Below are 57,671 nucleotides of genomic sequence, written 5' to 3' on the forward strand. Positions count from 1 at the left end.
ATGTTGTGCTAATTCAAGTACGCCTAGCTTGTTTTTGATAATTTTTTGTTGTGTTGTCATAATACTTAATCTGTTTTAAAGTTATTTAATTTGATTATAACTGTCAGATTAAGTATTGACTAATTCAATGTACGTGTACTCCACTTTGTGTATTCCAACTTCAATTATATTTGTTCATCAACCTCCTCTCCTATATTTTTAAGATAGGCATTCAGATTTATTGCAGGAATGGTGCCTATTGCTTGCTGTAAATAGCGTGTAAGTTGCATAAAGAAAGTGACAAATGAATGGTTTGCATCGCTAAATTTAATTTTATTAAATTTTCTATTTTCATAAAACTCTAAATATGCATCTTGTCCAACTATTGTAATTTCTGCATTTGGGTTATAATCTACATAAAAGCTGCCATAATCAGCGATGCAACCTAAATCAATACTCTGTAGATTGTCTAATGCCTTGATGTGTTTTTCGATGGTATCATTATTCTTATGGGTAAAACCATTAGTGCTACAAAGAATCCCCCCTACAATTTTTGTTAAAGGACGAGGAGTGAATTTTGTGCCGCCATTGATGAAGCTTACGGCTTCTCTTTTAAGCACTCTTACACTTTCTATTTTCTCTCCTGCATATTCTATATAGGATTGTTCTCCCACATTACCTTGTATATCAGGCTTAACTTCAAAAACAGCATAAACTCCTTCCGCCGGTATATAATGAAATCCGTTCTGAGTAAAAATAAACGGAGTAAACCAATTATCGTAAATAACAATATCCATCTGTTGGCTCGTATTGCCTTCGTGGTCTATTATTATTGCTTTGTCAACACAATATCTGTTGGGTAAGTATTTTCGCAACCAATCTATCCAAGCATTTTCTAAGGAATCGCCTTTAGAACCTGGATGCTCAATAAACTCCCTGTTCGTATTTAGTTGGGCAGACATTTGGTGCTGTAACCCATTGAATAATTGTTTTAAATCTATTTTACTCATATTTATATAATTTATTTTCAAACCAACCGTAAAATCCAAAGTCTGCAGTTGTCTTGCAGTATCCTATTATCAATAAAACTGGATTTGGGATGGTATTTTTGCTGTTTATAATTGTATTTATTGCGGAAATATCTGTTGCACTTGGGGTTGGACTATTATCTGGATGAGTGTGCCATTCCCCAATGTAAATCTTTCTCGGATTCTCTGTGTAAAATTCTGTAAGTTCATTTTCTATTCCTTTTATACTTCGTTCAAAAGAATATTCTGATACTTTATACTTCTTAGGAAGTATGGTATCTGTAATATACAAATTCATATTGTCTTCGGAGTAATACCCAATCAAAAATCCGCCAAATTCTCTAGGATATTGAGTTTTACCTATTTCCAGAAGTTTATTTAGCAGTTCGTCCTTAACCTCAAGACTTAATCCTATTTGTTTTATTTTTAAAATCAAAATTCTTTTATATTAATATTGAAACCATTTGTTTCATCTGTTTCAACAACAAAATTTCTTAGTGTTTTTTGTTGCTGTAGCTTCAAGTTTATCTGCTTTATAGCTGTCTGTACAAGAACGTTTATATCGTTATAAGAAGCTTTAAATGTCGGACTCCAACAGCCTGTAGGATTATGTAAATCGTCAACATTAAATTTGAGAATATTCCCACCAAATTGGGATGTAATAAAGTCATACCTATTCTGTTCCACAGCGCACACCAAATGTTTGGCGTGGTTTGATATTGAAAGATTTATAAGAGTTGAATTTATATTTAACTGGCTTAATACGTAAAGTAAATCATTGTCGGCAGAGCAGTCAATAATAATATCATAGTCTTCAAGATGTTTTTTCATTTCGTCTTTCAGACGTGTATCTGAAAGGTGCGATTTAATTAAAAAATCAAACGCCTCTGAATAATCATATCCACCATCAACAGGTTCGAAGAAAGGAGAAACCAAACACAACTCGTTTATTAAATCATTGGTCTTATTAGTAATTCCTGTAAAGAAAGAATATTCCGACCTGCAAACATTTTCTGGTTCCTTTATATCATATTCTATAAAACCTAATTTTCGACAGCCACATCTTATCAATGTTTTAGCTACTATGCTCCCTATAGCTCCGATACCAATAATTAATATTTTACTTTCTGTAATTCGGTCATTTAGTTTTCCTCTGCCAAAAAAGTATTTGTAAGAGCAATTTCTTGTCATCGCCCAATCGACGGACTTATCTTTTTTTATCTTTGTAAACCATTGTTTGTTTATCTTTTCACCGTAGATAGGAAAATTACCAATTTCCAATATAATTGCTTGCCAATGAATTTCTGTTTCAGAAATATTATACCCTACAAATAAAGGAAGCGTTTTCCCTTCCTCTTTTCCCAGTCTTTCTTCAACATTGTGAAGAAATTTCAAAAAATCTTGTGGCAATGTAGGTTCAAAATCTTTCCAATCATCAAAAACCCAACGTTGATTTTTACTTGGTTCATCTTTTAAGAAGATAAATAATCCTGTGTTTTGAGGCAGGTTTTTAAGTTGAAAATTCCAATCGACATCTACTATTTTTTTTCTATCCTTATTTAAGAAAGACTGAAAAATACTGCTCTGAATATTCTCTTTATAAAAAACTCCATTGCTCATTATTGAATAGTCAACAAAGCCAAATTGATTTTTATTAAAAGTATAATCTACTTCATTGAAGAAATAAGCAAAATGGTTTTCATTAAATGCTTTTTGTGGTAAAATCAAATGTTCATAATGAGTATTCGAATCTTTATTGATGTAATATTTCTTAATCCAAGCCTTTACAGATTCAATATCATAAATTAGTTTTTGGGACAAAACAGGAGTATGTGCTGTATGAATACAGATGGCTCCATTTTGCATAATATGTTTATGTTCTATCAAATCATCATTAGAAAATTTAATAGTTTCTGTATCGTGGCTTTTAAACGGATATTGAGGATGGATAGTAACATTGAATTCTAATGGTTGCTCTAATCCTTCAACAAAAACAGTAATACATCCCTCGATGTCAATTTTGCTCTGGTCAAATGGCTTTACAATTTCCACATCAGGAATGTTTTCTACTACTGTATTGATTTCATTTACTCTCTGGCTCATTATAATTATCCAAAATTAAGTTTTGGTGGAGGAATCGGCATACCACTGTTCTTTCCATATTGATTATTGTTGGTATCTTCTTTTTTAAACTTAGAATTTTCAGGAAAATATGTTTTCAGATTCTCATCATTATCCTCAATTCTTTCAAGCATATTTTTAATATCATCCGACAATTGTTGTTTTTCGGTCGAAGTCAAAGTATCACCTAAATCATTAGAACTATTACCTGGGTCTTTTAATGTGAAGCTGTCTTTAGTTACATTATCCCTAATATATTCTAAAACAGTTTCAAGTTTGTCCCAAATACTTCCGGTAATACTTTTAGAATCAAATGCTTTAATAGTAATAAGTTCCAAAAAAAAAGATTTAGTAGGATAATTATATTTGGTATTTTTCCAAACTTTCAAAAGGCGTATTATTTTTCTTATCGAATCTTTTTCAGCGGTAGCCCTATCTTTAATATTGTTGATTTGAGCCTTGACGTTAGTTTTAATTCGCTCACTTCCGGCATCAATATTTCCGTATTTATAATACACGTATAAGTTCAAATTTTCATCTTCCTTATATTGATCTTGAGAAAGCTCACGACCAGGAACAACGTCAATCTTAATTACGTGTCCATCACTATCTGCATAAAACTCTAAACCAATTGAAACTTTTTGCTTTTTAACCTCTGCTACATTTTTGTATTTCTCGTAAAGAAAATCGTGGACATCTTCATACATTTCTTTTAGTGTTCCATTCGAACCGAAAGCATTACGCTTAAAAGGTGATACCAAATCAAAATCAAATTTTGTGTTGATAGCGGTATTCTTTGCATAAGAACCAGAATTAAACGGAGAATAAATATTGCTTCCATAGTTTTCTTCCAAGGCTTCCTTAACCTCGTTTTTCTTTTTGACATATTTATCAAAAAGAACTTCTTCTTTAGTTATTTTATGCGTCGAAATAACTGAATCTAAATGTTTATTTTTATCCATAAGCCAATCTTTATAATTATAAACTTAAAATTATTTTTACAAATATATAAAAAAATCTAAATATATCAAGCAAGTTATTTTTATATATTTAGATTCTATTTAGAATAATTCTAAGTTTATCAAGCAATATATTCACTACATTTGCATAAAATTAGATAAATGAGTACATTAGGTTCTACCCTGAAAGAGTCCAGAAAAAATATTGGATTGACTTTAAGACAAGTAGAAGAAGCAACCGGTATTTCAAATGCTTATCTTAGTCAATTAGAAAATGACAAAATAAAAAACCCATCCGTAAATATTTTGTCAAAGCTTTCTTCTATTTATAAAGTTGCTTTAAAGACCTTGTTATCAAACGCAAATATGATTGATAAAAAAGAAGTTCAAAAAGAAGAAGCAAATTTAAGCTTCGCTCAAAATATTGCATTTAGAGCAGAAGGTTTAACAGAAGACGAGAGAAATGATGTTTTAAGGTATTTAGAATTTGTCAAATCTCGAAAAAATGGCCTATGATAGACGATTACACTCGTAATGAAATTGATAAAATATCATATAATATATTAAAAGATAGTAAGTCTCTTGATGTTTTTCCAACACCCGTCGATAAAATTCTTGACTACTCAAATTTTGCTCTTGACAATAAAATTGATTTAGAAAATATAGATTATTCTTTCTTTGATACTTTTAAAGAAAAGCTATTTGACCCGTCTAAAAAAGCTCTTCTTCATGCACTATCAAAAGTCCAAGGCTTTTTCTATCGAGAAGAAAAGATTATATATATTGATACCAACCTTGATAAGAATGTTGGGAAGAAAAATTTTGTTAAACTCCACGAGATCGGTCATGGAGTTCTATCTTGGCAAGATGAAATAATTCTTGCACTGGATAACAATGAAACTCTTAGTGAGGAATATGAAGAGCAATTTGAAGCAGAAGCAAATTATTTCGCATCTGTAACATTATTTCAACACGATCGTTTTATTGAAGATTGCGATAATTATGGTCTTGGTTTAGGTGCTGTAATGGCTCTTCGAAAAAAATATGGATCATCAGTTCATTCTGCATTTAGAAATTATGTACTCCAGTCTAAAAATAGATGTTGTCTACTGGTATTAAATCATCCTGTAAATGCGAATGGTTTTACAAATATATTAACTACAAGAAATTTATTTTACTCACCATCTTTTCTTACTGACATTGGCAATCTGAAACTACCAAGTGAGTTTGGATTTAAATGGAAATTTGTTGAGGATTTTAAATTTAAACGAAATTTTCACGAAAAGGGTAACATTTCTCTATTAACAGAACACGGAGAAGAGATTAAAGCTGGATATCACTATTTCAACAGTACATATAACAGTTTCGTATTCTTTTTTCCAAAAGGAGAAAAGAATACTTCAAAAACTAAGATCATACTTAGTTAATTTTTCTAGATTCAATTCCGATGATCAAGGATCAAGGATTTTGTAGTTTTTTTTATCAGTTAATTGTATTTGTAAATAACTAATGAATCATGCAAAAAGCCATTCCACATACCTTTAGAAAAGAAGCAAATCTACATCGATGATAAAGACAGAACTGATGAGATAGACTCTTATTCTTTTGAGGGTAATAAGTGTGTTGTGGTGTATAAAAGCAGTGGTAAAGCCATTTTTATATTCAAAGTAGATTAAAATTCAATAAGATTAAATGTATCCAATTATTAATTTTATAACTTAGGTTTAAAATACAATTTCTGACAAATTACTTTATGATTAACGCCAAAGAAATTCAAAACCAATTTGAAAATTCTTATTTTACATTAGACGAAGAGTTAATACATCTTTTAAATAAAGATGACCAGACGGGACAGCTCAATAATGTCATTATTGGACTAAATAAAGAATGCTTCGGCCTTCGTCTTTTTGAAGATAAAGAAGAACCTATATTAATTGAGATTTATTACGTAAACAATAATACAAAACTTAAGGGAAATTTAATACGAATAGAGTTAAATAACCCTCATTACCAATTTTTATTGTTACGATTTTGTGCATTATTAGCATTATATTATTCTGAAATAAATGAGATCCACGCATTTAACACTTTTCAAAAACAGCTTCGAACTATTTTGGAAAAAGATGGCTATTTTACCATTACGAACATAGATATTTAAGAGCTTAGAAAATTTGGTCCAAATGGAGCAATAATCAACTTATATCATAAAGCTATTAAACAGATTGATGTAATACCTATTGTTGATTTTTATAGAGAAATTTTCAATGATAGCTATAAAAAAGTTTCTGAAAGTCATAATAATTACGTGTATCTTATGATTAATACGGCAACTTCATTAATAAAGATCGGATACAGCAAAAATCCAATATTTAGAGAAAAAACATTACAATCCCAGGAACCTCAAGTTTATTTAATTGCTTGCTGGAATGCAAATAAAAGTGTTGAAACCGAACTCCACAGAAAATTTAAAAAAAATAGAATTCGTGGTGAATATTTTAAACTAAATTTCAATGAGTTAAAAGATTTAAAAAATTTTATGTCGGAATATTGTTTGTAAATGATAATTCAATATTTTCACTTCATGTCCTTATATTTGTAACAATTAAGAACCATGCAAAATTCCACATCCCATACCTTTAGAAAAGAAGCAATCTACATTGATGGTAAAGACAGAACTGATGAGATAGAATCTTATTCTTTTGAAGGCAATAAGTGTGTCGTGGTGTATAAAAGCAGTGGGAAAGCCTATTCTTATCCTCAACATAGAATTAAGATGGTGAGATCTGCCCTTCAAAGTGAGAGAGCCGGAAATATTTTTTCTTATCTGAAGGCGATTTCACAAAGTGTTGGTTTGAAGACAGAGGAAGGCAATAATATTTTGGCCAATAGCTATGGGAGTATCCGCTTTATTCCCGAAACTTCTATTCTTTATAATTATCTTAACGGAAAAGAACCAAGTAAGAATTACCAAGCCTCTCCTATTGACATCTTTCCTTTTGGATTTAATCTAAGTCAGAGAACAGGAGTTGACAATGCATTTTCAAATCCTTTAAGTGTTATAGAAGGACCTCCCGGAACAGGAAAAACACAGACTATTCTTAATATTATTGCCAATGCAGTGATGAATAATCAGAGTGTGGCTGTCGTTTCAAGCAATAATTCGGCGACAAAAAATGTATTTGAGAAACTGGAGAGCAATGGAGTTTCTTTTATAGCGGCATTGTTGGGAAGCAGCCAGAACAAAAAAGAATTTATCGATGCTCAAACTGAAATCCCGGATCTATCAGATTTTAGATTAGAGGAAGAACAAGAACAAGTGCTTATGCAGTCTACTTCCCTTCTTTTTACTGAGCTTTCTGAAAAGCTTGAACTAAAGAATGAACTGGCTTTACTTGCGCTGGAAATTGATAAAATCAAAACGGAGCATCAACATTTTACAGATGATGTCGCATTGGCAACCGAAGTCCGTTTTAAAAAGAATGTCAATTCAGATCAGCTGCTTTCTTTATGGGTGACGTTGGAAGACTATGAGAAAACTGATAAGAGATTTTACTGGTGGTGCAAACTGATATTCCCTTTTTTGTATGGGGTAAGAGATAAAATTTTTTATACCTTATCCTATGAAGAGATGATCAGGATTGTTCAGTCAAAATACTATGGGGTAAAAATTTCAGAGCTTAGTCTCAGACAACAGGAGCTACAAAATACGCTACAGCATTTTTCCTTCCATGATAAAATGAAAGAATATACAGAAGGATCGATGCAGCTGTTTAAAAACAAACTCTACCAAAAATATAAAGAACAGAAACGTTCAGAATATACCGAATGGGATCTTCGTTTTAAATCAGAAGAATTTATTAAAGATTATCCTGTCATTATGAGTACAACCTACTCGTTAAGGAGAAGCCTTGCTGAAAATGTAGTCTACGATTATGTGATTGTGGATGAATCTTCACAGGTGGATCTTGCAACGGGTGTCCTCGCATTATCCTGCGCAAAGCAGGCCGTCATTGTAGGAGATTTAAAACAGCTTCCCAATGTAGTAGATTCTGAAACAGCAGTAAATACAAATCAGATCTTTAAGAACTATGATATTCCGGAACCTTATCGCTATTCTAATCATAGCTTACTTTCTTCCGTGACAGAAGTATTTCCGAAGGTTCCTAAAACACTCTTAAAAGAACATTATCGCTGCCATCCTAAAATCATTGATTTTTGTAATCGTAAATTTTATAACGATCAGTTGATCATCCTTTCGGAAGGACAGACGGAAAGAGAACCTTTATTAGTCTATAAAACAACTGAAGGTAACCATGCCCGGCAAAGAGAGAATCAGCGACAGATTGATGTGATTATTCAGGAAATCATTCCACAACAAAAGCTTGAAGGTCTCAATCTGGGAATTGTAACCCCTTACCGTAATCAGACCTTAGCTTTACAAAGAACTTTTCAAGGAACAGTTATCAAAGCCGATACGGTGGATAAATTTCAGGGAAGAGAAAATGATGTGATCATTCTCTCAACAGTAGACAATGAAATCTCTGAGTTCACCGACAACCCCAACCGACTAAATGTAGCCATTTCAAGAGCCAAAGATCAGCTGATATTATTGGTGAACGGCAATGAAAGTGACAACGACACGAATATCTCAGATCTCATCCGCTATATTGATTACAATAATTTCAAGGTTATCAACAGTGAAGTACATTCTATTTTTGATTACTTGTACAAAGGGTATGAAGAAAAAAGAAGAGCGCTTTTGTCACATCAAAAAAAGAAATCTGTTTTCGACAGTGAGAATCTAATGTATACGTTAATCAGGGAAGTTTTGTCTGATGATCAATTTTCAAAATATGGCGTTATTCTACACCATCCATTAAGAAATTTACTGTTAGATTTTTCAAGATTAAGTATTGAAGAAGAGCGTTACGCTAGACATCACGCCACGCATCTTGATTTTCTTATTTACAATAAGCTGGGAAAAAATCCTGTTTTAGCTATCGAAGTAGATGGATATGAATACCATAAAATGGAAAGTCAACAATCAGAAAGAGATGTCCTAAAAAATGAGATCTTGGAAAAGTATAAAATTCCTTTGTTAAGGTTTTCGACGACGGGAAGTGGGGAAAGAGAAAGATTAATAAGTACATTAAGTCTTTTAAAATAAATAACTTAGGAAAGCTATCAAAGTCAGTTTGTAATTATTCCAATTTTGAAAAAAGATATTGAATCGTAAGAATTGAAAATTTTTTATGGCTATAAGAGCAAGCAGTCAATCTCTAAGATATAAATATTACCAGTTTAAAACGAGCCGTAATCCTCTCAATATAACTAATTAAAAACTATATTGAATTTATGGAAGTACAACACTACTAGTTCACTTTGCCCAATCCTTGTTAATACATATTACGTTTAAGTAGATATTTTAGTCATTTTAAATATGTAATAGTTTCTCTCTTTTTTTAAATTTGATAACTTTAGAAAGATATAAAACGGTTTAATAAATTACTCAATTTTTAGTGTGATGTATCCATTAGATGTCCAAAAATATAGATTATATCTTACACTGATAGATACTTATTCCTGGATTTTGAATTTCTTTATACCGGTATCAATACATACAAAATCAAAGGCCTCCTGAGGAAGCCTTCGAAACACCAAATCACAAAATATTAATATGAAAAAATTAATTTATAAAGCAGTAGCGGTATAAGTTACGGTTTGCGTATAAGTTCCCGCTGGTTTACCTAAAATATCAGAAGATGATGATTTTGCTGCTGGAATAGTGTAGTCCAGATTCAATGTTAATGCACTTCCAAGAGGAGCATTGGTAACTAAATTCTGATCCGTTGCAGATAAAACTACAGCATTTTTTGTTCCGCCCATTGTTCCGGCAGCGGTAGCGGCTTTAATTGTCAAAACATTGACAGGGATTAAGTTTGTTCCATTCATGAAATTAGCACCTCCTGCTTTTACTTTAACATTAAAGTTCTTCGTGGAAGTAACTTTCAAAGAGTTAGCTTTGGTAATGGTCTGATCAGAGTTATAGTCTGCTGCAGTAGCATAGTTAAAATCAACCGTATTACCAATGGCAGTACTTCCTGCATCGATGGAAATTACATCGTTCAGAGTAATGTTTACCGTTGTGGTTGCAGTAGTATTTTGAGCTTGAACATTGTTAGTTCCAAATATGATCGCTCCAAAAGTTAAGGCTGTGATTACGATTTGTTTTTTCATGATGGTAATATTTTATTGTTATTTTTTATGTAATTGTTATCTTCTGTATACTGCAAATTTATAGTGGTGCTAAAAGTTTCTTTGTAGTGGAAAAAGGAAGTTCACGTAGTAAAATCACTACAGGATTACTCATTGGGTTTAAATAGAAAAGCCCTCAGTACTTTCCAGGTACTGAGGGCGTGTATAAATTGCTGTTATTTCTATTATAAAGCTGTCGTAATATAAATTACCATTTACGTATAATTTAGGTTTTCACAAAAATTTATGCGTTGGTAAATTTATTATCATCGTTTTTTGACACTATTTTTTTAATTATTAATGTTACTGATAATATCTAACTCCGAAATTATATTGTTGGTATTTGTGAATATAATTCTTCATAATCAATTTGACTCTTGTACCTAACCGTTTTTTTATGGTTCTAAATTTTGCATGTGTATAACTTTCTTTATCAAGTATATTCATTCTCGGTGAACAACTATATTTCTAAGTGTACCACTTAATTATTTTACAAATAAAAGAAGTAATCATTCTTCGAGCAAGTTAAAGCCAAACACTATCAATACATAAAAGGTTGATGATGATCTGCATTTTACCTTAAAGAAAAAATAATAGAACTTAATAAAGATACACACTTAATGATTGTAAATAGTGCCATAATAAGCGATATAAGACACATTATTGCTCATTCAAGGGATAATGGTATCGGCACTATTGATCAATTTCAGAATTTTGTGACTTTAAGACTTATTAGCATTGCTTTTTAAAAACTGCCCATCTTTGTATATATGCTTCTGTTGCAAGCTATATTCTACCGCTTCAAAAACGCCTTTTTTTATATCCTCCGTCACACGTGAAAAACCAAATAATTTAGATACTAAAGGTACTAATTCTTTTGGCTGTATTGCAATAGAGTCGGAAATAACTTTCTGTATGCCCAAATCAATTTCTTCGATAGAAATATATGATATTTTTCTGGAAGTAGATGGAAGAACCGTCCTATTTCTAATCTCCAGTTTTTTTTCAGGATCATATAAAAAATCTCCTTTTTTTATTAATAGATTATTATTAGCTGCATAATCAACCGCATTTATTAAAGATGTACGAATGCGGCTCCCCACTTTAGAGATACCATTGGCCTCAGCCATTCTTCTGGCAACTTCTTCAAAATGAACAGGACTTTCAGTTTTCACAACATTACAAATCCACTCACCAAGCTTTCCCACAGTATGTAAATGGAGCTCACGGTCTGCAATTTCTGAAGATAATACAGCCTGCTCATATTCTGGATACATATGTTTTTCTGCTGCAGTAGACTCCTCACGGACCAAGTTTCGGAGTTCCTCCATAAGTTCTTCCTCCAAACTATCATTGTGTTCAGCCTGTGTTTTTGCTCTGTTTACAGCTTCAGCAATCAGCCTAAGCTCTCCGGCTGGGTTACGGAACCAATCCAAACTCCATACATGAATTAGATTCCAGCCCATACCTTCAAGGACTGAATTTCTTAATCGATCCCGGTCTCTTACTGATTGAGCATTTTGATAGGATCTGCCGTCACAGTTTATACCTAATAGGTATCTTCCCGGATGATCAGGATCTGCAATTGCCAAATCAATATAGAACCCTGCAGAACCTACTTTTTCTCGTACAATATATCCCTCTTTTTTAAGTGTTTCCGCCACTATGCTCTCAAACGGCTGGGGCTGGTAAGGCAACTCGTTCTTATTACTTTCAAATTTTCCATACTGGGCAAAATAAAGAAAACTTTTCAAAGCACGGATTCCAAATTTTGCATTAGGACCTATAATCATATCTGCCGCTGTAATATTAGTAAAAACCTCACAGCGAATTTTCGCTCTTGTAATCAGCACATTGAGTCTACGTTCCCCTCCTTCATTATTAAGTGGCCCAAAGCTCATCGGTACTTTCCCGTCTTCAGTTCTCCCGTAGCCTAAGCTTATAAAAATAACATCTCTTTCATCTCCCTGTACATTTTCCAGATTTTTCACAAAAAAAGGTTCGTCTGCATGCTCCCTAAAATAATTTTCAACCTCAGGATTTTTTCTTCTTCTTATTTCTATAGCGTTTTGAATTGCCTGCATTTGCGCTGTACTGAAGGCAACTACTCCCAGACTTAACTTGTGATTAGTCAAAGCGTGTTGAATAACAGCATTTGCTACTTCCTCCGCTTCTCTTGGATTGGTACGGGTTTTACCCTTATCATAATATGTATCCGGCAAATGATTAAATACAAGCCCCATCCTATTTTTTGATCCCGGGCTTGGGAAAATTACTAACTTATCTTCATAAAATTCCTGGTTAGAAAGACTAATCAGGGATTCATGTCGGCTTCTATAATGCCAACGCAACATCCGTTGTGGAGCTCCCTGTGCATCGCACATGCCTAAGATACTTTGCATATCGGCTGTTACGTTGTCTTCATCTTCCGTATCAGTATTCAGCTTATCAAAAAAGCTAGTCGGAGGCATTTGCCTGGTATCTCCTACTACCACAATCTGCCTTCCTCTCAGGATGGCTCCCAGTGCATCAACTGGTCTTACCTGACTGGCTTCGTCAAAGATTACCAAGTCAAAATCAATACTATTTGGAGGCAGCAAACTAGCAATTGACATTGGACTCATCATAAAAACAGGTTTGATCGCTTGAATTGCCATGCCTGCCTCTTGCACTAGTCTCCGTACCGACATATGTCTCGCTTTACGGTTAAATTCACTTTTCAGTATATTGATCTGGCCGCCACCGTCTTGCTTAGGCACTCCTTCCCAGTGCTTTAAAGCAACCTTTGCCCTGTTATAGTATTGTTTCAATACATCCATTCTTCTAAATCCAGCAATGGTTTCTTCGTGGGTAGACCGTTCAAACTTTCTCAGTTCTGCACTTTCAATCATAGCCTGCTCAAGAAGATAATCATACCAGGTTTTCTGGAAAGCAGTTTTCAAATAAGATGCAGCATCGTCCCAGTTTTCAACTGCCTTAATAAGAAAACCGGCTCCATTCTGTTGGATCTCATCCTTTAAAACATTCCATTGAACGACTTTATGAATTTCTGGCAGTTGCTCTTTCCAAAGACTCAGAACCGCAACCTGCTTAGAGAGCTTAAAGCCTTCAATACCATTGCCCTCAAAATCCAGATGCTTAAATATTGCTTTGAAAGCTTTCTGCTTCTCATCTGCAAAACGGATAGTATTTTCTGAATATTGTCTTATAGTATCCTGATTTTTATTTTTTTCTAACAGCTCTATAATTTCTGGATAACCATCCCCTTTACTTACAAAACTATGAACTTTCTGTAAATATTCTGTCCCCATTTTCAACGTTGCCCAATCTTTTTGCTGTTTAAGCCAATGCTGCCCATAAAGTTGGGCTCCCAATCTTTCGAAAGGTTGTAATGATGAAGAAAGTCTTTTTTCTTCCATTATAATATTCACCAGCTCTAGTTTTTTTTCTAAAAGATCTGGCATTGGAGAATTTAACATGGAACCAAGCTTAATTACACTTTTTTTATAATCTCCGATGATGAATCTGTACCACTTTTTACCATGGACAATTAAATTTTGCCTGATTTCCATCATATCCTGGTTCCAAGCTTCAGGAATAAATACTGAATCATAAGTACGATGGATTTCAGCTAGTCTGCTACCGATCTCTAGCATCATATCAGTATCGGCTTTATTATTTAGCCATGCATTATCTCTTACAGACATTGAACCTATCCCAGGATTTTGTAGAATGAGTTCAACAGTATCCACAGTTTTGTTGATTTCTTCAATATCTACTGGGATCGGAAATTCCAGATATTCAGAAAGTGTATTTGAAGCATTTATGAGATTTTCTGTTAGCTCTATCCCATTTGCCAGCAATTCTTTTGCAAGCTCTTCATCTTTAGGAAGAAAAACTGATAAGGTACTGCCATAGAAGATCAGGTTTTCAGGAGATCCTATTTTATTAAGCCTTACCTGAATCTTTTCGGCACTGCGTTCAAGATCCCAGATTTCCGCAGAAGTTAACGTTGAAAGATTTTCTATATTGATTTTGGGAAATTTATAGCCTTTATTTTCAGCATCTATTTTTAACAATAACCCTATTATGTCATGCACAGATAAGCCACTTTGTCCGGCGGGCCGGTTTATCTCGTCTGCATAGGTATTCAGTTCATTGGTTACCGGCTCCAATAAGCGGATTTCATCTTCAAGATGAGCCATTGTGGGTTTACCTAGTTCTAAAATACGTTTCAACTCTGCGTGGAGCTCACGTTTATTAGCTTTATTACTGTGGAGCTCGAGGCAGGCTTCACCTAAACCGATACTGTCCAATCTCCTTTTTACTACTTCCAGCGCAGCCATTTTTTCCGCTACAAACAGTACCTTTTTTCCGGTGCCGATCGCATTGGCAATAAGATTGGTAATAGTCTGAGATTTTCCGGTTCCCGGAGGACCCTGGATGACCATATTTCTACCTTCATGCACCGCCAGCATGGCGATAACCTGGGAACTGTCTGCATCTACTACCTGCAATAACTTATTTGCATCCGTCTCCTTATCTAGCATGTGCTCTTCTCCAACTGTAGGTTGTGGCTCAGTAAATCCGTTTCCAAATAAAGACTGCAATATCGGATGGTCGTATGGTTTTTTGGTCTGCGGCCACTCGTTGCTGTCTAGATCATGATAGATCATGAATTTACCAAAGGAAAAGAATCCTAACTCAATAGCATTAGATTCTACCTTCCAGTTTTCAAGATGATTTATATGCTCCTGAATTTTATTAAAATATTCGTCGATATCAAGATCTTCATCCTCGGGAAGATTCGGAATAGTGATATTAAAATCCATCATCATTTTGGCCTGAAGAGATAAATTAGCTCCGATTTCACCACCAGTATATCGTAACCTAAATCTTTCGCTGGCACTTGACCGTTCTAATGCAATAGGAACAAGTATAAGTGGTGCTAATTTAACATCCTCTTTGCCTGTTTCAAACCAGCAAAGCATTCCCAGTGATAAAAATAAGGTATTTACTCCCTGTTCTTCAATACTTGTTTTTGCTGCGTAATAAGTATTTAGAATTTTTGTCTGAAGCTTTTGTTCTGATTCATTAGTTTGGAGTCTGGTATCGTTATAAGCATCCTGCAGCTCAGCTTCTGAGAGCGGAGGCAATTCAAAAAGCTCATCATCATCATCTTTGCCGGGTCTGCCTAAAAAAGTCATCGCTTTATTCTGCTTTACCAGAATATTATAGATGGAAATTGACTGTTCCTGGACAATGTGCAAACCTCGGGCTTTCGGAATTTTGTAATTTAATAATGTGTTACGCATCCCAAGATCCAGCAGCTCCTTCCTTGCTGCTTCTAGCTTGGGAGATAAGAGATCTCTCATATTCATGATTATTATAAGTCTCTAATGTAGAAAAAAAAGAGGATATTGAAAAACGGAAACACGTAAAATTATAGCATCGTTTCGTTTGTCCTTATTTTAAATGGCTGCTTTCGCTTCGAACCTTGTTAAATTACCAAGGGAACTTGTCAACTTCACTTTCTGTATTGTCTGGATATTGAAAGTGGCTATTCTTTACACTTTCCATAATTACATTCAATATATCATTAGGTAAATCAAGTAAATTTTTAGTAATTTCATCCTTTACTTTCATTTCTTTTGGATTATTAGAAGCTGTAAAAGCTGACGCTTCTATAAACCCCCTTATTTCAAACCTCTTTAATATTGAAGAATAGTTTCTAGATAATTTATTATCAATTTCATTTATCATTTCCCATTCTTTAATATGATCAATTTCACTTTGCTCTTGCCACCCGGTCATTAATTTAAACCTTCCAGTTTCAATAATGTAGTGCAACAGAATTAGTTCATCATCCTTTAATTTTTGTGATACTATCGAATTAGTGAACTTAGAAAACAAGTCTTTCGAATCTAATGAAGCAGTCTCTATTAATATTATTTTATTCTCTTCTTTTTCAATCATAATATCCTTTTTTAACTTAGAGCCTTTATTTTCAATCTGCTTTACAATATTGATGTCATAACCATCAATTCATTTAAAAATTTTTTTACACTTTGTGAAATAATAATATGATTCTGTGAAATCTCAAAGCTCTCGGAAATCAAATGCAAAAATGACAATATTCTTTCTTCATCATTGATATAAAAACCCATTTCCCTAGGATCTAACGCACCAGTTTGAAATTCTTTACTTGATAAATTAAAATTAGGTGTAAAAATTGCTGCATGCTTATTCTCAATAATCCAAGCAGCTCCCATTTCATTTAGACAAGCAATACTTTGATAGTATTCTTCAGATAAAAGGTAAATAACAAAGGGATTTTCGGATATTTGCGATTTTAGCCAGTTAAAAATATTTTGTCCAACTGGAATACCATATGCAGTATTACTAGTAAAAATTATTTCAGTTTCCTTTACTCCAACGCTTCTTAAAAGCTCAACTAATTTTTCACCATAAAATTTGTTTTTTGATGAATGTGATAGGAAAATTTTCATTTATATTTTTTTATTTTTTATTCGACATTATTTTTTCGTTAACTGTATGATGGTCCAGAATCTTAGAATACCTATAAAAAAGTTGCCCTAGTTAATGCTAATGATTTGTAAATTTCATCTGGTCGCTTCGTCAAATCTTTATAAATAGAGCGAAAAAGTAACAGTTTGGATTATCTTCCATGTAGTACTTCTTCCCATCAAAATAAAACCCTATCATATCTTTTGTACTCAATTACCCTTTACACTCAGTAATATCTGTTACAAAAAGCATATCCTGAGGCTTATATTTTTTATCGTAATCTCCAGTTCGATAACAAGATGTACTAAACGAAGGATAAATAAATGAGCTTTTACTACGTAAGACAGTGATGGAATCTTTGGTAAACTGGCAGTAATAAAGATGTGCAAAAAAGATTACACTCAGAAACAATAGTTTTTTCATGATTAAAGTTTCCAACAAATATAAAAAAAAAACGACATGAGATTTTACGGGTATCCTCAACTCTCATAGTGATAAGCATATTCTAACCTCCCATAATTCCTCCTCCTTCCAAATATTCCTAAACGAAAATCTTTTAATGAAAAGCAATAAATGAGAGATTTAGATTTAAAATTTGTTAAGTAGTAATAGGATGCAGTAATTTTACTGATCTAAAAAAGACTATTAGCAATTACATGATTAAAATTATATCAACCCTAGCAGTTATATTATCCATCAACATCGCTGCGCAAGAAATCTCCATTAAAGATAATAATCTAAAAACGGCTCTATTACAGCAATTCGATCAAAACCATGACGGAAAACTAGAGCTTTCAGAAATTAATACGGTAACTGAACTGAAACTGGACGAAAAGAATATTTCCGATTTAAGCGGTCTTGAATACTTTCAGGGTTTGAAAGAACTTAATCTGCGCAAGAATAATATTTCCGATTTTTCCCTTGTAAACAAACTTACAAAGCTTGAAAATCTTTATATAGGTGACAACAATAAAATTGGAGTTCTGAATTTAAAAGGTTTGGTTAATTTGAAAGGAATTTATGCTTTTAGATTGGGACTTACCAAAATTCAGTTAAACTCACAAAATATAATGTACATCCATTTACAGGATAATTTATTTACAGAATTCGATAGCACGAAATTTCCAGCTCTTCACACACTTAATCTTGACGGATGTAAACAATTGATCAATCTTGATCTATCAAAAAATAAAGAATTGGTACAATTGTATCTACTCGGTACATCAATAAAAGAACTGGATATTACCAATAACAAAATTCTAAAAACATTCTACATAGAAGATTCAGTAAAACTGATTAAATCTACTGATCAGCAAGCAACAAAACGAGCTCCTATTATTACTGTTAAATAAACACCGTTGCAACCAACCAACATATAAGAAAAAAAATGATTACCATACAAGAACTGCTTTATAACAGAGGGTTAGAAAGGAATGTAAAAGTAAAATTAGTAAGACACAAAGACGGGAGGCAGAATTTATATGATCTTTATAAAAATCACCGTTCAGAATTCCTATCTTATCAGAGCTCACAATCTAAAGATGTGTTTAAAGATGTCGAGTATATTGTTTCTTTTATTGGTGAAGAGGGTATTTTCGCTCGATTTATCGGTGTTTATCAAATTAAAGACAGACAAAAGTTTGCCCAAGACTGCTACCATTATGAGATGATAGAAGTACCTGAGCAGTACGATGATCTTAAGGAGAGGGTTATTATCAGGTGGAGCAATGCCATTTCCTGGCATCAATGGATAAAAAATGAAATGGAAGTCATAGAAATCAAACCCGGACTTCATTACAAGCAGTTTACAGATTATTTTGATTTTATTCTAAGTTTTAGCGAACTGAAAGAAATAGTAACCAATCAATACAGCGACTGGAAAAAGGTACTTTCCATAACAAAGGGCGTGTACCTTATCAATGATACCCAAACCGGCAAGCTTTATGTAGGATCAGCATACGGTGAAAATGGAATTTGGGGCCGCTGGTCAGCATATGTGCTAACGAATGGTCATGGAAATAATAAGATGTTAAAAGAACTTCTTGATTCTGACCCTTTACATGGTAACCATTTTCAATTTTCAATTTTAATGCTTCTTCCGAAAACGATAACTACGGACGAAGCCATCAAAAAAGAACGCCTTTTCAAAAATAAACTGGGAACCAATTCATTTGGTTTAAACAATAATTAATCAACCTTGAATACATAAATCTTATTTCATTTTCAATACATCAATGGATTCCAAATTTCAGATTGGAAATCATTATCTTTAAACAATGGAAAAAAGAGATCTACTCATCATAAAATATCTATCAGAAGGCTACAAAGTTACTGAGGTTAGTAAACAACTAAGCAGCCAACACTCCGTCGTAATCAGTGAAAGTTTAATTGAAAAAAGATTAAGTGCACTGCGGAAACAGTACCAGGCAAAAACTCTTTTTCACTTAGGTGTTTTACTCACCAAGGAAAAAATTATTTAAAAAGAGTAGCCAATACTAAACCAATAATTAATGAAATAATCACAGCAATAATAATCTTGGAATAATCTGAATTAGTTAACACTTAATCTGACAGTTATCAACAAATTGAATAACTTTAAAACCTATTAAGTATAATGACCACACCATTGTTCAATATTATCAATACTACAGAATAAAAGGGCTAGATACCACAACTAATTATTTTTTAAATTGAGTTTTTTATTTTTGTTATTCATTACTATTATTTTTTTTCATCAAGTAGCTTATGAAACTGCCTCCTGAATTTGAAGACCAATATGTAAAAGAAGTTTTATATAATACTTCTTTAAAAAATCTTCCAGGTGAAGAATGGAAATCTATTGAGAATTATGGAAATTATATGATTTCTAATTACGGGCGTGTAAAAAGCACAGGACGTTTTGTATCTCTCCCAAGTGGCAAAGAATGGAAAATGCCGGAACTGATTATGAAACTGATTTTTGTAAAACATATCAACAGTTATCTACAAAATTATAACTATAGTGTACATTGCTCTTTATCCTCAGAGGGTAAGAAGTACAGGAAATCAGTAATACGTCTTGTGTATTATCATTTTATAGAAAAATTTGATTATTATGACCGCACCATTCTTATCAGTACTAAAGATGAGAACAAACTTAATATACATTACCAGAATTTAGAGAAAATTTCGTCCCATGAAATGCGGCTTAATATGTTTGAAAAAAACAGAATAAGAAACCGAAAAGTCATTTACAGCCAGGCTGTCAGCCAGTATAGTATTGGAGGGGAACTACTATCTGATTTTGAAAGTATGTATATGGCAGAAAAAAAGCTGGGTATTGCTCCGGAAAGTATTATGGATGTTATCAATAAACAATTTTTAACAGCAGGTGGATACCGCTGGTTTTTGAAATCTTATACCCCAACAAAGAAAGACTTTATAATAACTGAAAATAAAAGCCTTTCACACCGGATACTTAATACTGCTCTGTGGGAAAAATTAGGAAGACCCTCTATTGATCAAAATAATCCTCCCGCATGTCTGAACCTGTCCATAAAAGATCTTCCCGGAGAACACTGGAAAATCATTCCCGGCTTTGATAACCGATTTGCTATCTCTAGTAAAGGACGTGTCAAACGATTGGCAGGATGGACTTCTAATGGAAGAACGCTTTTCCTCAAAGAACAGATTCTTTCTCAAATAATGTCACAAAATACCGAATCTACCTACTCCCTTTATTGTTTAGTTCGAAACAAGGGAAAAAATACCCGTATTTCCCTTTCCAAATGGGTTTACTATTGTTTTATAGATCAATTTGAGATTCACAGCAAAATATGGGTTGTTGTTAATAAAAGTCAACCTTTATGGAATATGGATGTAACCAAACTTTCATTACATACCATTTACACATTGCTCAGACAAAAAGTAAAACATCATTAAATTTAAAAAAATGAAAACACTGAAGGTTTTTTCTTCTGATAATAAAATATAGAATATCTTCAACTCATTATTTTCAATACCGAGCATTTCTACCCTGTTGATATTACCGTGACCTACTCTATATTCTCACGAATTCATATCAACAGTCTGTTTGAAAATGCAACTCCAATTTTTTTAACTGTGTTCGGTTCATCATTTATATTATTCTAAAGAGAATTCTTAAAAGTGAAAAGGTCATTTTATTTCACTATTTTATATCAGGTGGAATATTTAATCTTTCAACGTACTGGATGGAAGGCATATTTAAATGATCTATTTTATTGGCTTTCTTAATATTTTCCAATAATAATTTATTTATCCAAGCCATAAACAAAGAATATTCTAGATTATCTTGGGGATGAGTTTCACCTGTAAAAACTTTATTTTTCCTTTTATCATCTTCCAAAATAATTACATTATTCAACTTAGCATCTGGATAAACACCGTTACTTTTCTTATCTTCTAAAGAAATTTTATAAAGCAACTGTCCCAGAATTTTACTTGTGTGGCTATCTATTTTAAATTCATAGCTTCCTTTTAAATCATAGGGATAATAAATATTTGACTTTAAAACTCCTGATTGACTGATCTGAACATCATATTCAAACAGATTGTTATTGCTAAAATTAGTTTCTCCGAGGACATTAGAAACGTATATATTGCTATAATTCTCTTGCTGTGAAACAAATTCGTATGGTCTGAATTCTTTTAATTGCTCTGCAAATATTATATTACTTTTGTTTCCCTCATTTTTGGATATAATCCCCATAGCTGAGGGTGTACTATAGGCTATCGTTGAAGGACCTTCTATGAGAAACGAATACTGACCGTCGTTCTCCAAAAATAGGACTTCCATGTTCGTTTTTTTCTCCTTGCACTGTATAACAGTACAAACTAAAGCTAAATTAATACCTAAAGCCGTCAATACTTTTACCAATGGAGTCTTTTGTAACATTTTGTTTTACAGATTTAAATATTGTTCTAAAATTGATGATATATACTGAGTTCTTGCACTGTGATTTTGCTTTTCCCAATAATGATCATAATATCTAAAACTTTGATATTTTTCATTTCCTGGCTTCTTTAAAAAATTAAAAACCATCGTCCTGGATAGTGACAGTTAAAGATAAATAATCGTGATTGTTTCCTGAGAAATATTTTTCAAAAACCTGTTCAATTAATTAACATTCTTTAATAAGGCAAAGATATATCCGCAAAGCGACAAAATATGTCGTATTATATTTTGCTAAAGCAAAATATGAATCGCCCCCCAGTTTAGGCACAAAACTTAGTACATATTTAAAATATTGAAATCTATATAGTTAAAAAATGATCCGGTCTCAGATTTCAAATAAAAAACAACTATTTTTTTGAGAATTAGTTATCCTTTCCAAAGTCAAATACTGTACTAGAATCTTCTTTTAAAACTATATAAGCATTAAACTTTTTTCCGTTTTTGCTTTTCATGTTTTTGATTAATGATGTTTTGTTCTGAGTTAATAGTAAAGCTATATCTGTAATACTGAGTTGTACTCCGCATATCATTCTAAAGAGAATCCAATTACATTTTTCATCAGGGCATTTTATGATTTTGTCTTTGATAATAAGAGTATGTTGTTGGCATTTGGGGCAGTTGAGTTGTGGGGGATTCTCTTGTGGAATATTGAGTAATAAAAGTTCGCTGGTGATTTCTGCCGTATAGTCTTGGATATCATTGATAAATTGGGTTCTGTTCAGTTGACCTTTTTCAATTCTATCCAGTGCTATTTCCCATTCCGCGGTCATTTGGACATTAGCTATTTTTTTGTCTTTGACAAGGTTGTAAACTTGTAAGCCTTTATCTGTAGGATATAGGGTTTTGCTTTTCCTTATGATATAGTTTCTGCTGATTAGGGTTTCAATAATAGAAGCTCTGGTGGCTGGGGTTCCGATGCCGATATTGGATAGTACCTGCTTTTCTTCTTTGTTTTCAATCGAACTTCCTCCGTTTTCCATGGCTGATAAAAGATCCGCTTCTGTATAAAGCTTGGGAGGTTGCGTTACTTTTTCCAGTAATTCTGTTTTTGAGATCTTCAACTCATCTCCGATTTTGAATTCCGGAAGTTCAGTAAGGGTTTGGTTAGTAGTAATGGGATCTTCTTTGTCAGATAGAATTCCTTTGATGGCTCGCCAGCCTTTGTTGAGTATTTTTGATCCTTTGACCTGGAATTCATAATGATGTACTTTTATCTGGATTTGGGTGACTTGTTTTGTACAGGTATGGGATAATGACTCCAATAAACGGTAAGCAATCATATCATAAATGGCTTTTTCCGTAGCAGTAAGTGCGGATGGAACTTTTGTAGTGATAAGTAAACCGTGATGATCCGTTACTTTTACATCATTGACGATTCTCTTGTTGAAGTTTCCGAATTTTAAAGTAGATATGGCAGTTTTGAATTGGTCTGATGTATTGAGGATTCTGACCAGTTCTGGGATCTCTGGCCAAAGGTCTCCAGGAATATACTTGCTGCCGGTTCTGGGATAGGTAATGAATTTTTTTTCATACAGGCTTTGGGCAGTTTGTAAAACCTCATTGGCAGAAAGACCAAGCTTTCTGTTGGCTTCTTTCTGTAATTCTGTGAGATCGAAAAGTAACGGGGATTGTTCCTGAACTGTTGTAATGGATACATCCTCAACAACTGCTCTTCCCTCCCTTTCTATGAATTTTTGGATTTGTTCAGCTTGTTTTTTTTCTTCCCACTGCAATAGTGAAAGGCTGGTGAAATCTGTATATTCTTTTCTATGACTCAACTGAATCTGAAAGTACTTTTGTTTAGTGAAGTTTTGATGCTGAAAAAAGCGTTGACAGATTAAAGCAAGAGTTGGTGTTTGTACTCTGCCTAATGAATAAACATCTTGATTTACTGTGATGGTTAATGCCTGGGTAGCATTGATTCCTACCAGCCAGTCTGCTTCGCTTCTGGCTTTTGCAGCTTGATGCAAACCATCAAAAGCATCACCTGGCTGAAGGTTTTTAAAACCGTCCTGTATTGCTTTTTCGGTAAGTGAACTGATCCAGAGCCTTTCAAAAGGCTTATTGCATTGTAGGTAGTGATAGATATAACGGAAGATGAGCTCTCCTTCCCTTCCTGCATCTGTGGCAACAATAATACTGCTGCATTGATTGATGACTTGCTTTATGATGTTGAGCTGTTTTAAAGCGGAAGGATCTGGCTCATAACCATTGGGTTTCTTTAGTTTTTTTGGAGTCAGAATAAAAGGATTTGGAAAGATAGGCAAAGAGGCTTTGTTAAAGCCTCTTACACCGTAATCTTCCGGCATTCCTAATGCGATCAGATGTCCGAATGCCCAGGTGACACAATAACCGTTACCGGATAGATACCCCTCTTTTTTTTCATGAGCACCTAACAATTGTGCAATTTCCCTGGCAACGCTCGGTTTTTCTGCGATGATTGCTTTCATATAGCGGATTTAGATGTTGATTATAGTTTTTGTCTTCTTGGTTTTCTAACCTTTTTTTGCTGATCTTCTTGTTGCTTATTGACAGGCTGCTGCTGTTTTGATTCTAAAGGCTCTTTGATATTTTTAGTAGCTTCATTGGTTTTACCCTGGGTGTTAACCGCAGTTTGAGTTTTATGATCTTCTGTAGGTTTTGCCCCTTCTTTGAGCTGATTAGGATGAGTGAATAAAAAGTCTGTTTTGGAAGTTTCTTTATTGAAGGTAATATAGCCTTGATAAGCTTTACCTTTAGCATCGGTAAGACCGTCAACGTACACGGTTTGTCCGGCTTTAAATTTTTCATACTGTGAATCATCCAGTTCTTTTCCTCTGAATATTTTGGGTGCTTCTTGCTCCGGACGTTGTGGTGGCTGTTGGCTATGATGATGGTTTTGGATTTGTTGCGGTGCCCGGTTATTGCCAAACAAAAATTCTACATACCGCTTATCTGCATTGAATTGTACAGTGGCATCGAAAGACTCTCCTTTTTTGGAAGTCATGCCTTCAAGATACAAGGGTCCTCCTTCCAGTAAAGTTTGTTTCTGATGTTCATCAAGTTTTATTCCTTTGATTTCATCAGGAATTTTCATGTACTCCGATCGATACGCAACAAGCTCATTGGTAAGCCTATCTCGGCTGATGACTGATGGAATGATTTCATCGGTTTTAGGATTCACCAGATTTACTACCCTGCCCATATTACCGGTTTCCTTCAGGTTCTTTTTGTCCTGATCACTGAACTCATGCCCGAGGAATTTCATATTGAGATTAGGCTCTTTGCGGATACCATGCAAATGGACGGCAACCTGTCCTGTATCTCCTGTTTGAAGGGATAACCGGACATCCATTTTGCTGACTGCCGTTCCCAGATTAATGGTAATGGGAATCAATGTATTGGTTTTAAAACCTCTGAGTAGTGAATCCATAGCATCCATCTTTTCAAGCTTCTCCTGATTAAGTCCGAATTTTTCCATCGTTTTCCAGTCGATCTGTTCAGGCTGAAAACGATATTCCTGATTGTCTGTGTTGTTGTTCATTGTATTTTGATTTTTGGGATTATTGTTGTGTTTAGGTAAAACTTCGTAGTCTTTCAGCCTTTCTTTTTCTTCGGGTGATGCCTGATCAACATATTTTTGAAGATCCTTGGCAGTATTGACAGCATCATATTCTGAAACCTTGAAAAAATTGAAGCGTGTCGGATTCTTGAGCTGCCGGTAGAAATTTGAAAAGAAGTTGGAGAAAATATCTCCATGCTTATCAACTTTGATCAGCTCATCATTTTTATTTTTTTCTAGTGGAGAAACCTTTTGAAGATTGCCTTCTTTATCAACTCCTTTTACCATCTCTACCTGATTGGTATCAGAGTTCAAAACAAGTAATGTATCTCTTGCCAGTTTGATTTCACCGGTTTCCTGAGCGTTTATTATTTCATCTTCCATTGTATCTTATTTAATGGAATGAAGGTATTTACTCGATCACGAATTGATAAAATTTGGAATTATAATAATGGATTTGGCTGCTAAAGTCTTGATCATAATGAAGAGCTTAAACTCTCTCTGATCAGTTGATGAACATCTGAAAGCTTATAATACAGCTTCCCGCTGATGGTATAGTAAGGCAGCTTTTTATCCGTTCGGTATCGCTGTAATGATCTGGAGCTTATTTTTAAAAGCTGTAAAACATCCTGATTGTCCAAAAGCTGCTCCCCATCAATTTCTATAAATCTGGACTGGTTCTTAATCATCTGTTCCTTTAGTAGATCAAATCTTTCCATGATTCTATCCATCCAGGCTATAAATTCTGTTCTCTCAATATTCATAACTGTGATTTTTATGATTGTTGGTGATGTAAAATTGAACAACAGGAATGATATAAAATCACTACTTTTTCGTAGTAACGAAAAAGAAATTTTCATGTGTTAATAAAAAAATTAAGAGTTTTTGATTATCAGTGGTATGATAAATTACAACCAGGCAGAAAGAATATTGGCAATCAGCAGAACTTTTTTAGATGCTTTTTAAAAATAAAACCTCTCATAAATGAGAGGTAGCATGATTAAGTAGGGGGCAATTTTCGCTGACTTTTGATTAAATGTAATAGAAATATCAACAGAAGGATATTCAAAACATTTCTTATTAAAGATACTAATTTTTGAGAAATAATTGTATATTTAATTGTTTTTAGAATGTTTAACAAAGAACATTTTTTGCCTCCTGGTCATGCGGGAGGTTTTTTATTATAATTAGGATTGGTCGTCCTTAAAATGAAAGATGAATAGAACAGCTTTACAGAATCTTTGCCAATATAAAACCTGTGATCAAAGCTGCTATAGCTGCCACTGCAATCTTCACATAATCCGTTTTGCTGTTCTTTATTTCAATATTCAGTCTTATATTTTCCTGCTGTAAAGATTCCATTCCCGCCTTTAAAGAAGCTGTTTTTTCATTAATAGCTGCCTGTAAATTTTTTTCATGCAATGCAGCAAGTTCCTTATTATAGTTTTCAATCTCCTGTTGTCTCTCTTTCTGCTGGTCGGCAAAGTTCTTCTGCATTTCCTGAACCTGTTTTGCCGAAGAATCCTGGAACTTTTGAAATTCTTCAGTTCTTTTTGAGAGTTGATCTGTTAAGGTTTTTACCTGCTCACCGTGTTTCTCTGAAAGATCTTTCTTTAATTTCTCTACCTCTTCATTACGAACCTTAAGCTGCTCCGTAAAAGCTTTTACCTGATTTTCAGATTGTTCTTTAAAGATCTTCTGAGCTTCGGTGAATTCATCATTTTTCTTTTTAAGTTGCTTCTCCAGTGTCAGCACCTGCTCTGCAAACTGTTTACCCACATCCTTTTTAACTTCATCAATCAGTAATGCCCGTGAATTTGATTTTTCATGGGAGAGTTTTTCCACAATGGAATGAAGACCAGCTCCATAATCATGCGGTAGATGAAATCTTTTATCAGCCAGCTTATCCAGCAGAGTTTCATCTACTGTATGACCTATTGCTGTTACAGTCACCGCTTCCAGGGCAATAAATAATTCTGAAAGAACTATATCATTGAAAACTTCCAGACTTTGCCGGTCTCCTCCTCCCCTTACCAGCGCGATAATGTCATACCCTGATTCAGAAACCTCCTCCAATTTTTCAGCAATAGATGTTGATGAAGTGATACTGCAGCTATATTCCGAGACCTGGAAATACTTCTGTGAAATATCCAATCCCTCTGCAAAGTCTTTTTGTACGATTGCATTATTTCCATAAATATTAGCAATTCTGACTGGCTCATCTTTGAGAAGTTTATTCCTGATTATGGACTCAAGATCTTTGGATCCTTTTTCAAGCTTTTTCTGGATGAGTTCATATCTCTGTAGTTCTTCTTCTGAAATTGCCCGTTCCTCTTGCTGGATAATTTCATCTACAACGAAACGCAATTCTATAGAGGAGTTTTTAATACTTTTCTCAATATACCCTCTAAGCGTATAGATATCATTGTTTTCAATTTTACTTCTCAGTAATGCTGATATTCTAACACCAATAGAAATAGTATCAGATTCTGAAAACAGATGATCATAGTAATAGTTCCCATAGGATTTTCCTCCGCCGAAGGAATATCTTCCCTTAAGATAAATTAGATTAACGGTAGCATTAAGCTTTAATGCATTGCTAAACAGTCCCAATACTGATCCCGGAGAATAAATCTGATAAGTGGGTTCATTTCCCTGCATACTTCCTCAAAAATTAAATGATGCTAAAGTTATTGCTATTTTATAGAATATAGCATGCCTCATATTATGGTTATTATTAATTTTATTAACAAGTGATGGTTGACTCTCGTGGCAGTCATTGTATTTAGCTTAATAAAAACTAAAGATTTTGAATTAACCTGAACGTTAGATTAATCCGTTCTTTCATGGGTACGTTTGATTTGGCAATCCTGTGCTCCCACTCTTCCTGAAGATTACCTTTCATGATCAATAAGCACCCGTGAGGAAGAGGAAGACTGTATTTACTTTGGTGGTGGTCTTTTTTTCTGAAATCAAAGTTTCTGGTTTGTCCAAGACTGATGGATGCAATTACAGGACGTTTACCATAACGGCTTTCCTTATCCCGACGCCAGGCGACGGAATCATTATGATCACGATACAGGTTTAGCAGAACACCATTGAACTGACAGCCAAATTCCTTTTCAATTCTTTGTTTTAAAGAGAACAATTCAGGAGTCCATGGATTGGTTGGCTTTTTATTTTCTTCGGAATCGTTGTATTTTGAATCTCCATACCAAGCGGTCAACCGTGGAGTAAATACCATCTTATCGTACATTTTCTGGGTACGCTGTTCCCAGGGCGCAGTATCTAATAATTTGTTTTTAAGCAGGTCTGCTTCTTCCCGGCTCAGGAAGTTCTCTCTGTATTCCAAAAGATCTTTTGGAAACTCATAGAATTCTTCGGCATCAAATAAACTCAGCTGGGTCATTTAACTTTAAATTAAAATATTTATCTTAGCAGTATCCCGTTACTTCGGGATTTTTTTTCATCATTTGTGTTTTTTTAGCTTCCCTTCGGGGAAGTTTTTTCATTATGCCATGTACTCAAAATGAATTCAATTCTTATCTTCCATTTTTTCTTTGATCTGTTTGATATCAGTTTTAATTTCTGTGATAAAGTTTTGAATATGATGTTCTGAAAATTCATCAGGTTCATATTCTTTGGTATTAATACTACAGGCAAATTCCCAGATTTCTTTAATCTCAGGTAATGGAATTTTATAGGGCTCATAAAATTGATTGTCAGCCTTTACCCATATACCATCGGCTTCATGAAACTGAAACCTTTTGTAACTGATACCATCATTGGCGGTAATGAAAACATACGTTCTGTCCGTTTTCAAATCCGAAAGATTTTCTACATATTTTCCCACAATGTAAGTTCCGTTCTTATAGGGCGGCATTGAATCTCCATCAGCAGGAAATGCCCTGAACTTACCCCCTTTTAAAAAAGGTAATGATATGGTCTCCAGATTTTCTATATATTCCGGATCTCCATAGCCATTCAAATAGCCCATAGACGCTTTTTGGGGAATAATTTCAATCTGATTGTTTCCATCCTGATCAACCCTTATAGGCAGAACGATCCTGTTCTCAGGAAGCTCCATGATTTCATCGATAGAAAATTTTCTGACATCTACAGTCAATAGCAGGTCGATGCTGATGTTATAGAATTTTGAAATTCTAAGCAATATTTCAATAGGCGGTTCTGTTCTACCATATTCATAGGCAACATATCTGGATCGGGTAAGAATTAATAGATCTGCCAGCTCTTGCTGAGTCATATTTTTCTTTCCTCTCAAAAACACGATGTTATCAGAGAATTTTGACATTGTTACAATTTTAGACAACAAAAATACAAAATTTGTTTCAAAACGTAACTAATTTTGTAACATGGAAAGAGCAATTGTACATATGGATTTGGATACGTTCTTTGTTTCCTGTGAAAGGCTGAAAAACTCTGAACTGGAGAATAAGCCTGTGATCATAGGAGGTGGAGATCGTGGTGTAGTGGCGTCCTGCTCTTATGAAACCCGCTTTTTCGGAGTCAGGAGTGCCATGCCGATCAAAATGGCTTTGCGGCTATGCCCCGAAGCTAAAGTCATTAAGGGAGATATGGAAATGTATTCCAATATGTCTCATATGGTAACGGAGATTATTCAGGAAAAAGTTCCTGTTCTCGAAAAAGCAAGTATTGATGAATTTTATCTGGATTTATCCGGTATGGATCAGTTTTTTGGATGTTATAAATGGACTCATGAAATAGCAGAAAGCGTACAGAAAAACACAGGACTACCCATAAGTTTTGCTTTATCTACCAATAAAACTGTATCCAAAATCGGAACCGGAGAATCCAAGCCAACCGGAAGATTAGAAGTGAAACAATCTGACATACAGCCGTTTTTAAACCCGCTTTCAGTAAAGAAGATTCCTATGGTTGGCGATGTTACTTTTCAACTGCTGTCAAGACTGGGGATCAGAACGATACAAACGCTTTCAGAAATGCCTGTTGACGTTCTTCAGCAGCTGATTGGTAAAAATGGAAATGAGCTTTGGAAAAAAGCACACGGAATTGACGAAAACCCTGTGGTTCCTTATTCGGAACGAAAATCCATTTCTACAGAAGATACTTTTGCCCAAGACAGCATCGATATTCAGGGTATTAAAAGTATACTCTCAGCAATGGTTGAAAAACTCTGTTATCAGCTCCGGGCAGAGAAATGGCTGGTATCGGTAGTGGTGGTAAAACTCCGCTATTCCAATTTTGATACGGAAACCAAACAATGCAGGATTCCTTACACCTCAGCTGATCATACCCTGCTCAGGTATGTTTTAGAACTCTTTAAAAAAGTATATACCAGGCGTATGAGAATAAGGCTGGTCGGTGTAAAGTTTACCGGACTGGTACACGGATGCCATCAAATGGATCTCTTTGAAGATACGGAAGAATTAATATCACTGTATCAGACAATGGATAAAATCAAGAACAGGTTTGGAGCATCAAGTGTAGGAAGAGCCTCAGGTTTATTAAAATAATTACAACATGTTTCTAAATTGTCATTCTTATCACAGCCTAAGGTATGGAACCATTTCTATTAAAGAACTGGTTGAGCAGGCTGTACATTTTAATATTAAAACCCTGGCTCTTACCGATATCAATACCATTACGGGAATATATGATTTTTATAAGCTTTGTCAAGATCATCATATCAAACCGATCGTCGGAGTGGAAGTAAGGGTTCAGAATGAACTGTATTATATCTGCCTGGCGAAAAATCAAAAAAGTATCGGAGAGATCAACAGGCTTTTAACAGCTTACAATTGTGATGGCATTGAAATTCCTAAAGCAAATCCTGATTTTAAAGATACTTTTGTTATTTACCCATTAGAGAATATTCCTGAAAAATTAGCAGACCATGAATTTATAGGCATCAGACAGGACCAATTAAACTTTTTAATTCAACCAGAATTGAAAAAGTTAATCCATAAAATGGTCATTCTTCATCCGGTTACTTTTGCAACCCCTGAAGAATATGAACTTCATAAGATATTAAGAGCTATTGATCATAATACACTGATCAGTAAACTTACAGAAGCTGATTACTGTAAAGACAATGAAATGTTTACTGATAAAAAAGAGCTTCTGGCTGAGTTCCAATATGAGCCACAGATTATTGAAAATACAAAGTATATTGTCAATAGCTGCTATTTTGATTTTGATTTTTCAACACCCAAAAATAAAAAGCATTTCACAGACAGTAAGGAAAATGATTCTAAGCTTTTAAAAATGTTAGCCTATCAGGGGCTCTCTAAAAGGTATTCTGATGATAATCTGCAGGCAAAAGCAAGAGTGGATAAAGAGTTAGGAGTCATTGACCAACTTAATTTCTGTGCTTATTTTCTGATCACCTGGGATATTATCCAATACAGCAACCGGATGGGATTTATGCATGTAGGAAGAGGCAGCGGTGCCAATTCTATAGTCAGTTATTGCATCGGTATTACTGATATATGTCCTCTGGAGCTGGATCTGTATTTTGAGAGGTTTTTAAACCTCAACCGTAAAACACCACCGGATTTTGACATAGACTGGAGCTGGCAGACCAGAGATATTATCTTGGGATATATTTTTGATAAATATGGTAAGGATCATGTTGCATTCTGCGGAACCAATGTGGAATTCAAGTACCGTTCTATTTTCCGGGAAGTAGGAAAAGTATTTGGGCTTCCGAAAGATGAGCTTGATATACTGGCAACGAAACCCATCCAAGAACATGATACTAATTCGGTATCAAGACAGGTTCATTACTACGGAAAATTGTTGGAAAAATTTCCGAACCAGAGAAGCATGCACTCTTGCGGAATTCTGATCTCAGAAGAGCCTATCACCAATTATTCTGCATTAGAAATGCCCCCCAAAGGTTTTCCGATTGTACAGTTTGACATGTACACCGCTGAAGAAATTGGCCTTGAAAAGTTTGACATTCTCTCACAGAGAGGCTTGGGCACCATTAACGACACGGTAAAGCTAGTGAAGGAAAAAAGAGGTATTGATATCGATATCCGTGATACTTCTTTGTCAAAAGATGAAGCCAGATGTAATAAGTTCTTAAGTTCCGGAAAAACCATAGGCTGCTTTTATATTGAATCTCCAGCCATGCGGGGATTACTCCGCAGACTGAAATGTGACAATTATAAAGTATTGGTAGCAGCCTCTTCCATTATACGACCTGGAGTGGCTCAAAGCGGAATGATGCGGGAGTATATTTTCAGACATAATAATCCCACAAAATTTGAATACTTCCATGAGGTTTTTGAAAAGGAATTAGGAGAAACATACGGTATTATGGTTTATCAGGAGGATGTTATTAAAATTGCGCTGCATTTCGGAGGATTATCTGCTCCTGATGGTGATGTACTGAGAAGAGCTATGAGTGGTAAAGGCAGGTCTTTATCAGCATTACAGAAAGTAAAAGATAACTTCTTTGAATCCTGTAAAAAGCTGGGGCATCCTGAACAATTATCCATGGAAGTATATCGGCAGATTGAATCTTTTGCAGGCTATTCATTCTGTAAAGCCCATTCTGCTTCTTATGCCGTGGAAAGCTATCAGAGCCTATACCTCAAGGTCTACTATCCTATTGAATTTATGGTTTCTGCCATCAATAATGGTGGTGGATTCTACAGAACTGAAGTCTATATTCATGAGGCAAGGATGTCAGGAGCTACTATCCATAATCCCTGTGTTAATCTAAGTGAATATCAAACCACGGTGTATGGTTCGGATGTTTATTTGGGATTGATGCATATCGAAAGACTGGAAACAAGGTTAGCACAACTGATTCCTGAAGAAAGAACTCTGAATGGAGAGTATACCTCCCTGGAAAACTTTGTTAAAAGGATTCCTATCGGCATCGAAACATTGCAAATTTTAATCTTTATCGGAGCATTCCGCTTTACCGGAAAACAGAAGCATGAGTTGCTTATTGAATCAAGATTTCTGTTGGGAACTCATAAAATTGCTTTCAGGCATTTGACTTTACTGGACGAACCTCAGAAAGATTATCAGCTTCCCACCATAGAAAGAAATCCATTTGAAGATGCTTTTGATGAAATAGAAATATTGGGATTTCCTGTTTCTTTCAGCCCTTTTGATTTATTACAAACCCGATACAGAGGTTCCGTTTTAGTAAAAGATTTATTGAAGTTTCATAAACAACAGGTTAAGATGCTTGCTTATCTTATTTCAAGAAAGCATGTACCAACCAAGAAAGGAACAATGTATTTCGGAACCTGGGTCGATGCTCAGGGAGAATATTTTGATACCGCTCATTTTCCCAACTGCCTTGAAGAATATCCTTTTCAGGGTGGTGGGTGTTATCTTCTATTAGGAACCGTGGAAGTCGATTTCCATTTTCCTACTGTTACTATTCATAAAATGGCCAAAATGCCTTTTATTCCCGATCCAAGATATTCTATGGATAAAGAAAAGTCTTTGGAAGCTCAACGTAATTTACATGAGGATGTCAGTATGACCTGGCGTAAGCCATATCCACAGGAACATGAAATCGGATTGCCTAGGCAGAAAATGCTGTAAGAGAATTTAGTTATTGGAAGTATTAATTTGCTATTTTAATTCAGGATTTCTTTGAAAAGCTTTTATTTTTTTTAATACATCCATATAAATATCTTCTTTCAAATGCAGATATTTTTTTAAATCTTAATTAACAATACTAACTAAGGTCTGCCCATTTCAAAGTCTAATTTTATGCTTGTGTGCTTTGATAGCCAATCTTCTATTGATTTTATCAACATATTCTTACGATCGATAAATTCCTCTACTGTAACATAAGGAAATATTACAAAAAATGAATCATCAATTTTATGGTCATAACTCATTTTAACATAATTTTCATAACTGAATTCAACTTCCTTATCTACGGCATATAAATCAAACAACTTCAAATGAGTCTTAATTTCAGTTGGTAGTAAATAGCTGCTCATAAAAGTCCTTAATGGTTGTAAAAACAATAGATAATCATCACTATTAACTGCTATTTTTTTTGGATACATTCTATTGAATACTGGATCACTTTTAAGATCCTCTTCTATATTGATAAAACGTAAGAAATATTTGATCTCACCAGTATGAATTGTTAATGATTTACCCTTCATTTGATCGATCAACTCAAAAACTTTACCCGTTTGTTGTTCAATCAATTTACTATCCATCCCATATTTTTGATAAAGTGATAATGCAATTATCATTGTTATCAGCGTTGCGAAGGCTCCTAATGCTGTGAAAGCAGTTGCAAAAACAGAATTAAGTGAGTCATTGTCTGATCTGACCAAAAATGGAAGAATAAAAACGATTGCACAAATAAAAATACTTCCGAAGATTAAAGTTGAATTTTGCTTCATAGCTAGCAGATAAGTTTTTATTAAATTCAAATTTATAAATAAATTAGCATGGTGATATTATCTTGAACGTAGAAATTAAAATTAGAAAATTTAATACATGATAGTAAAAAGTCAGCTAATTCTTTCTTCATTAATAATTAAAAAGCCGTCCCATTTCTGAGACAGCCTTACTAACATATAAAATCAACTAACTAATATATTATTGTAATTTACCTGCTAACGCTTTAAATAATAGCACATTGTTTCTGGTATTTTCATGTTGAAATTTGAGAAGGTCAAGCTCGGCTTGCAGCTTGCTTTTCTGAGCATTGATCAGTTCAAAGTAGTTTGCATAACCCGTAATATACAAGTCGTTAGATACCTCTATTCCCTTATCAAGATAATGAACTTCCTCTTCTTTAAGTTCTAAAACTTTATGAAATATTTGAGTCTGTTTCAGAATAGACTGCAGCTCATTGAAGGCAGTAGTAAAACTCTTCTGATAATTCAGAAATGCAATTTCCTGTTCTATGCCAGCAACTTTAAATTCATATTGCAACTGGCCTTTGTTAAAAACAGGGACCATCAGACCTCCTAAAATCTGTCCCGCCAAAGAGGCTGGTTTGAAAAGTGTTTCGGCAGAAAAGGAATTGATTCCAAATCCTGCTCCAATATCAATTTTAGGATAAAAAGCAGCTCTTGCAGCCTTGGCATCAGCATGTGAAGCCTTAAGAGAATAGTAGTTTGAAATCACATCCGGCCTGGAATGGATTATCTTATCAACATTGATATTGGAATTCAGGATATTGAAATTCGTAGTCAGAAGCGTGTCTCCTCTCTGTACATCCCCATCATATACCCCTGTTAATGTTGATATGGCTTGCTTCACCGTCACTATTTCTACTTTAATATGTTCAATTTCTGCCAGCCAGTTATTGTTCTGCGCCTTAAACTGCTGTACAGCCAGTTCAGTTACCTTACCGACTTCACGCTGTGCTTTGATAATTTCAAAGGCACGCTTCTGAAGATTGTAATTATCCCGGTAGATTTTTAGCCGCTTGTCTAAAGCAATCAGATCATAATATAGATTGGCGATATCCGTAAAAAGATCGGTCTGAAGAAGCTTCAAACCTTCTGTTGATGCCAGAAATTTGTTCTGAGCTGAAAGTTTCTTATTTTTTAGTTTTCCCCAGGCATCAATTTCCCAGCTACTTCTTGCACCCATCCAGTAATTCGGGGTAAAGGAAGTATTGATCTTTTGTTCTTCTGTGATATTGGAGGAGAGATTGGTATCATAATTCCCAACCCCTTCCATTGTATATTTTCCGTACCGGTCGCCGGAAACCTGAACTCCAACTTCCAGAGAAGGCAGTAATTCTGTTTTTGACCGCTTTAATAAGCTGTTGGCTATTTCTACTCTTTGCTGGGCTATTTTAAAATCAGGATTGGCTTTTTTTACCTCCCCGAAAAGATATAATAAATGGGGATCCGTAAAATAACCTTTCAGATCTATTCCAGAAAATTCCGACCTGCCGGTAGCTGAATCTGCTGCAACGGCATCCGGTAGTCTATTGGCTTCCTTCATAGAAGCTACTTTAGGAACAGCACAGGATGTCACAAATAGTTTCCGTTCTCAAAGATTACCGAATCAGGAGGACTATAAAATGATTCATGCGGTTCCTTGTAATCTGTAATGGTCTTGCAATTCAGCTTATCTGAAATAATTTTTGCTAAATACTGTCCCCGTTCTATCGTATTTTTATCCGGAGTGTACTTTTAATTGTTCTTCCGTCATACTTATTTGCTAAAAGTTTTCTTACCCCTTGTAAATGTTTGTTTTCAAGGATATTCAAATCCAAACTCAAATTGTTCTAATCTGTCATTCCATAATTTATAACTTGCAAAATATTTGGGCATATTGCTCTTTTCCAAAACTTTTGATTTACTGTCTTTCGGTTGTTCAATGACATAATAAAGTTCTATGTAATTTTTTGTACTGTCAATTGGCGCATAACAATCCCCCAATTTTTCAATAATTTGCTTTTTTGTCAAGCCTAATTTTATTCCTTTTTCTGTTATAAATGTATTAAAGTTTAACTCTTTAAATCCATCACTGGTTTTATCCGATTTCTTAACTTTAATTATTGAAATCTGGTTTTTACTATCTCCGGGATGTTGCGTTAAAGTTAGAATTTCGCTTTTAAGTTTTGAATAAAAAAGATAATGGTCTAATGTATCTATACTATTTTCCGAACCAATAATTTTTGTGGCACTTTCTGAATTTCTTAAAATTATTCCGGAAAGAGATACATCAGGTTCATCAAAAATACAATTTGATTTATTTAGTTTTTCAATCGCTTCAAATTTTAATCTTTCTGCTTTGTCCGGCTCGGGAACAAGTTCAGTTCTTTCATGTTCACCTTCAGTTTGTTTTTGTATTTTATTGCAGTTGTTCAACAATATTAATGTCAAAATTATAATTAAAGTATTTTTCATTTTTTCTGTTTTGAAGTTTCATTTTAGCCTTTTGGCAAACCATTGTCAGCCTCTGTTTTCCAGATTAATTTTATATAGTACAGCCGTAGTTACCACAATCTGAAATAATAATGTTTGTGAGCTTGCTATTAATGCGCTACTAAACAGTTCTGCATATGAAAACGTACTCCAAGCAGCTACCCTATCTTGAAACAGTAATAGGGTAATTTTATAAAATGATACAGCAAATGGAATTCCGATTATTGAATATTTTATTAACGAATTCCAACTTATTATTTTGAGAAGTGTGTATAAAATTATTAACGGTACAGCAATATATAATATAAAAATATAGAAAGTTTGTTGGATAATAAAGTAGTCTATATAATTAGCGGCTTGTCCATACTGAAATAATAAAAATATGTCAAAAAAAGGTTGAAATATTGATATAACCAGTATGAAAAATATTAATTTTAAGATTTTCCTTTGATGTATGTTTTCCATGTGTTATATTACTTTGTTTGAAATTATCGCTCTATAAAAATTGTGGAAATTTTCAATTCAACATCTTGTACCGCATCTTGCCAATACAATGTTATCTATAGCTGCAATTAGTCCATTTTGTGAGTTGTAATTAAAAGAGAAGCAAGAAATCCACAACAAATAATCCCTAAAATATTTAAAATTATTTTATTTTGATGCTTCCTTTTTAAAAAGCTTAGTAATGCCGGAATTATAAAAAGATTGCAAATTAATAATAATGGTAAAGCAATAAATCCAACCCCCATTGGTCCTCAGTCCGATTTTTTAATTCATTCCTAAGATCCACTTTTTGAACCTTAATTAATTTGGCAGATAGTTGTTTAACAATTACAGCTAACCTCCAAATTTACACATTGCCTCAACATAGTCAATCAGTATTAAAATATATTTTTAAACTATCCTTTTGAGATTTGCACTCATTTTAATTGAAAAAATATATTTTTGTGGAAAATAATAAACATGAAAATATCAATTACCCGTTTGGTGAGTACGGTGATACTTGCTGCTTCTCTACAATCCTGTGCAAGTACCTCTTCCGTAGCCAATAAAATTACTGTTGAGTCCGGTGAAATTCCTCCAGATATGAAATCTGAAGACTTTACGTTAATTGGTGTATTGAAAGAGAGAGGAAGTTATGACAAATATGTGAAAATAGCATTTGCAAATTATACAGGAAAATATGTTTTGGCTACCGAGAACGAAATCAAAGATAAATACAACGACACGAATCAATACCGTTATATAATGGATTATGAAAGAGAAACTGCAAGTCTTACAGTTGTTGGCAGCGGAAAATCTCAAACTGTTCCTGGAAAAAGATATTTTATTTTAGACAGAAAAACCGACAAGGAGTACAAAAGAAAAACATGGTCTAGCTTTTATACTAAAGAGATGCAAGCCTATCTGAAAGCGATAGAGGCTGTTAAAAATTAATTTTTAACGATAAGCTGTAAGAGGTGGGGATTACCACCTCTTTATATTTAAATTAGGATCAACGCTAAATACTGAAGCCATTTGTTATCATTAAAAATCGATGAAAGAACCTAAGTTGAGATTTGTCACCAGAAAATCTATAGATGATTTAACAAAAAATTTGAATCTTCAATACACTTTATCTGATTATCAGGATTGGGAATTTATTGTTGGAAAACCAGAAGATATAGAAGAATATATCAATTATTATACTACTGAAGCTGATGAGGATAATAAGTTCGCTTTAATGGAAATCATCATCCAGGCAACTGAAGATCAAACAATGGAAAACGACTTTTTAAAATATTTAAAAATTGTTTTAAAACTGCTAAAAGAAAATTTCCGTTTACATGAATATTCTGTCTTTTACTGGTCATGTTTCGAAAATGAAAATATAGAAGACTGCTGGAAAGTAAGTCCATATATTAGAGAGTTATGGCAAGAATGCAGCATCGGCTAATATACTAGTTAAGTAATAGAAATATGAACAGATTTATAAATATATTCAAGCAAAAAGATGAAATTTGTGGAAATTGGTCTTCTGAGAATGGAAGTGGTTTTTCAGTGGTCAAGGGTTCTTGGATTTCATTTAAATCCAATGAAACAGGAGAATACAAAAGTTGGTCTAACGGAGATGATGAAACTTATTATAATTACGCCGGGAAATTTACATGGAAAAGAACCAATAAAAATCAAATTGAAATAAAAGAGTCCAATAAAAATTCTGAATTAATAAACTATAAAATATAAACAATCAACGGTGTGAAAGAATTGAGTAATCTCAATTTTGAAATGGTAGGAAATTATAAACTGGAAGGATTTTGGAATTTTTATCAGACTCTGTACAAACTCTAAAATATCTAAACTTAACCTTGTTCTAAAATGTGAAACGTGTTAGCAAAATGGATATTTCAAAATTACTTTTCAATGAAATATTAGCAGATTTCAAGATTGGGAAGCCTTCTGATTATAGAGATCATCTGGAAGTTATCACTGAGCAATAAGGCGATATTCCAGGTATTAACATGCTTACTCTTAATGGTTTTGATTTCGAAATCATTGTATTGGATGAAATTATTTTAGGAATTCAATATGATTTCACTTATGAACAAACAGATCACCTTTTCATGACGGTAAATGATGAAAAATTACCATTAAACCATAAACTGGTTTCAAAAGACTTAGAAAATTTTCTTATTCGAAATAACATTAATTTTGATTTGCACGAGTCAAACATAGAACCTTTCGCCATAAATTTAAAAAACTCGAATTCTGCATTCTATTTTGACAATGATCATCAACTTTTTAAAATTTCAGTATTTGAGTCTTAATACTGTCGAAAATCCAGAGATTCCTCCACCGAAAATTGCTATATCATACTCTTCTACCATTGAGCTTTCTTTTGTTTGATTGTATTGAATTTTATGGTCATTGCCTGAATGGTATCGAAAATTCCAGGAGATTTAATTTTATAAAGAAGTTTATTCTTGTGTATTAAAAGCCTGTCACTGCTCAAAAACTTTGATGCATCTTCAATTCCTCCTAAAATGATTATCGTATCACCCGATAGTTTATATTCTTTATCTAATATTACCCCAAAAGAATTATTCCCTGTATTGATTTGAATATTAACAGAATCCAGTAGATCTACCTTACAATAATCGGTCCCGTTTCTGTATTCTGCAGAAAGAAGTATTTTGTTCCATCGTTTTACATTTTAAGCTACAGTTTTTGGATCTTTATGCCCGATAAAATCAATTTGCATATAAATGAAATATAGAATCCCAAAAATTCCACCAATTGAGATACCTGCAATTAAAAGGGTTTTAATAATACTTTTCATAGAGCTGAGTCCTTATTTTAAAATGGAATCATTCAGAAATAGGAATAAAGGGAAATACAGAAGTAACTTTTTTCTCATTGTCTTTCACAGTTTTCGGTAAATCTTAGATTCACTCTATTAGTTTTAATACAGTAAACTTACAAAAAATAACTTTTCAAAGGTATATTTGAAAAACATCGTCAGAAACTCTCTTAGTCATCAAATATTACTTAACTTTAGTTAATGAAAAATCATAAATTAATATTGTGTTTCATGGTGTCATTTTTCATCATTTCGTCCACTATGATTATTCTAAAACATCATTTATCGATCTACTTTCCCATAGTGTTTTTATTCTTGTTTTTTCCTTTTTTAATCTATCTCGGCATTACTTCAGCGTTAGTTTCGTCAACTCATATTAAAAAAAATCATTTTGATTTTTATCTTAAATGTAAATCCATGACACTTGGTTCAGACGGTAATATTGTGAACCTTCTGTCTGTGAGCGATAAAGAAATTATAGAACTTCAGGATCAAAAAGTTTTAATTTTCAAAAATGAAATGAAAAGTATTGTAAAATTAATTCTCGTATGTTTTCTGAGCTTTATTTTGCTCAGTATTCTTACCGTTATTATGGTATGAAAAGGAGTTTTATTTTATAAAAAACACTCTTCCATCCCAGGAAAACTCTCCACCTCTTCCCCATGTCGCATAATAAATTATACTCAAACAAATAATGGAGCTTATCACAATAAGTGGAAGCCAATATTTATTGTTATTTTTCTTCTTGAGCCGTCTTGTAATTAAGACATGTCCAACAGTTGCCAAAATAATCGGAGGGAAATAAATAATGTTTCCTAGCCCATGACCAAAGTTCAAAAGCCCAAGCATTGTCAAAACACAAAGTCCAATCAGTATCCACAGAACGATCCTGTTAAGTTTTTTTAAATTTATCTTTATAACTTTCATGTTATTGCATATGAGAAGAGGTTAATTATTTTTTAAGGTAATAATCTGCTGAAAAATTCTTTCTCCCAATATTGTATCCCCTACAAATTAATCACATTGACAGGTCGGAGCAAACCATATCCATAAATCTTCCAGAGCGGCTTTGTTTCCATTTTCCAATTCAAAAATATGATCTTTTAAATCTTTATGAAATTCTTCAGCAGAAAAATATTGACCTGAGTATCCTCCTGAAAATTCTGACAATATCCTTTCAGCTTGTTTTAAGTCATTGATTAAAGATCGGGTGCCATTTTTGAAGTCATTTTCCATTTCAGAAGATTTCAACCGGATTTACTTATTCATGAGTTCCTGCAGTTTACGGAAATCACCACAACTTCCGAAATTTCGGATATTTCTTTCAGTGCCTATTATTGTCGCAAGATGACAGCTATAACAGATCTTAGCAATTCCCACAATCTGATCTTTTTTCCTGAAAATAAAGATATCTCTAAATATAGGAATGCAAAAACTTCCTAAATCGTCATTACATGGCTTTTCGCTGAAAATAGTATTTATTTCTGGGTATCGTTTTTTATCAATATCAGTTTTCTTAAAACCGTATTTTATAAGTTTTTCAGGAAAATCCTCTTGTATTGTTTCAGGATAGTTATTTCTTAATAGTGACAAAAACAAGGAATCTTTTTTACTTATTTTTTCATACTCGAATGAGTTTTTCTTTCTCTGATATTCTATCTTGGAAATATCTTGAGTACTAATATCTATCGAATAATAATCAACCTGGTCAAAATCATAAAATGGTAATTCCTGAGCATGAATTGCAGAAGAAAATAATAAAAGCAGAATAAGAACCGACAGTAATTTGAATGAGAATTTCATAAATATTTCAAGGGTAATTTAAATTTTTACATTCAGTATTCTTTTAAAAAAAACAATTCTAATAAATATCATAGTTTATTTCTCTTCATCGAATGTTTCGTGATATTCCACGGTGTTTTGATTTCCGTAAGGGTAATCACCAAAGCGTTTTACAACATCATGTGTTGACAATAAAAGAAAATCATTGATTGCCATTTCATCGTTGCTATGTGTATTGATGTAATCAAGAACAGTTAACGCAGCCTGCTCTCTCACTTTATCATATGTATGATTCGGAATATCAGATGTTTTTGAAATTCCATAAACAAACTGCTGGCTTACAATTCGCCATTTCAGCCAGGCTTCAAAAAGATAAATGCTATACTTTTTTTGGTCTATAATTGATTTGTAAATCTCAATTGCTTTATTAATTGAATTTTCATCAAGACTTTCAGCATTCTTTACATACTGATCTGCGAGTTCAATATTATAAATAGAATATTCTTGAAAGTCTGTTGTCTGTTTTGAAATTTTTTCAATCAGAATCAGAGCTTCTTTCAAGTTTGTTGTCTTTAATTTTTTGTAAGTTTCATATTCAGCCGACTTAATATAGTTATTCTTATCAATTGTTTTCCAATACATTTCTTCAGTCATGCTGATAAAATTATGAGTTGCAAAAGTTGAGTACAGATAATTCATGTATTTCTCACTGAACGCTGTATATTTTTCAAAATCCTTTTTAAAATCACGTGAATCAAAGCCTTTATTCTTAGAAATATTGTAACTCTGTTTTGTTAAGGTTAAATAATTAGAAATATAATTGTTAAGAGTATCATTTTTAAAGTGAATCTTTTTTAAACTGTCACAGACTTGAAGATAATTTCCGAGTAATATTTTTAATTCTTTGTCTGTGCTATCGTCGACCATCAAATTGATGATTTCTTTCTGTTCGGCAATGATATGATTGATGTGAAATGCCCGGTAAGCATCTTTTAATTTAATAACTAATTTTGAATCACTCTGAACCTCATCTAATAAGTCCTGACTATAATAATGACTAAAAACTAAAAATGATAAAATTATTGTGAGGAGCTTTGATTTAAAATTCAATATATTCATGGTTATTATTTTATTAGTTTATTTTTTCCCGGCAAATAAAAATAGCTTTCATAATTGCCATTCAATATTGTTTACAGATAGTCTTTATTTTTCTTAAAGACACTGTAATTCTAAAATTCATCTAATTTAACATCTTAATCTTCATTGTACCTCTCCATTCATATTTTAATTTCAGAAATTTATTTAATTCCTTTGTTAATTGTGTTGCTTGGGTGTATAATTCACTTTCCATTTTCTCAGAATCCGTTTGAAAAAACCGATGGGTATTAATTATAAAAAGTTCTTCACTATTCTTATCTTTTAGTTTTGCCGTTACTGTGCAGTAAGTTCGTCTCATTGATTTTCCACTACTTATAAACACTTTTTCTTTTTGTCCACTTGTAGTAATTGCTTCAATATTTTCCAATGGAAATGTTTTTGAAATAAAATAGTTCTTTTTGAGGTAAGAGTATGCGTACTCCAGTCAATGACTAAAATATTTTCTGAAGAGAAATGCCTGAAAAAGATTGTAAAACTGTCTGAAAAGCAAATATAAGTCCACCTCCAATACTAATATAGTTCATTGTTTTCATACCCTGACTTATCAAAAAATAAGTTGCCACAAAAAGACAAAAACCAATATAGCAATAGCATCAAACCAGTCTTTGGCTGTTTTTTTATAATGTACTGCTAGGTTTATTTTGTTTTCGAAAATGGTGAAATTTTCAATTCTTTTTTCTGAATATTTCATAATATTTTGATATGTGCCGTTATATTTTGATTAGTTTCTTAATCTCGAATACCTAATCACCACATTCATTTTAGAATCCCCTTGTTTTATAGTCAGAATATCTGTTTCTTGATTGTAATTAACAGTGTATTTGTATTTCTGATTAGCTTTTTCATCAAGAATTATGGTTCCTTCTACAAGTTTATATTTTAAGTTAATTTTTGTTTGATCTCCATCAAATTTATAGGCTGTAATGGTGTTTTCATTAATATGAAGCTCAGCGGTTTTAAACTGATTATACAATTTTTCACCTATTCTTTTCTTTTCCTCGGAATCTTTAAGATTGCCTACTGTTTTCTCAAAATAATTAAGTGTATATTTTTCAGCATTTTCATAATAAATAGTATCTGAATCCATTGTATAGAGATTAAGCTTCCATGTTCCGGAAATGTCTTTATTTACTTCTTTTTCAGAAAGAAATAACATACTGGTTATCATAAAAATAGAATAAATAAGAGTTTTCATTTGAAAGGTATTAGTTGGTTATTTAGTTTCGTTTTTTTGATTTCTTTGCCTGAGAAAAATAGCCCATAAAATAAATGTAATTATCCCCAGGAAAAAAGTCAGCAAGAGTACCGCATTAAAAAAGCCGGATGCTTCGTTTCCCATCGTTTCCCCCCAATAGGGAGCCATCATAGAAATACACACAATTATCATAGCTAAGAATGATAAGGAAAATAAAATAACGAGTGTTGTAAGTAGAATTCTGGTCATTAGTTTCAGTTGTTTCATGTAATCATTAAAGCGTTTTTTTAATCGAATTATGAACATTTAAATTAGAATGCATTATTCAGATTTTATTTTTACAAATAATATAGTTTTAGAATCTTGTCCCTTTTGATATTCAATTGATAAACTATAATTATTATCATTACCATAAGGAGTAGCCCACTGAGATAGATTGCCGTTTTCATTATAGAATTCAAACAACCCATCAGTACCATCTGTTTTCCAGGTTCCATGTTTTTGTAATCCAATTTTTTCATGTCCATCAAACAGATAGGTTCCATCATCAAATAAGATTAGTTTAAATCCATTTATTCTACTTTTACTTTTTTTAAGAGATCCATTATCGGAAGAATTTAAAATATAAGTTCCAGCAAAATTTTCCATTTCACTTTTACGGATTGACGGCAATGTTATTAAATACCAAATAGCAATTAATACCCAACATAAAATAGGAATAATGCTAATTTTAAGAGCTGTTTTTTTTAACGCAGAAGATTTTCGAATAACCGCTATCAACATTACAATTAATGCAATTACTATAAATAATGCACTGACTGAAAGTAGCAGTATGAATAATAAACTTTCTAGCATATTTCAATATTATTAAGGTAAATTATATGATAGCCAAATGATAAATGATATGGTCAGTATGATAGAAGTTAACGAACCAAACAACGGTGACCAACCCATTTCTTGCATTTTTGACTTTTTCTGATATCTTAAGTTGATGATAAAAACTGATATGGTACAACAAAGAAAATATGAATATTATTAAATCAAAACTATCTAGTAATTGCAGTACTGCAATTAGTAAAAATCCAGTTAAAATTGTTAGAACAATAGAAATTAGTTTCAATTTTTTGCGTTTTTTGTAAATATAATAAAAAAATCAACTATATATTCTTCACATTTTATATACTTTTATTTTACAATTCAGTATTTTCTAATTCTATATTACAGACAGATAACGCAAAACAAGAATGCAAGATACTAATATATCTTTATATTACAACCCGAAACTAAATTGTAAAAAAGTTGATAATTAAGGTACCAAAAATTTTCTACAAAGCATAACGATTCAATCTCTTTTAAATTGGCTCAAACGAATTAAATCATCGATAAAAGTGTTTGAAGATACGCTCGTATTGGTCTCCAAAAGCCAAATGCACCACCTGAAGAAGGTTGGCGCCATTTTTTTAATAACACTTCTTAATAGATTTTTAATCTTGAAAGTTCTGTTAAGGAAAATGATTCTATTTAAATCTCAATTGAAGCTGATATCTCAGAACGGAAACTTCATATTGTAATTGTTTTAACTGGATTACCCACGAATTTTTACGATATGGTCTTCAGATTTTATTCTTTCGCCACCCAATTTTACAGTTTCACCTGTTTATTGTATTATTAGTTTCAATATTTTACTTTCTTTGTAAAAATGATTAAGAACGAGAGAAAAATATATCTGTATAGTGCCTTGCTGATTACACTGGTCGTCAATTCAGCAAAACTGATGGCACTTAATAGTGATGGGATTATTGCCCGTTACTGGCAGTTCAATATTTGGGAGTATGGTTTTCAGTTTATCTACAATTTGACGTTCTGTCTCGTCTTGTTTTATCTTAATCTTTCTGATGGTAAATTTTTTAGTGGGTTTAGAGAAAACAAAGAATATTGGAACCTTTACATATTCAATACTACAGTGGTTGTAACCGCCATTATATTGGGAAGCCTGATCCATTCTGTGTGGTTTGGAGTTCTCCAGTTTCCTGGAGGCAGAATAAGGGGATATTTTGCCAGGTTTTTGCTCAGCAGTATTATGACTGCCGTAATGATTCGTCTTATTCTTCTGATGCGCGAAAGCAGGAATAAAGATCTTATCAACGAACAGCTCAATTCTGCTTATCTTACAGCGCAACTGCAGCTGCTTCAGGAACAATTAAAACCGCATTTTCTGTTCAATACGCTGAGCAGTCTTTCTGCCATTGTAAGAGAAAATCCGCCTTTAGCCCAAAACTATATTCAACATCTTTCCAAAATATTCAGATATACTCTGCTCCGTTCAGGAAATGATTGGGTAACTCTTGAGAAAGAGTTTGATTACTTGAATTCTTATATCCAACTCATAAAAATGCGGCTGGAAAACACCTTTCAGGTTCAAATCAATCTCAGCGAAAACATTTTGAGTAAAGAATTACTTCATTTATCACTGCAACCTCTGGTGGAAAATGCTGTTAAACATAGTAAAGCTACAGTTTCATCTCCTTTAACCGTAGAAATTTATGACGAAGATAAATGGATTATCATCCGAAATAATCTTCAACCTACTATTAGTGAAGCCGAAGGAACCGGACTTGGTCTTGTCAATCTTAATGAAAGATATAAACTACAATTTCATAAGGAAATAGAAATCCTTCAAACGGAGCAATATTTCACAGTAAAACTTCCTTTATTATGACACAGAATTTACATATCGTAATTATTGAAGATGAAGCTGCTACTGCAAGAAATCTGAAATATATCTTACAAGAAATCAATCCTGAGATTGAGATTATTATAACATTACCAAGCGTCGTTGAAGCAGTAAACTGGTTCGAAACAAACGATAATATTTATGATGTGATATTTTCAGATATACGCCTTTCAGATGGATTATCATTTGAAATCTTTAGCAAAACGAAAATCTTAAAACCTGTTATTTTTGTAACTGCCTATAATGATTATGCTATCGAGGCTTTTCGGAACAATGGTATTGATTACGTTTTAAAACCTTTTGACAGGGAAGAAATACTTCGGACTTTACTTAAATATAATACTCTTATTGCTTCCAATGTAAACAACGAACTGCCTAAAACAAAGTCTTTGCTGCACGAACTTCAATATGCTGCAAAACAATATAAAAAATCATTCCTGATCCATTATTGCGGAAGACTTATTCCCGTAGAAGCAGCTAAAATCAATTGGTTTTACACAGCTAACGAAATAGTGTATGCATATCTTGCTGATGGCAGACAATATTTTGTGGAATTTACACTAGAACAACTGGAACGTGAACTTAATCCTTCCCTTTTTTTCAGGGCAAACCGCCAATTCATTATCAATAAAACTGCGGTAGATGCGGTAGAATATTTTTTTAACGGAAGACTGCTTGTGAAAGTACATCCGTTACCTCAGGAACAGATAATTGTAAGCAAAGCAAAAGCCATGGATTTTAGAAAGTGGCTGGATCAGTGATAATTTCACCCCTTGATTTAGCAGGTTCACCTTTTTTTATATTAAAGTAAATATCGGGTATTGCTACATTTGTTTCATTAAAAATTAAAATTCTCCAAGATGCTTTTAAAACAACAAAAACAATGGTCGCTTTTTGTAATAGCATTTCTATATATGACATTAACAAATGTATCGGCTCAGGCAAAAAAATTAAAGGACAAAACTCCGGAACAGCGTGCAAAGATGCAGACAGAATGGATGACAACTAAACTGGCTTTGAGTATGTCACAAATCCAGCAGGTTTCTGCGCTTAACCTTCAGTATGCCCAAAAGAATGAAACTATTATTCAGAGTAGCGAAAATAAACTCTTTAAATTCAAAAAACTGAAAGCTCTACAGAAAGAAAAATCTAATGTCCTGAGCCAAATTCTGGATGCAGCACAATATCAAAAGTATCAGGAAATTAAAGATCAAATGATTCAAACTTTAAAAGAAAAAAGAAAATGAAAAAACTATTTTATCCATGGGTAATCATTTTGTTTATTACCACCTCAGCATGTTCTCAGAGCATTAATGACATTGACCTAGCGGCTCCTATTCAGCCAAAGCTTACCAACAGTTTTCAGGGACCTATTCAGAAACCGGTATCAGGATATGGTGCTGATGGCAACTATGAAGTGGCTGAAATTGATTTTAATAATCCACAATACGCAGGAACAGAGGTTTCTATTTTCTATCCTAAAGGAATCACGTCTCCCAGACCTACGATATTCTTTTCACATCCGTTTGGTGGTGAAGACAAGGATTATAATATTGAACTCTATAACTTTATCGCAAAAAAAGGTTATGTTGTGGTATTTGTACCTTACCGTACTCTTGATATCAGTGTTGATCACCGTTACCAAACCCTATGGGAAGGCTTCATAAAAGCTGCCACAGATTATCCCAATATTATTGATACTCAGAAAGTAGGATTTATGGGGCATTCTTTCGGAGGTGGAGCAAGTATTGATCTTGCATATAAAGCATTTACGGAAAAAAGTTGGGGACAAAACGGACGTTTTCTTTTCACCATGGCTCCGTGGTATTCTTTTAACTGGAACAGTACATTGACTACCCAACAGCAATTGCAAAGTTTTCCTTCTAACACCAAAATGATCACCCAGGTCTATGACCAAGATGATGTAAACGATCACAGAATGGCAATTGATATCTTTAAAAACATTAATATTTCTAATGCTGAAAAAGATTTCATTTATGTTAAATCATCTACTGTTAAAGGATACAATTATGTAACAGATCACGCAATGCCAAGTTCCCGAAAAGTATTTGATGCATTGGATTATTTTGGTGTATACCGTCTTTTAGATGCAATGATGGATTACTGCTTCAACGGTAATACCAGTGCCAAAAATGTAGCTTTAGGCAATGGTTCTGCTGCACAAGTTACCATGCCTTCCTATAGCGGACAGTCGATGGCTCCGCTGGAGGTTACAGATAATCCTACTCCTAAATACCTGCAAATCAAATATCAGTTTCCATGTGGAAGCAGTACAAACCCTAGAATTTCTTACTGTAACTAGTATGAAAAACAGTTCTTTTTGAATAAAAACACATTTAAACAATAATTAAAAAGCTTTCCCGCTATGTGGAAGGTTTTTTTATTATCAAAACTATTTATTTCAGAAGGCACAAAATAATCAATTAATAGTATATTGTGTTCAAAAACAAATTAACAATGTCTGTCAAAAATCACGTTGAAAACCTAACAAAAAGATCAAAAAATTCTTTGACCTTTTAGATCCCGCCGTGAAGGAAAAAAAATGGTAATGCCATAAATATTCGTTCAAAATATTAAAAGACTTTAGAGAAGCAAAATAATCTAGACTTACAAAACATAGCTTTTTAAATCATTTTTTGTGCGTAAAAATTCTATATCAAACTTTTACAGCCTGATATTTTATGGTGTGAATTTTTGGTGTGAAATCCCTAGTCCACCTGAAACAGACAGTCTAAAAGTGCTATATAAGATTTCATCGGTATCGAAGCGTAGCTTAAAAGCTGAAACAACTTAACAAAAAAATCTCTCCTTTTGAAAGAGAGATTGAAATAACTGGCATTTAAAAATGAGGGAAATAAATGATAATTCTGGATGTATTATCATTGTCATTTGTATATTTAGAATCCGATTCAGCAACTATATAATAAATTATTCACCAGTTAACTCAGGCATATTGCTTTTTCCATTTTGAAATAGTATTTCGACTCAGCTTGTAAACTCTTGCAAGTTCTATATTATTGAGTCCATGCTTTTTTTGATAATCTAAAATTTTTAGAATACTTTTTTCATCATAAGAACGGTGTCTTTGGTTAAACCGCGCAGTTTCCTGTACTTTTTCCCCAAAAATGATTTTATTCAGAAGAATGATATCAAGAGCACAAAGCGAAGCCTTTTCAATAATTTTTTTGCAATCGTCTAGTTTATCAGGAAACTTTTGTTCTATCATATCTTTATAAATACTCTGATAGTTAGGCATTGACGTTATTTTTTGTATTTTTCTATCCATTTGTACAGTGTGGTTTTAGGAATGTTATATTCATTTATTACCTGTAATTTAGTTTTTGTCTTTGTTTCTATCAATTCAAGAATAAAATCTATTATTTCCTGAGTATAAATTTTTTTCCTGAACTGTGGTAGAATCTCAGATTTCTTAATAGACTGATTTTGTTTTATGTTTTGACGGGCAGGAGGTGAAAAAAGTATTAAATGCTGCGAATAAATTCTAAAGAAGTCATATTCCAAAAGCTTACTCCATCTCAAAAGTAGCTTGGTATCAAGACTTTCAGCATTATACATTTCGTGTAACTCTTCCTCAGAACACTTAAAAAAATTTATAATACGAGATATATCCATCTCAAGTTCATTTACTCTCTTCTTGATCATCGCTCCTATACTTATACTCTTAAAGTCCATTTAGAAATAATTTGTTGATTTTTCTTTTAGTTCTCATTTACGAAGTTAAAGATCCGATCATTTACAAAGAAAAAATGTAATACGTAAAAATGACTAAACACGTCCTCCTTAGATATTTAGCACTCAATAAAGGAATTCACAGCAGCAATAACAAAATTCAAGTATCTAAAAATACCACAATCCTAAAACCGATCATATATTTATAAATATCCTTACCACTCGTATAGTACAGATAGTCACTACCAACTATCTTGTAAATCAAATTCTTTATTACTCGCCTAAAAAAATAAACATGTTCATCGTAAGATATTCCGGTTCTATAGAAAATGCCTGTCCCTGATCTTCTATTGAAGCAGAAGCCGTATGGGTATGATTCCAGGAGTTTGAACTGGTATTTCTGGTTTGGGTTCTATCCTGAAAACGTTTATTTATCCCTGTATTATTGTTAGGTGTCCCTCTTCTAGTAATTCCATTCAGCCCAGCAGGTCCCAAATGATGATCAGTCAATGTATGAGAATGTCCACCTGATGTACCACTTGTTGCAGATACACTATAGCTGGGAAGATTTTGCGTAGTTAATTTTACAGTATGGCTACCTCCAGTGCTTCCATTAGCTTCAGTCGTATACTTTACATATTTATTTCTTGCATCCCATAAATAGGTTGAAAACCCCAAAGAAATAGCATTTTTTCTAACTTTTTCAGAAGGTAAGCTACTAATAATCCTTCCATTTATAAGAAACCATCCTGAATGATCATTTTTTTGCATTCCGTATTTAATATCTCCTAAGGAATGGGATAACTTTATGTTTTCGCGCTTCTTTATATACCCCTCATTATTTACAGCCACAACATTTACAGGTGCGTTTACCACGTCAAGTCTTCTTATCCGCATATTCCCGTTTACATCAAGCGTTGCTGTAGGATTGGAAGTTTTAACACCAATTTGAGCACTAATGCTGGCAGACATACTTATTAATAAGCCAAATATTATTTTTTTCATCTCTTTTTTAATTTAATTTCCTAGGTAAATGAATGTATTTACTTCGACATATTGAGGTATAACACTAAATGCCTGACTATTTCCCCCTGCATTCGAGATTTTAAAAGAATGACTATGACTTCCTGAACCGGAAGTATTAGCCTGAGAACTCAGATGGGGGTTTCTATTATTAGTATTTCCATATGTTGCGGCCAAAACCCCATTAAAATTAGCAGCATAAGCAACAGAGTAAGCATCTGTAAAAGAATGGCTATGGGAAACACCAACAGCAGAAGCCTGTCCGTTAAAATTAAGTTTTGGTAAATTCTTTTTATTAAGAGTTACTGTATTGCTTCCCCCTTTAATTGCTGTTTGCCTAGTGTTATCAGATACTTTCAAAAATTTTCCTTTTGCATCAGGTAATGCCGCTGCAAATCCTATGCTCTGTGCTCCTGCTGCTGCAATTCCCGGTAAAGAAGAACACTGTCTGCCGTCTAGCAGATACCAACCATTATGATCTGCTTTTTGAAATCCTTTCTTTACATCTCCTATTTGCGGCTTGATTTCTTTGTATACTTTTTTTCCTATTACACCGTTCAAATCAGAGACTAAAACATAAGCAGGGCTATTTTCTGATTTAATCGTTCTTACTCGCAATTCTCCATTTATATCAAGAGTTTTAGTAGGTTGCTTTATATTGATTCCTATCTGGCAATACATCCATTGAACGGAAATTATACATATTAATGATACTTTAAACTTCATTTCTTTTGATTTTATAATTATAATCCCAGATATACAAATTGTTTCAAGCTGATATACCATGGATTCACATTAAAAGCAGCATTACTTCCATTACTATTCAATGTTACAGTATGAGAATGAGATCCGGAAGTACCTGTAGTTCGTATTGTTTTGTCTGTACCCCATCGTGCTCCGGCATTTGCATTATTTAAAGAAAAACCTGTTCCATTATGATTAATCGTATTCACAAAACCATGTTCATGATTACCCGCAGAGCTTGTTGTTCCATTCAATTCGAATGCAGGTAAATTATTTCTTGAAAGTGTAATGCTGGAGTTTCCTCCAATTGTGCCTAGAGAGCCGACAGAATTTTTACTTCTGGATAATTTATTTCTAAAATCTGGAAGAGCGGAGCTAAAGCCCAGTGATATAGCATTCTGTTTTGCAACTGAGGGTAAGGTAGAAATACTTCTTCCATTTAAAAGAAACCAGCCATCATGATCCTGATCCTGAATAGCATCTTTGATATCACCAATGATCTCCTTTCGGAATTGAGTGTATTCCTGTTTTGAAATATATCCATTTTCGTCAGAAACTAAAATTTCAGCATTTGAACCGGCAACAGGCAAATTCCGAACTTTAACATCTCCATTTACATCTAAAGTTGCTGTTGGTTTTGCTACATTTATTCCCACCTGACAGTAAACTCTGGTGGAACAAAAAATTGCAATAATTACAAATTTAAGTTTTTTCATTCTTGTGTTTTTTTAGAGAGATGCAAAGAAAAAAGAAAACATCTTCATCTAAAAAAAAAAACATACGTAAAAAAAACAATACACACACAGATCCTTAACACATTGTTTTACACTTAATTAAAGCATCGAATGAGCGAAATTTTAGTATTTAAGCTATTTCAAAAATCTTATAAAGTGACCTTAAAATTATATGAAACTGCTTAACCAGTGTAAAATGAAAGGTTGATAGTTTTGTAAATTTTAAACTACTTTATTATAAAAAGAAGTAAATCATACATGTTTTTTAAAGATTAAGGATTTATTTTCTTTAACCACACATATAAATCCTCTCCTTTTTTCAGTCCAATTTTTTTTCTTAATGCATATTTTCTGGTCTGAATAGTTCTATAAGATCTGAACGTATATTCCGCAATCTCTTTAGAAGAAAAATTCAGGTATACATAAGCAAGAAGAGTTAGTTCACCCAAATTAAAAGTGGGGTTACATTGTAAAAGTCTTGGACTAAATTCAGGATATAAAGTCTGAAACTTTTCAAAGAAAGATGTTGTATTTTTTTTAGCTTCATAAATAACTTCCTCCATTGTTACATCTAATTTTTGCTGTAATTTTACATAATACATATTCTTTTCCTCCAGCAAGTGATCTTTTTCTTGTAGCAGCAAATTCTTCTCAGAAATTACGGCACTCTTTCTTCGTTTTAATATAAAATATCTATAAGCCATGATAATATTTAGAAATACAAATGGCATAATAGCAGATAAAAAGATAATCCAATTGAGCTTCCTGAATCTTTCACTTCTATTCTGGTATTCATTTTCAACTGCATTTACAGCAGATTGTACGTTTGTTATTTTTGAACCAGCCAGTTCATCAGAATTTATATAATATTTTTCCAAATATATTTTCTCTTTTGCCTTATCATTGAGAAAACCATAGGACATTGATAATTTCTTATTAGCGTAAGTAGAATATTCAAGATCTTTAAAGGTATTCTGCTCAAGCTCTTGTAATGATCTATAATAAAAATCAACCGCTTTTATATAATTTTTCAACTCAAAATAATAATCCCCAAGAGAAATGAACTGAATGTATTTCTTTTTTATTCGGTTTAAGTGTGGATAACTTTTGTTAAAATAGTAATAAGCAGAGTCATACTTTAGATTATTTAAACATACATATCCTTTTATAGAATATAAATTCAAATTATCCGAGAAATTATCATCCTGTTTTTTTGATAATTCACGATGTATTCTAATAGCTTTGTTAATAAACCTTTCTGAATATAAAGACTCCTTTTTGTTCAGATAATAAGACGCTATTCTTGCATTAACTCTTGACATTAGGATTTTTGATTTGATATCATTTTTATCTGACAGGAGTTTTATAATCTTTTGATATTCCTTAAGTTCACTATCGTTAAGTTTTAACTTATTATAATTAAGCGCTTTAATTTCTCTGAATTTACATTCTAATACATCATCTTTCTTCACTTCACTTTCATCGAGTCCTTTCTCGATATATAAAAAACTATCTTCATACTCCATTAATATGTTTTTACAATAAGCTATTTGTAGATATGATTCAGCCATATTCAATGAATTCTTCTCATTTTCAGAAATCATAGCAGCGTCCTTTGCATATTTAAGAGATTGTATCGTATTTATATACAGAGTTTCTTTCGATTTTGCCAGCAAACCATCGACTCTATTAATCTCGATTTGTTGACTATATAAAAAACCAAACACAAACAACAAAATAATCATAATAAATTTAAATATCATATAAAATTTTCTATTTTTAATTAATACAAATGAAAATAATTAACAATTTAAAAAAAAAACAACATATATCATAAGTTATTAATTTAAACTCTACCCTTCTTAAAAGTATTTATCAGACATTAAATTAGTACTGAAGATTAATTTTAGATATTTAGGTTTAAAATTATTCGCTTATGATAAGTGATGAGACTAAAATCAATTCATACCCACAGTTTCCATAACAAAAATCGAAGACAGATCGAATAGCAAACTCTATTTTTACACATTTTCATGAAGTACAAACCAAAAGTCATAATTGAATCGTATAACAAACATCATCAATAATATTCTACTTTCCTATTTCTCCCGCAAGTTCAGAGAGTAAATAATTTATTGATATATGGTAATATCATTTTAAGAAGCATTATAGTTATTCAGATTAAAATGGAAATAGATGCCTAAAACTTACAATTTAATGGGGACTGCCTAAAAGTATTTTTATAGAATCAATGTATTGACGAATTTCATAAGTTTGATTATTAAAAGAACACTTCGTTTATTAGCATGATACAAGCCCGTATAATTTGACTTTTCAAACAATCTATACCGTTTTATATTTCATTGTTGTTTGTGCTTCTACAGACATTTATGTAAGTTATACTTACTACAGAAAAACTAATAATATATAATAGTATTAATTCCTATTTGATCAGGGATACTGATATTGATTAATTCTCTACTTATAGGAAACATAACTTCTCAGTGTAAAGGCTTTGCGGTCTAACAAATGAAAGGAATACTAACTCCATTTAAAAAAACTTCCATACGTAAAAACAACTCAAAAATACAACAGCTTATTAATCAATAACAAAGAAAATTACTTCAAGAAAATACTGTGAAGATTGCGTACAATTTTTTCAAAAAAAATCGATAATTTATTCTTTTGGAGAAAGGAAATTTATCTCAAATTATACTCAATAAAAATCAAACACTTTCAATTTTATTTTTTAGTTAAATTTTGGATTCAATTCCGTTTGATCTTAAAATATTGGATCTTAGATAAAAACAGCAGAATTCTACAATGATTTCTGCTGCTAAGTATAATTTCTATTATTTGGATAAATTTATAATATATTTCAGATCAATTTTTCTATCAGTTCTTTATCAATTGTATTTCGAAGAAGCTTCCAATACCATTTCCTGTTCCACCGCTTGGATTAGCAATAAAAGTAAGACCATGATTTGCGCCAAAAAAATAAGCTCTGCCTGCTTGTAATTCAGCAACTCCTATAAATGTAGTTGCACTCCCGACAGTATTATTCGTAGCATAGGTTCCTTTAATGTAATCAGTTGGTATAGAAAATCTTAACACCCAATTGCTGGTAGTAGAATCAGCAAATCCAACAACAGCATTAGGTACATTATAAGTATCAGGATCAGTAAGCTTAATAGAAGTTGTCATGGTTATTTTATACAAACCAGTTTCAGGAGCTACAAAATAGCCTTCTTGATGGTCAAAATCATTACCTGGGTCATCAACCTGCGTAAAATAATTTAACCTATAAATTACCCCGGTTGCATTTCCAGTTTCACGATTATTATATAAATATGCTCTGGCAATTCCCTTTATTTCATTTTTCTTCTTTTTAATTACTCCATTAGCATCCGCCACCAAAGTTATATCCTGAATATTCGAACTGGGTACGATATCTCTCAGCCTCAGGTTTCCATTTACATCAAGTTTTTGGGTAGGATCAGTGGTACCTATTCCCATATTTCCATTATCAAGCACATTTACTCTAAATATGTTATCTGAACTTGCAAGACCCATTATATATTCTGAAGCATTGTTATTCCGAACATTCAAAGTACTTCCAGTATAATTATAACCACTTGGCCCCAATATTATTTTTCTTGATTTAGCAGTCCCATCTATATCAAGCTTCTGTGTAGGACTATCCGTTCCTATCCCAACATTGTTATCAGCAGCTAATACGACATTATTGTTATTATTTCCGTTAACAGTTAATTTCATGGAACTGCTACTATTAGTGCCATCTCCCTGATAATAAGTTCTTATTCCTGACAAAATTTTATTCGTATCCCCCACATAACCACTTGTATAAAAATTTGCTACATTCTGACCACTCTGCAGGTTACCTGTACCAGACCTTTCAACATAAAGATTAGCTTCATTGCCATTTCTGAATATCAAAGAATTATCTGCC

The 57,671-nt window shown here is 33.0% G+C and carries 52 protein-coding genes (1 of these 52 running past the window's edge); 20 read left to right on the forward strand and 32 right to left on the reverse strand.

Annotated elements, in window-relative coordinates; translation table 11 throughout:
- Positions 1–164 precede the first annotated feature (164 nt).
- The 4 genes from A1704_RS08130 to A1704_RS08145 are packed head-to-tail and all read right to left on the reverse strand — an operon-like array spanning position 165 to position 4,090.
- Positions 165–989 (reverse strand): DUF6602 domain-containing protein, encoded by an 825-nt coding sequence (locus tag A1704_RS08130; RefSeq protein WP_062672312.1) that lies wholly within the window; start codon positions 987–989, stop codon positions 165–167.
- Positions 982–1,443: a Mov34/MPN/PAD-1 family protein gene (locus A1704_RS08135; RefSeq protein ID WP_062672314.1), complete on the reverse strand. Its 462-nt coding sequence runs from the start codon at positions 1,441–1,443 to the stop codon at positions 982–984. Before A1704_RS08135 ends, A1704_RS08130 begins: the two co-directional genes overlap by 8 nt.
- On the reverse strand, positions 1,440–3,110 hold the full coding sequence (locus A1704_RS08140) for a ThiF family adenylyltransferase (RefSeq protein WP_062672315.1): 1,671 nt from the start codon (positions 3,108–3,110) through the stop codon (positions 1,440–1,442). Before A1704_RS08140 ends, A1704_RS08135 begins: the two co-directional genes overlap by 4 nt.
- A gap of 5 nt (positions 3,111–3,115) precedes the next feature.
- On the reverse strand, positions 3,116–4,090 hold the full coding sequence (locus A1704_RS08145) for a nucleotidyltransferase family protein (RefSeq protein WP_062672317.1): 975 nt from the start codon (positions 4,088–4,090) through the stop codon (positions 3,116–3,118).
- 159 nt (positions 4,091–4,249) lie between these two features.
- On the opposite strand from A1704_RS08145, the gene A1704_RS08150 reads away from it, so the two are divergent.
- From A1704_RS08150 to A1704_RS08170, 5 genes are all read left to right on the forward strand, one after another.
- A complete protein-coding gene (locus A1704_RS08150) occupies positions 4,250–4,603 on the forward strand; it encodes a helix-turn-helix domain-containing protein (protein ID WP_062672319.1) in 354 nt (117 codons plus the stop codon).
- Positions 4,600–5,514 (forward strand): ImmA/IrrE family metallo-endopeptidase, encoded by a 915-nt coding sequence (locus A1704_RS08155; protein ID WP_062672321.1) that lies wholly within the window; start codon positions 4,600–4,602, stop codon positions 5,512–5,514. Before A1704_RS08150 ends, A1704_RS08155 begins: the two co-directional genes overlap by 4 nt.
- A gap of 326 nt (positions 5,515–5,840) precedes the next feature.
- Entirely contained in the window at positions 5,841–6,245 is a 405-nt protein-coding gene (locus A1704_RS08160; protein ID WP_062672323.1) for a hypothetical protein, read from the forward strand.
- 156 nt (positions 6,246–6,401) lie between these two features.
- Positions 6,402–6,644 (forward strand): GIY-YIG nuclease family protein, encoded by a 243-nt coding sequence (locus A1704_RS25075; protein WP_062672326.1) that lies wholly within the window; start codon positions 6,402–6,404, stop codon positions 6,642–6,644.
- Positions 6,645–6,698: 54 nt separating this feature from the next.
- Positions 6,699–9,254, forward strand: coding sequence for an AAA domain-containing protein (locus A1704_RS08170; protein WP_062672327.1), 2,556 nt, complete (start codon positions 6,699–6,701; stop codon positions 9,252–9,254).
- Positions 9,255–9,778: 524 nt separating this feature from the next.
- On the opposite strand, the gene A1704_RS08175 is transcribed toward A1704_RS08170, so the two are convergent.
- The 4 genes from A1704_RS08175 to A1704_RS08190 form a co-directional block, all read right to left on the reverse strand.
- Positions 9,779–10,324: a hypothetical protein gene (locus tag A1704_RS08175; RefSeq protein WP_062672329.1), complete on the reverse strand. Its 546-nt coding sequence runs from the start codon at positions 10,322–10,324 to the stop codon at positions 9,779–9,781.
- Between the two features lie 740 nt (positions 10,325–11,064).
- Entirely contained in the window at positions 11,065–15,717 is a 4,653-nt protein-coding gene (locus A1704_RS08180) for a DUF3320 domain-containing protein (protein WP_062672451.1), read from the reverse strand.
- Positions 15,718–15,847: 130 nt separating this feature from the next.
- On the reverse strand, positions 15,848–16,318 hold the full coding sequence (locus A1704_RS08185) for a hypothetical protein (protein WP_062672331.1): 471 nt from the start codon (positions 16,316–16,318) through the stop codon (positions 15,848–15,850).
- Positions 16,319–16,359: 41 nt separating this feature from the next.
- Complete coding sequence (locus A1704_RS08190; protein ID WP_062672333.1) at positions 16,360–16,851, reverse strand: toll/interleukin-1 receptor domain-containing protein; 492 nt, start codon at positions 16,849–16,851, stop codon at positions 16,360–16,362.
- A gap of 675 nt (positions 16,852–17,526) precedes the next feature.
- On the opposite strand from A1704_RS08190, the gene A1704_RS08195 reads away from it, so the two are divergent.
- The 4 genes from A1704_RS08195 (at position 17,527) to A1704_RS08210 (ending at position 20,791) form a co-directional block, all read left to right on the forward strand.
- Positions 17,527–18,222, forward strand: a complete 696-nt coding sequence (locus tag A1704_RS08195) for a leucine-rich repeat domain-containing protein (protein WP_062672335.1) — start codon at positions 17,527–17,529, stop codon at positions 18,220–18,222.
- A 35-nt stretch (positions 18,223–18,257) separates the two neighbouring features.
- Positions 18,258–19,061 (forward strand): GIY-YIG nuclease family protein, encoded by an 804-nt coding sequence (locus A1704_RS08200; protein WP_062672336.1) that lies wholly within the window; start codon positions 18,258–18,260, stop codon positions 19,059–19,061.
- An 85-nt stretch (positions 19,062–19,146) separates the two neighbouring features.
- Positions 19,147–19,350, forward strand: a complete 204-nt coding sequence (locus A1704_RS08205) for a hypothetical protein (protein ID WP_062672339.1) — start codon at positions 19,147–19,149, stop codon at positions 19,348–19,350.
- Between the two features lie 265 nt (positions 19,351–19,615).
- A complete protein-coding gene (locus A1704_RS08210; RefSeq protein WP_062672341.1) occupies positions 19,616–20,791 on the forward strand; it encodes an NUMOD4 domain-containing protein in 1,176 nt (391 codons plus the stop codon).
- Positions 20,792–21,038: 247 nt separating this feature from the next.
- Here A1704_RS08210 and A1704_RS08215 read toward each other — a convergent pair whose 3' ends face one another.
- The 7 genes from A1704_RS08215 to A1704_RS08245 all read right to left on the reverse strand — a co-directional run bounded on the left by A1704_RS08215 (position 21,039) and on the right by A1704_RS08245 (position 29,698).
- The gene (locus A1704_RS08215; RefSeq protein WP_062672343.1) at positions 21,039–21,785 is read right to left on the reverse strand and encodes a hypothetical protein; all 747 of its coding nucleotides are present in this window, start codon (positions 21,783–21,785) and stop codon (positions 21,039–21,041) included.
- A 422-nt stretch (positions 21,786–22,207) separates the two neighbouring features.
- Positions 22,208–24,295 carry a type IA DNA topoisomerase gene (locus A1704_RS08220; RefSeq protein WP_062672345.1) on the reverse strand — a complete coding sequence of 696 codons (2,088 nt, stop codon included), beginning with the start codon at positions 24,293–24,295 and terminating at the stop codon, positions 22,208–22,210.
- A gap of 20 nt (positions 24,296–24,315) precedes the next feature.
- Positions 24,316–25,770 (reverse strand): DUF3945 domain-containing protein, encoded by a 1,455-nt coding sequence (locus A1704_RS08225; protein WP_062672347.1) that lies wholly within the window; start codon positions 25,768–25,770, stop codon positions 24,316–24,318.
- Positions 25,771–25,862: 92 nt separating this feature from the next.
- Positions 25,863–26,150, reverse strand: coding sequence for a helix-turn-helix domain-containing protein (locus tag A1704_RS08230; protein WP_062672350.1), 288 nt, complete (start codon positions 26,148–26,150; stop codon positions 25,863–25,865).
- Positions 26,151–26,616: 466 nt separating this feature from the next.
- Positions 26,617–28,047 carry an exodeoxyribonuclease VII large subunit gene (locus A1704_RS08235; RefSeq protein ID WP_062672352.1) on the reverse strand — a complete coding sequence of 477 codons (1,431 nt, stop codon included), beginning with the start codon at positions 28,045–28,047 and terminating at the stop codon, positions 26,617–26,619.
- 139 nt (positions 28,048–28,186) lie between these two features.
- Positions 28,187–28,795 (reverse strand): alpha-ketoglutarate-dependent dioxygenase AlkB family protein, encoded by a 609-nt coding sequence (locus A1704_RS08240; RefSeq protein WP_062672355.1) that lies wholly within the window; start codon positions 28,793–28,795, stop codon positions 28,187–28,189.
- Between the two features lie 126 nt (positions 28,796–28,921).
- Positions 28,922–29,698, reverse strand: coding sequence for an XRE family transcriptional regulator (locus A1704_RS08245; RefSeq protein ID WP_062672358.1), 777 nt, complete (start codon positions 29,696–29,698; stop codon positions 28,922–28,924).
- Positions 29,699–29,759: 61 nt separating this feature from the next.
- On the opposite strand from A1704_RS08245, the gene dinB reads away from it, so the two are divergent.
- Complete coding sequence (dinB, locus tag A1704_RS08250; RefSeq protein WP_062672360.1) at positions 29,760–30,902, forward strand: DNA polymerase IV; 1,143 nt, start codon at positions 29,760–29,762, stop codon at positions 30,900–30,902.
- A gap of 7 nt (positions 30,903–30,909) precedes the next feature.
- Entirely contained in the window at positions 30,910–33,963 is a 3,054-nt protein-coding gene (locus A1704_RS08255) for a DNA polymerase III subunit alpha (RefSeq protein WP_062672362.1), read from the forward strand.
- Between the two features lie 140 nt (positions 33,964–34,103).
- On the opposite strand, the gene A1704_RS08260 is transcribed toward A1704_RS08255, so the two are convergent.
- From A1704_RS08260 to A1704_RS08270, 3 genes are all read right to left on the reverse strand, one after another.
- A complete protein-coding gene (locus A1704_RS08260; RefSeq protein ID WP_062672364.1) occupies positions 34,104–34,787 on the reverse strand; it encodes a hypothetical protein in 684 nt (227 codons plus the stop codon).
- Between the two features lie 199 nt (positions 34,788–34,986).
- Positions 34,987–36,351 carry a TolC family protein gene (locus A1704_RS08265; protein ID WP_082798736.1) on the reverse strand — a complete coding sequence of 455 codons (1,365 nt, stop codon included), beginning with the start codon at positions 36,349–36,351 and terminating at the stop codon, positions 34,987–34,989.
- A 254-nt stretch (positions 36,352–36,605) separates the two neighbouring features.
- Positions 36,606–37,262 (reverse strand): hypothetical protein, encoded by a 657-nt coding sequence (locus A1704_RS08270; RefSeq protein WP_062672368.1) that lies wholly within the window; start codon positions 37,260–37,262, stop codon positions 36,606–36,608.
- Positions 37,263–38,243: 981 nt separating this feature from the next.
- Between A1704_RS08270 and A1704_RS08280 the strand changes: the two genes are divergently transcribed.
- The 5 genes from A1704_RS08280 to A1704_RS08300 all read left to right on the forward strand — a co-directional run bounded on the left by A1704_RS08280 (position 38,244) and on the right by A1704_RS08300 (position 41,220).
- A complete protein-coding gene (locus tag A1704_RS08280) occupies positions 38,244–38,717 on the forward strand; it encodes a hypothetical protein (RefSeq protein WP_062672373.1) in 474 nt (157 codons plus the stop codon).
- A gap of 100 nt (positions 38,718–38,817) precedes the next feature.
- On the forward strand, positions 38,818–39,216 hold the full coding sequence (locus A1704_RS08285; RefSeq protein ID WP_062672375.1) for a hypothetical protein: 399 nt from the start codon (positions 38,818–38,820) through the stop codon (positions 39,214–39,216).
- A 23-nt stretch (positions 39,217–39,239) separates the two neighbouring features.
- A complete protein-coding gene (locus tag A1704_RS08290) occupies positions 39,240–39,506 on the forward strand; it encodes a hypothetical protein (RefSeq protein WP_062672378.1) in 267 nt (88 codons plus the stop codon).
- 275 nt (positions 39,507–39,781) lie between these two features.
- Positions 39,782–40,087 carry a hypothetical protein gene (locus tag A1704_RS08295; RefSeq protein ID WP_062672380.1) on the forward strand — a complete coding sequence of 102 codons (306 nt, stop codon included), beginning with the start codon at positions 39,782–39,784 and terminating at the stop codon, positions 40,085–40,087.
- Between the two features lie 950 nt (positions 40,088–41,037).
- Positions 41,038–41,220 (forward strand): hypothetical protein, encoded by a 183-nt coding sequence (locus A1704_RS08300; RefSeq protein ID WP_062672381.1) that lies wholly within the window; start codon positions 41,038–41,040, stop codon positions 41,218–41,220.
- 9 nt (positions 41,221–41,229) lie between these two features.
- Here the strand turns inward: A1704_RS08300 and A1704_RS08305 are convergent, their stop codons facing one another.
- From A1704_RS08305 to A1704_RS08340, 7 genes are all read right to left on the reverse strand, one after another.
- Complete coding sequence (locus tag A1704_RS08305; protein ID WP_062672383.1) at positions 41,230–41,547, reverse strand: hypothetical protein; 318 nt, start codon at positions 41,545–41,547, stop codon at positions 41,230–41,232.
- An 87-nt stretch (positions 41,548–41,634) separates the two neighbouring features.
- Positions 41,635–41,856: a hypothetical protein gene (locus A1704_RS08310; RefSeq protein ID WP_062672385.1), complete on the reverse strand. Its 222-nt coding sequence runs from the start codon at positions 41,854–41,856 to the stop codon at positions 41,635–41,637.
- A 21-nt stretch (positions 41,857–41,877) separates the two neighbouring features.
- Positions 41,878–42,423, reverse strand: a complete 546-nt coding sequence (locus A1704_RS08315) for a hypothetical protein (protein ID WP_062672387.1) — start codon at positions 42,421–42,423, stop codon at positions 41,878–41,880.
- A gap of 75 nt (positions 42,424–42,498) precedes the next feature.
- Positions 42,499–43,521 carry a hypothetical protein gene (locus tag A1704_RS08320; RefSeq protein ID WP_062672389.1) on the reverse strand — a complete coding sequence of 341 codons (1,023 nt, stop codon included), beginning with the start codon at positions 43,519–43,521 and terminating at the stop codon, positions 42,499–42,501.
- Between the two features lie 121 nt (positions 43,522–43,642).
- On the reverse strand, positions 43,643–43,927 hold the full coding sequence (locus tag A1704_RS08325) for a hypothetical protein (protein WP_062672392.1): 285 nt from the start codon (positions 43,925–43,927) through the stop codon (positions 43,643–43,645).
- A 354-nt stretch (positions 43,928–44,281) separates the two neighbouring features.
- Positions 44,282–44,755 (reverse strand): hypothetical protein, encoded by a 474-nt coding sequence (locus A1704_RS08330; protein ID WP_131797489.1) that lies wholly within the window; start codon positions 44,753–44,755, stop codon positions 44,282–44,284.
- A 321-nt stretch (positions 44,756–45,076) separates the two neighbouring features.
- Positions 45,077–45,610 carry a hypothetical protein gene (locus A1704_RS08340; protein ID WP_062672398.1) on the reverse strand — a complete coding sequence of 178 codons (534 nt, stop codon included), beginning with the start codon at positions 45,608–45,610 and terminating at the stop codon, positions 45,077–45,079.
- A gap of 844 nt (positions 45,611–46,454) precedes the next feature.
- Here A1704_RS08340 and A1704_RS08345 point away from each other — a divergent pair.
- The 4 genes from A1704_RS08345 to A1704_RS08360 all read left to right on the forward strand — a co-directional run bounded on the left by A1704_RS08345 (position 46,455) and on the right by A1704_RS08360 (position 49,812).
- A complete protein-coding gene (locus tag A1704_RS08345; protein WP_062672400.1) occupies positions 46,455–47,474 on the forward strand; it encodes a sensor histidine kinase in 1,020 nt (339 codons plus the stop codon).
- The gene (locus tag A1704_RS08350; protein ID WP_062672402.1) at positions 47,471–48,250 is read left to right on the forward strand and encodes a LytR/AlgR family response regulator transcription factor; all 780 of its coding nucleotides are present in this window, start codon (positions 47,471–47,473) and stop codon (positions 48,248–48,250) included. The genes A1704_RS08345 and A1704_RS08350 overlap by 4 nt, the downstream gene beginning before the upstream one ends.
- A gap of 99 nt (positions 48,251–48,349) precedes the next feature.
- Complete coding sequence (locus A1704_RS08355) at positions 48,350–48,736, forward strand: hypothetical protein (RefSeq protein WP_062672404.1); 387 nt, start codon at positions 48,350–48,352, stop codon at positions 48,734–48,736.
- Entirely contained in the window at positions 48,733–49,812 is a 1,080-nt protein-coding gene (locus A1704_RS08360; RefSeq protein ID WP_062672405.1) for an alpha/beta hydrolase, read from the forward strand. Before A1704_RS08355 ends, A1704_RS08360 begins: the two co-directional genes overlap by 4 nt.
- Positions 49,813–50,454: 642 nt before the next feature.
- Here A1704_RS08360 and A1704_RS08365 read toward each other — a convergent pair.
- The 7 genes from A1704_RS08365 to A1704_RS08395 all read right to left on the reverse strand — a co-directional run.
- Positions 50,455–50,766 carry a helix-turn-helix domain-containing protein gene (locus A1704_RS08365; RefSeq protein ID WP_238590590.1) on the reverse strand — a complete coding sequence of 104 codons (312 nt, stop codon included), beginning with the start codon at positions 50,764–50,766 and terminating at the stop codon, positions 50,455–50,457.
- 5 nt (positions 50,767–50,771) lie between these two features.
- The gene (locus A1704_RS08370) at positions 50,772–51,203 is read right to left on the reverse strand and encodes a hypothetical protein (protein WP_062672410.1); all 432 of its coding nucleotides are present in this window, start codon (positions 51,201–51,203) and stop codon (positions 50,772–50,774) included.
- Positions 51,204–51,473: 270 nt separating this feature from the next.
- Complete coding sequence (locus A1704_RS08375; RefSeq protein WP_131797490.1) at positions 51,474–52,205, reverse strand: hypothetical protein; 732 nt, start codon at positions 52,203–52,205, stop codon at positions 51,474–51,476.
- 12 nt (positions 52,206–52,217) lie between these two features.
- Positions 52,218–52,949, reverse strand: a complete 732-nt coding sequence (locus A1704_RS08380) for a hypothetical protein (RefSeq protein ID WP_131797491.1) — start codon at positions 52,947–52,949, stop codon at positions 52,218–52,220.
- Between the two features lie 17 nt (positions 52,950–52,966).
- Positions 52,967–53,683 carry a hypothetical protein gene (locus tag A1704_RS08385; protein ID WP_062672416.1) on the reverse strand — a complete coding sequence of 239 codons (717 nt, stop codon included), beginning with the start codon at positions 53,681–53,683 and terminating at the stop codon, positions 52,967–52,969.
- A gap of 290 nt (positions 53,684–53,973) precedes the next feature.
- Positions 53,974–55,464, reverse strand: coding sequence for a helix-turn-helix transcriptional regulator (locus A1704_RS08390; RefSeq protein ID WP_062672418.1), 1,491 nt, complete (start codon positions 55,462–55,464; stop codon positions 53,974–53,976).
- A 1,132-nt stretch (positions 55,465–56,596) separates the two neighbouring features.
- Positions 56,597–57,671, reverse strand: the 3' portion of a protein-coding gene (locus tag A1704_RS08395; protein ID WP_062672421.1) for a hypothetical protein. It continues 386 nt past the right edge of the window; 1,075 of the gene's 1,461 nt are visible here — the last part of the coding sequence; its start codon lies beyond the right edge, outside the window; it ends in the stop codon at positions 56,597–56,599.

Origin of the sequence: Chryseobacterium cucumeris (assembly GCF_001593385.1) — a bacterium.
GTDB classification, from domain to species: Bacteria; Bacteroidota; Bacteroidia; order Flavobacteriales; family Weeksellaceae; genus Chryseobacterium; species Chryseobacterium cucumeris.

Bases quoted from the DNA above. Each gene is read 5' to 3' on its own strand.
- A1704_RS08130 (WP_062672312.1), bottom strand. From the start codon at position 989: ATGAGTAAAATAGATTTAAAACAATTATTCAATGGGTTACAGCACCAA.
- A1704_RS08140 (WP_062672315.1), bottom strand. From the start codon at position 3,110: ATGAGCCAGAGAGTAAATGAAATCAATACAGTAGTAGAAAACATTCCT.
- A1704_RS08145 (WP_062672317.1), bottom strand. From the start codon at position 4,090: ATGGATAAAAATAAACATTTAGATTCAGTTATTTCGACGCATAAAATA.
- A1704_RS08150 (WP_062672319.1), top strand. From the start codon at position 4,250: ATGAGTACATTAGGTTCTACCCTGAAAGAGTCCAGAAAAAATATTGGA.
- A1704_RS08155 (WP_062672321.1), top strand. From the start codon at position 4,600: ATGATAGACGATTACACTCGTAATGAAATTGATAAAATATCATATAAT.
- A1704_RS08160 (WP_062672323.1), top strand. From the start codon at position 5,841: ATGATTAACGCCAAAGAAATTCAAAACCAATTTGAAAATTCTTATTTT.
- A1704_RS25075 (WP_062672326.1), top strand. From the start codon at position 6,402: ATGATTAATACGGCAACTTCATTAATAAAGATCGGATACAGCAAAAAT.
- A1704_RS08170 (WP_062672327.1), top strand. From the start codon at position 6,699: ATGCAAAATTCCACATCCCATACCTTTAGAAAAGAAGCAATCTACATT.
- A1704_RS08175 (WP_062672329.1), bottom strand. From the start codon at position 10,324: ATGAAAAAACAAATCGTAATCACAGCCTTAACTTTTGGAGCGATCATA.
- A1704_RS08180 (WP_062672451.1), bottom strand. From the start codon at position 15,717: ATGAGAGATCTCTTATCTCCCAAGCTAGAAGCAGCAAGGAAGGAGCTG.
- A1704_RS08185 (WP_062672331.1), bottom strand. From the start codon at position 16,318: ATGATTGAAAAAGAAGAGAATAAAATAATATTAATAGAGACTGCTTCA.
- A1704_RS08190 (WP_062672333.1), bottom strand. From the start codon at position 16,851: ATGAAAATTTTCCTATCACATTCATCAAAAAACAAATTTTATGGTGAA.
- A1704_RS08195 (WP_062672335.1), top strand. From the start codon at position 17,527: ATGATTAAAATTATATCAACCCTAGCAGTTATATTATCCATCAACATC.
- A1704_RS08200 (WP_062672336.1), top strand. From the start codon at position 18,258: ATGATTACCATACAAGAACTGCTTTATAACAGAGGGTTAGAAAGGAAT.
- A1704_RS08205 (WP_062672339.1), top strand. From the start codon at position 19,147: ATGGAAAAAAGAGATCTACTCATCATAAAATATCTATCAGAAGGCTAC.
- A1704_RS08210 (WP_062672341.1), top strand. From the start codon at position 19,616: ATGAAACTGCCTCCTGAATTTGAAGACCAATATGTAAAAGAAGTTTTA.
- A1704_RS08215 (WP_062672343.1), bottom strand. From the start codon at position 21,785: ATGTTACAAAAGACTCCATTGGTAAAAGTATTGACGGCTTTAGGTATT.
- A1704_RS08220 (WP_062672345.1), bottom strand. From the start codon at position 24,295: ATGAAAGCAATCATCGCAGAAAAACCGAGCGTTGCCAGGGAAATTGCA.
- A1704_RS08225 (WP_062672347.1), bottom strand. From the start codon at position 25,770: ATGGAAGATGAAATAATAAACGCTCAGGAAACCGGTGAAATCAAACTG.
- A1704_RS08230 (WP_062672350.1), bottom strand. From the start codon at position 26,150: ATGAATATTGAGAGAACAGAATTTATAGCCTGGATGGATAGAATCATG.
- A1704_RS08235 (WP_062672352.1), bottom strand. From the start codon at position 28,047: ATGCAGGGAAATGAACCCACTTATCAGATTTATTCTCCGGGATCAGTA.
- A1704_RS08240 (WP_062672355.1), bottom strand. From the start codon at position 28,795: ATGACCCAGCTGAGTTTATTTGATGCCGAAGAATTCTATGAGTTTCCA.
- A1704_RS08245 (WP_062672358.1), bottom strand. From the start codon at position 29,698: ATGTCAAAATTCTCTGATAACATCGTGTTTTTGAGAGGAAAGAAAAAT.
- dinB (WP_062672360.1), top strand. From the start codon at position 29,760: ATGGAAAGAGCAATTGTACATATGGATTTGGATACGTTCTTTGTTTCC.
- A1704_RS08255 (WP_062672362.1), top strand. From the start codon at position 30,910: ATGTTTCTAAATTGTCATTCTTATCACAGCCTAAGGTATGGAACCATT.
- A1704_RS08260 (WP_062672364.1), bottom strand. From the start codon at position 34,787: ATGAAGCAAAATTCAACTTTAATCTTCGGAAGTATTTTTATTTGTGCA.
- A1704_RS08265 (WP_082798736.1), bottom strand. From the start codon at position 36,351: ATGAAGGAAGCCAATAGACTACCGGATGCCGTTGCAGCAGATTCAGCT.
- A1704_RS08270 (WP_062672368.1), bottom strand. From the start codon at position 37,262: ATGAAAAATACTTTAATTATAATTTTGACATTAATATTGTTGAACAAC.
- A1704_RS08280 (WP_062672373.1), top strand. From the start codon at position 38,244: ATGAAAATATCAATTACCCGTTTGGTGAGTACGGTGATACTTGCTGCT.
- A1704_RS08285 (WP_062672375.1), top strand. From the start codon at position 38,818: ATGAAAGAACCTAAGTTGAGATTTGTCACCAGAAAATCTATAGATGAT.
- A1704_RS08290 (WP_062672378.1), top strand. From the start codon at position 39,240: ATGAACAGATTTATAAATATATTCAAGCAAAAAGATGAAATTTGTGGA.
- A1704_RS08295 (WP_062672380.1), top strand. From the start codon at position 39,782: ATGCTTACTCTTAATGGTTTTGATTTCGAAATCATTGTATTGGATGAA.
- A1704_RS08300 (WP_062672381.1), top strand. From the start codon at position 41,038: ATGACACTTGGTTCAGACGGTAATATTGTGAACCTTCTGTCTGTGAGC.
- A1704_RS08305 (WP_062672383.1), bottom strand. From the start codon at position 41,547: ATGAAAGTTATAAAGATAAATTTAAAAAAACTTAACAGGATCGTTCTG.
- A1704_RS08310 (WP_062672385.1), bottom strand. From the start codon at position 41,856: ATGGAAAATGACTTCAAAAATGGCACCCGATCTTTAATCAATGACTTA.
- A1704_RS08315 (WP_062672387.1), bottom strand. From the start codon at position 42,423: ATGAAATTCTCATTCAAATTACTGTCGGTTCTTATTCTGCTTTTATTA.
- A1704_RS08320 (WP_062672389.1), bottom strand. From the start codon at position 43,521: ATGAATATATTGAATTTTAAATCAAAGCTCCTCACAATAATTTTATCA.
- A1704_RS08330 (WP_131797489.1), bottom strand. From the start codon at position 44,755: ATGAAAACTCTTATTTATTCTATTTTTATGATAACCAGTATGTTATTT.
- A1704_RS08340 (WP_062672398.1), bottom strand. From the start codon at position 45,610: ATGCTAGAAAGTTTATTATTCATACTGCTACTTTCAGTCAGTGCATTA.
- A1704_RS08345 (WP_062672400.1), top strand. From the start codon at position 46,455: ATGATTAAGAACGAGAGAAAAATATATCTGTATAGTGCCTTGCTGATT.
- A1704_RS08350 (WP_062672402.1), top strand. From the start codon at position 47,471: ATGACACAGAATTTACATATCGTAATTATTGAAGATGAAGCTGCTACT.
- A1704_RS08355 (WP_062672404.1), top strand. From the start codon at position 48,350: ATGCTTTTAAAACAACAAAAACAATGGTCGCTTTTTGTAATAGCATTT.
- A1704_RS08360 (WP_062672405.1), top strand. From the start codon at position 48,733: ATGAAAAAACTATTTTATCCATGGGTAATCATTTTGTTTATTACCACC.
- A1704_RS08365 (WP_238590590.1), bottom strand. From the start codon at position 50,766: ATGCCTAACTATCAGAGTATTTATAAAGATATGATAGAACAAAAGTTT.
- A1704_RS08370 (WP_062672410.1), bottom strand. From the start codon at position 51,203: ATGGACTTTAAGAGTATAAGTATAGGAGCGATGATCAAGAAGAGAGTA.
- A1704_RS08375 (WP_131797490.1), bottom strand. From the start codon at position 52,205: ATGAAAAAAATAATATTTGGCTTATTAATAAGTATGTCTGCCAGCATT.
- A1704_RS08380 (WP_131797491.1), bottom strand. From the start codon at position 52,949: ATGAAGTTTAAAGTATCATTAATATGTATAATTTCCGTTCAATGGATG.
- A1704_RS08385 (WP_062672416.1), bottom strand. From the start codon at position 53,683: ATGAAAAAACTTAAATTTGTAATTATTGCAATTTTTTGTTCCACCAGA.
- A1704_RS08390 (WP_062672418.1), bottom strand. From the start codon at position 55,464: ATGATATTTAAATTTATTATGATTATTTTGTTGTTTGTGTTTGGTTTT.